The 53,566-nt window shown below is 61.1% G+C and carries 48 protein-coding genes and 2 pseudogenes; 18 read left to right on the top strand and 32 right to left on the bottom strand.

Annotation, left to right across the window (positions count from 1 at the left end; all coding sequences use genetic code 11):
• The 4 genes and pseudogenes from AEQ67_RS03365 to AEQ67_RS03350 form a co-directional block, all read left to right on the top strand.
• Positions 1-320, top strand: a 320-nt coding sequence (locus AEQ67_RS03365) for a transketolase-like TK C-terminal-containing protein (RefSeq protein ID WP_330219456.1), incomplete at its 5' end; no start/stop codon positions are given.
• A 2-nt stretch (positions 321-322) separates the two neighbouring features.
• Positions 323-2,083: a glucose-6-phosphate isomerase gene (gene pgi / locus AEQ67_RS03360; RefSeq protein WP_236710270.1), complete on the top strand. Its 1,761-nt coding sequence runs from the start codon at positions 323-325 to the stop codon at positions 2,081-2,083.
• Positions 2,084-2,383: 300 nt separating this feature from the next.
• Positions 2,384-3,602 (top strand): annotated as a pseudogene (locus tag AEQ67_RS03355) (helix-turn-helix domain-containing protein).
• Positions 3,603-3,637: 35 nt separating this feature from the next.
• Positions 3,638-4,267 (top strand): Vgb family protein, encoded by a 630-nt coding sequence (locus AEQ67_RS03350; protein ID WP_059402470.1) that lies wholly within the window; start codon positions 3,638-3,640, stop codon positions 4,265-4,267.
• Positions 4,268-4,481: 214 nt separating this feature from the next.
• Here AEQ67_RS03350 and AEQ67_RS03345 read toward each other — a convergent pair whose 3' ends face one another.
• Positions 4,482-5,342: a CAP domain-containing protein gene (locus tag AEQ67_RS03345; protein ID WP_059402469.1), complete on the bottom strand. Its 861-nt coding sequence runs from the start codon at positions 5,340-5,342 to the stop codon at positions 4,482-4,484.
• A gap of 214 nt (positions 5,343-5,556) precedes the next feature.
• Here AEQ67_RS03345 and AEQ67_RS03340 point away from each other — a divergent pair, with 214 nt between their 5' ends.
• A complete protein-coding gene (locus AEQ67_RS03340) occupies positions 5,557-5,928 on the top strand; it encodes a hypothetical protein (RefSeq protein ID WP_059402468.1) in 372 nt (123 codons plus the stop codon).
• Between the two features lie 6 nt (positions 5,929-5,934).
• On the opposite strand, the gene AEQ67_RS03335 is transcribed toward AEQ67_RS03340, so the two are convergent.
• Complete coding sequence (locus tag AEQ67_RS03335) at positions 5,935-6,831, bottom strand: DMT family transporter (protein WP_059402467.1); 897 nt, start codon at positions 6,829-6,831, stop codon at positions 5,935-5,937.
• A gap of 87 nt (positions 6,832-6,918) precedes the next feature.
• On the opposite strand from AEQ67_RS03335, the gene AEQ67_RS03330 reads away from it, so the two are divergent.
• Entirely contained in the window at positions 6,919-8,250 is a 1,332-nt protein-coding gene (locus AEQ67_RS03330; RefSeq protein WP_059402466.1) for an aminotransferase-like domain-containing protein, read from the top strand.
• A gap of 188 nt (positions 8,251-8,438) precedes the next feature.
• Here AEQ67_RS03330 and AEQ67_RS03325 read toward each other — a convergent pair whose 3' ends face one another.
• Positions 8,439-9,185 (bottom strand): hypothetical protein, encoded by a 747-nt coding sequence (locus AEQ67_RS03325; protein WP_059402465.1) that lies wholly within the window; start codon positions 9,183-9,185, stop codon positions 8,439-8,441.
• A 106-nt stretch (positions 9,186-9,291) separates the two neighbouring features.
• Positions 9,292-10,193 (bottom strand): annotated as a pseudogene (locus AEQ67_RS03320) (LysR family transcriptional regulator).
• A gap of 106 nt (positions 10,194-10,299) precedes the next feature.
• On the opposite strand from AEQ67_RS03320, the gene AEQ67_RS03315 reads away from it, so the two are divergent.
• Entirely contained in the window at positions 10,300-11,661 is a 1,362-nt protein-coding gene (locus AEQ67_RS03315) for an MFS transporter (protein ID WP_059402464.1), read from the top strand.
• On the top strand, positions 11,658-12,932 hold the full coding sequence (locus AEQ67_RS03310) for a glucarate dehydratase family protein (protein ID WP_059402463.1): 1,275 nt from the start codon (positions 11,658-11,660) through the stop codon (positions 12,930-12,932). Before AEQ67_RS03315 ends, AEQ67_RS03310 begins: the two co-directional genes overlap by 4 nt.
• Before the next feature lie 64 nt (positions 12,933-12,996).
• Here the strand turns inward: AEQ67_RS03310 and AEQ67_RS03305 are convergent, their stop codons facing one another.
• Positions 12,997-13,785, bottom strand: coding sequence for an alpha/beta hydrolase (locus AEQ67_RS03305; RefSeq protein WP_059402462.1), 789 nt, complete (start codon positions 13,783-13,785; stop codon positions 12,997-12,999).
• Positions 13,786-13,869: 84 nt separating this feature from the next.
• On the opposite strand from AEQ67_RS03305, the gene AEQ67_RS03300 reads away from it, so the two are divergent.
• Together AEQ67_RS03300 and AEQ67_RS03295 are read left to right on the top strand one after the other, a co-directional pair.
• On the top strand, positions 13,870-15,156 hold the full coding sequence (locus AEQ67_RS03300; protein ID WP_059402461.1) for an NTP/NDP exchange transporter: 1,287 nt from the start codon (positions 13,870-13,872) through the stop codon (positions 15,154-15,156).
• Entirely contained in the window at positions 15,143-16,087 is a 945-nt protein-coding gene (locus AEQ67_RS03295) for an aldo/keto reductase (protein ID WP_082377770.1), read from the top strand. Before AEQ67_RS03300 ends, AEQ67_RS03295 begins: the two co-directional genes overlap by 14 nt.
• A 12-nt stretch (positions 16,088-16,099) precedes the next feature.
• Here the strand turns inward: AEQ67_RS03295 and AEQ67_RS03290 are convergent, their stop codons facing one another.
• Entirely contained in the window at positions 16,100-16,882 is a 783-nt protein-coding gene (locus AEQ67_RS03290) for an SDR family oxidoreductase (protein ID WP_059402459.1), read from the bottom strand.
• 204 nt (positions 16,883-17,086) lie between these two features.
• Between AEQ67_RS03290 and AEQ67_RS03285 the strand changes: the two genes are divergently transcribed.
• Entirely contained in the window at positions 17,087-17,536 is a 450-nt protein-coding gene (locus AEQ67_RS03285; protein WP_059402458.1) for a winged helix-turn-helix transcriptional regulator, read from the top strand.
• 110 nt (positions 17,537-17,646) lie between these two features.
• Positions 17,647-18,654, top strand: a complete 1,008-nt coding sequence (locus AEQ67_RS03280) for an Ldh family oxidoreductase (protein ID WP_059402457.1) — start codon at positions 17,647-17,649, stop codon at positions 18,652-18,654.
• A 49-nt stretch (positions 18,655-18,703) separates the two neighbouring features.
• On the opposite strand, the gene AEQ67_RS03275 is transcribed toward AEQ67_RS03280, so the two are convergent.
• The 15 genes from AEQ67_RS03275 to AEQ67_RS03205 all read right to left on the bottom strand — a co-directional run bounded on the left by AEQ67_RS03275 (position 18,704) and on the right by AEQ67_RS03205 (position 34,284).
• A complete protein-coding gene (locus AEQ67_RS03275; RefSeq protein WP_059402456.1) occupies positions 18,704-20,284 on the bottom strand; it encodes an aldehyde dehydrogenase (NADP(+)) in 1,581 nt (526 codons plus the stop codon).
• 200 nt (positions 20,285-20,484) lie between these two features.
• Complete coding sequence (gene abaF, locus AEQ67_RS03270; RefSeq protein ID WP_059402455.1) at positions 20,485-21,882, bottom strand: fosfomycin efflux MFS transporter AbaF; 1,398 nt, start codon at positions 21,880-21,882, stop codon at positions 20,485-20,487.
• Between the two features lie 71 nt (positions 21,883-21,953).
• Positions 21,954-22,871, bottom strand: coding sequence for a dihydrodipicolinate synthase family protein (locus AEQ67_RS03265; RefSeq protein WP_059402454.1), 918 nt, complete (start codon positions 22,869-22,871; stop codon positions 21,954-21,956).
• 126 nt (positions 22,872-22,997) lie between these two features.
• Entirely contained in the window at positions 22,998-24,026 is a 1,029-nt protein-coding gene (locus tag AEQ67_RS03260; protein ID WP_059402453.1) for a trans-3-hydroxy-L-proline dehydratase, read from the bottom strand.
• 134 nt (positions 24,027-24,160) lie between these two features.
• Positions 24,161-24,883, bottom strand: a complete 723-nt coding sequence (locus tag AEQ67_RS03255) for an amino acid ABC transporter ATP-binding protein (RefSeq protein ID WP_059402452.1) — start codon at positions 24,881-24,883, stop codon at positions 24,161-24,163.
• The gene (locus AEQ67_RS03250; protein WP_059402451.1) at positions 24,876-25,526 is read right to left on the bottom strand and encodes an amino acid ABC transporter permease; all 651 of its coding nucleotides are present in this window, start codon (positions 25,524-25,526) and stop codon (positions 24,876-24,878) included. The genes AEQ67_RS03255 and AEQ67_RS03250 overlap by 8 nt, the downstream gene beginning before the upstream one ends.
• Before the next feature lie 9 nt (positions 25,527-25,535).
• Positions 25,536-26,201: an amino acid ABC transporter permease gene (locus AEQ67_RS03245; protein WP_059402450.1), complete on the bottom strand. Its 666-nt coding sequence runs from the start codon at positions 26,199-26,201 to the stop codon at positions 25,536-25,538.
• Complete coding sequence (gene lhpI, locus AEQ67_RS03240; RefSeq protein WP_059402449.1) at positions 26,194-27,972, bottom strand: cis-3-hydroxy-L-proline dehydratase; 1,779 nt, start codon at positions 27,970-27,972, stop codon at positions 26,194-26,196. The genes AEQ67_RS03245 and lhpI overlap by 8 nt, the downstream gene beginning before the upstream one ends.
• A 10-nt stretch (positions 27,973-27,982) precedes the next feature.
• Positions 27,983-28,801 (bottom strand): ABC transporter substrate-binding protein, encoded by an 819-nt coding sequence (locus tag AEQ67_RS03235; protein WP_059402448.1) that lies wholly within the window; start codon positions 28,799-28,801, stop codon positions 27,983-27,985.
• 347 nt (positions 28,802-29,148) lie between these two features.
• The gene (locus AEQ67_RS03230) at positions 29,149-29,898 is read right to left on the bottom strand and encodes an AraC family transcriptional regulator (protein WP_059402447.1); all 750 of its coding nucleotides are present in this window, start codon (positions 29,896-29,898) and stop codon (positions 29,149-29,151) included.
• 74 nt (positions 29,899-29,972) lie between these two features.
• Positions 29,973-31,229, bottom strand: a complete 1,257-nt coding sequence (locus AEQ67_RS03225; RefSeq protein ID WP_059402446.1) for an NAD(P)/FAD-dependent oxidoreductase — start codon at positions 31,227-31,229, stop codon at positions 29,973-29,975.
• Positions 31,226-31,462 (bottom strand): (2Fe-2S)-binding protein, encoded by a 237-nt coding sequence (locus AEQ67_RS03220; RefSeq protein WP_059402445.1) that lies wholly within the window; start codon positions 31,460-31,462, stop codon positions 31,226-31,228. The genes AEQ67_RS03225 and AEQ67_RS03220 overlap by 4 nt, the downstream gene beginning before the upstream one ends.
• Complete coding sequence (locus AEQ67_RS03215; protein ID WP_059402444.1) at positions 31,455-32,570, bottom strand: NAD(P)/FAD-dependent oxidoreductase; 1,116 nt, start codon at positions 32,568-32,570, stop codon at positions 31,455-31,457. The genes AEQ67_RS03220 and AEQ67_RS03215 overlap by 8 nt, the downstream gene beginning before the upstream one ends.
• On the bottom strand, positions 32,567-33,499 hold the full coding sequence (locus AEQ67_RS03210; protein ID WP_059402443.1) for a 4-hydroxyproline epimerase: 933 nt from the start codon (positions 33,497-33,499) through the stop codon (positions 32,567-32,569). Before AEQ67_RS03210 ends, AEQ67_RS03215 begins: the two co-directional genes overlap by 4 nt.
• Before the next feature lie 113 nt (positions 33,500-33,612).
• Positions 33,613-34,284, bottom strand: coding sequence for a GntR family transcriptional regulator (locus AEQ67_RS03205; protein ID WP_059402442.1), 672 nt, complete (start codon positions 34,282-34,284; stop codon positions 33,613-33,615).
• 131 nt (positions 34,285-34,415) lie between these two features.
• Between AEQ67_RS03205 and AEQ67_RS03200 the strand changes: the two genes are divergently transcribed.
• Positions 34,416-34,850, top strand: a complete 435-nt coding sequence (locus tag AEQ67_RS03200; protein WP_059402441.1) for a DUF1801 domain-containing protein — start codon at positions 34,416-34,418, stop codon at positions 34,848-34,850.
• 14 nt (positions 34,851-34,864) lie between these two features.
• On the opposite strand, the gene AEQ67_RS03195 is transcribed toward AEQ67_RS03200, so the two are convergent.
• From AEQ67_RS03195 to AEQ67_RS03160, 8 genes are all read right to left on the bottom strand, one after another.
• Positions 34,865-36,136 carry an OprD family porin gene (locus AEQ67_RS03195; protein WP_082377769.1) on the bottom strand — a complete coding sequence of 424 codons (1,272 nt, stop codon included), beginning with the start codon at positions 36,134-36,136 and terminating at the stop codon, positions 34,865-34,867.
• Positions 36,137-36,209: 73 nt separating this feature from the next.
• The gene (mhpT, locus tag AEQ67_RS03190) at positions 36,210-37,412 is read right to left on the bottom strand and encodes a 3-(3-hydroxy-phenyl)propionate transporter MhpT (RefSeq protein ID WP_059402440.1); all 1,203 of its coding nucleotides are present in this window, start codon (positions 37,410-37,412) and stop codon (positions 36,210-36,212) included.
• Positions 37,413-37,494: 82 nt separating this feature from the next.
• A complete protein-coding gene (gene dmpG, locus AEQ67_RS03185) occupies positions 37,495-38,520 on the bottom strand; it encodes a 4-hydroxy-2-oxovalerate aldolase (RefSeq protein WP_059402439.1) in 1,026 nt (341 codons plus the stop codon).
• 10 nt (positions 38,521-38,530) lie between these two features.
• Entirely contained in the window at positions 38,531-39,466 is a 936-nt protein-coding gene (locus tag AEQ67_RS03180) for an acetaldehyde dehydrogenase (acetylating) (RefSeq protein WP_059402438.1), read from the bottom strand.
• A gap of 32 nt (positions 39,467-39,498) precedes the next feature.
• Complete coding sequence (mhpD, locus tag AEQ67_RS03175) at positions 39,499-40,293, bottom strand: 2-keto-4-pentenoate hydratase (protein WP_059402437.1); 795 nt, start codon at positions 40,291-40,293, stop codon at positions 39,499-39,501.
• Positions 40,294-40,307: 14 nt separating this feature from the next.
• Positions 40,308-41,192, bottom strand: coding sequence for an alpha/beta fold hydrolase (locus AEQ67_RS03170; RefSeq protein ID WP_059402436.1), 885 nt, complete (start codon positions 41,190-41,192; stop codon positions 40,308-40,310).
• Positions 41,193-41,209: 17 nt separating this feature from the next.
• Complete coding sequence (mhpB, locus tag AEQ67_RS03165; protein WP_059402435.1) at positions 41,210-42,163, bottom strand: 3-carboxyethylcatechol 2,3-dioxygenase; 954 nt, start codon at positions 42,161-42,163, stop codon at positions 41,210-41,212.
• A gap of 1 nt (position 42,164) precedes the next feature.
• Complete coding sequence (locus tag AEQ67_RS03160; RefSeq protein WP_152974790.1) at positions 42,165-43,823, bottom strand: bifunctional 3-(3-hydroxy-phenyl)propionate/3-hydroxycinnamic acid hydroxylase; 1,659 nt, start codon at positions 43,821-43,823, stop codon at positions 42,165-42,167.
• Positions 43,824-43,957: 134 nt separating this feature from the next.
• Here AEQ67_RS03160 and AEQ67_RS03155 point away from each other — a divergent pair, with 134 nt between their 5' ends.
• From AEQ67_RS03155 to AEQ67_RS03140, 4 genes are all read left to right on the top strand, one after another.
• Entirely contained in the window at positions 43,958-44,734 is a 777-nt protein-coding gene (locus tag AEQ67_RS03155) for a DNA-binding transcriptional regulator (RefSeq protein ID WP_059402433.1), read from the top strand.
• 227 nt (positions 44,735-44,961) lie between these two features.
• Positions 44,962-45,969, top strand: a complete 1,008-nt coding sequence (locus tag AEQ67_RS03150) for a GlxA family transcriptional regulator (protein ID WP_059402432.1) — start codon at positions 44,962-44,964, stop codon at positions 45,967-45,969.
• A 479-nt stretch (positions 45,970-46,448) separates the two neighbouring features.
• On the top strand, positions 46,449-47,660 hold the full coding sequence (locus AEQ67_RS03145) for a M24 family metallopeptidase (protein WP_059402431.1): 1,212 nt from the start codon (positions 46,449-46,451) through the stop codon (positions 47,658-47,660).
• Between the two features lie 261 nt (positions 47,661-47,921).
• Complete coding sequence (locus AEQ67_RS03140) at positions 47,922-49,262, top strand: MFS transporter (RefSeq protein WP_059402430.1); 1,341 nt, start codon at positions 47,922-47,924, stop codon at positions 49,260-49,262.
• A gap of 135 nt (positions 49,263-49,397) precedes the next feature.
• Here AEQ67_RS03140 and AEQ67_RS03135 read toward each other — a convergent pair whose 3' ends face one another.
• From AEQ67_RS03135 to AEQ67_RS03125, 3 genes are all read right to left on the bottom strand, one after another.
• Positions 49,398-50,414 (bottom strand): GlxA family transcriptional regulator, encoded by a 1,017-nt coding sequence (locus AEQ67_RS03135; RefSeq protein WP_059402471.1) that lies wholly within the window; start codon positions 50,412-50,414, stop codon positions 49,398-49,400.
• 264 nt (positions 50,415-50,678) lie between these two features.
• Positions 50,679-52,055, bottom strand: a complete 1,377-nt coding sequence (gene gabP / locus AEQ67_RS03130; protein ID WP_059402429.1) for a GABA permease — start codon at positions 52,053-52,055, stop codon at positions 50,679-50,681.
• Between the two features lie 149 nt (positions 52,056-52,204).
• Positions 52,205-52,987, bottom strand: a complete 783-nt coding sequence (locus AEQ67_RS03125; RefSeq protein WP_059402428.1) for a creatininase — start codon at positions 52,985-52,987, stop codon at positions 52,205-52,207.
• Between the two features lie 281 nt (positions 52,988-53,268).
• Here AEQ67_RS03125 and AEQ67_RS03120 point away from each other — a divergent pair.
• The coding region (locus AEQ67_RS03120; protein ID WP_161807457.1) for a transposase at positions 53,269-53,566 on the top strand (298 nt) is incomplete at its 3' end.

Raw genomic sequence — 53,566 nt, 5'->3', positions numbered from 1 at the left:
TTCAGGCGTACGACAAGCTCACCGAGCAAGGTCGCAAGGTGCGTGTGGTTTCGATGCCGTGCACCAGCGTGTTCGATGCGCAGGACGCCGGCTACAAACAAGCGGTCCTGCCGTTGCAGGTCAGCGCCCGTATCGCCATCGAAGCGGCTCACGCCGACTACTGGTACAAGTACGTGGGCCTGGAAGGCCGCGTCATCGGCATGACCACCTACGGCGAGTCGGCGCCTGCGCCGGCCTTATATGAGCACTTCGGGATTACCCTCGAAAGCCTGCTCGATACGGCGCAGACCCTGCTGATCAAGTCGCCGGTGGGGGAGTAGCCATGCAGGCAGATGTCGATAGTGAAGCACTGCGTTCCAAGGCTAGGCCACGTGCATTGGAGTCGGCGCCGCCGGCGTCTGAGCAGCCAGCTTCCACCAAGCATTATTTGCAACCTCTTGATGCGACCAGCCTGCCTTCCTGGCGGGCGTTGCAAAAGCATCGTCTGGCCATGCAGCGCTTCAACATGCGCGAGGCATTCGAGGCTGATACCGGACGTTTCAAAGCGTTTTCAGCGTCCAGTTGTGGTCTTTTCCTCGATTATTCGAAGAACCTGATCACCGCTGAAACCCGCGATCTGTTGCTGCAACTGGCGCGGGAGTCGGGTCTCGGCGAAGCGATCCAGGCGATGTTCATCGGCGAGCAGGTCAACGCCTCGGAGCGTCGTCCTGCCTTGCATACGGCCTTGCGCCGTCCGGTGGGTGATCGCTTGATCGTCGACGGGCGCAACTTGATGCGCGACGTCCACGACACACTGGGGAAAATGACCGACATCGTCGGCCGCATCCATAACCAGTTATGGCGCGGTTACACCGATAAAGCGATCACTGACGTGGTCAACATCGGCATTGGTGGTTCTTTCCTCGGGCCGGAACTGGTGTCCGAGGCGCTCTTGCCTTACAGCCACCCGTCCGGGGTGCGCTGTCATTACCTGGCAAACATCGATGGCAGCGAATTCCATGAGTTGACGGCTCGCCTGAACGCCGAAACCACGTTGTTCATCGTTTCCAGCAAGACGTTCGCCACCCTGGAAACGTTGAAAAACGCCCAGGCCGCCCGTGCCTGGTACTTGAGCAGCGGTGGCAACGAGCAGCAGTTGCACCGGCATTTCATTGCCGTCACCAGCAACAATCAGGCGGCCATCGATTTCGGTATTCGCGAGAACAACATTTTGCCGATGTGGGACTGGGTCGGTGGTCGCTATTCGCTATGGTCGGCGATCGGTTTACCGATTGCCCTGGCCATCGGCATGACCCACTTCAAGGAGTTGCTCAGCGGCGCCTATGCGATGGATTGCCATTTCCTCAACGAGCCGTTCGAAAGCAACATGCCAGTGCTGCTGGCGATGCTGGGCATCTGGTATCGCAATTTCTGGGATGCCCAGGCCCATGCGTTCCTGCCTTACGATCATTACTTGCGAAACTTCGTAAAGCACTTGCAGCAGATGGACATGGAATCCAGCGGCAAGAGCATCCGTCAGGACGGCTCGGCGGTGTCCTGCGGGACCGGGCCGGTGATCTGGGGTGGCGTCGGCTGCAATGGTCAACATGCGTATCACCAGTTGTTGCACCAAGGGACTGCGCTGATCCCGGCAGACTTTATCGTTCCGGTCGTCAGCCACAAGCCCGTGGCCGATCACCATCATTGGTTGTACGCCAACTGTTTGTCGCAGAGCCAGGCGCTGATGCGCGGCAAAAACCGGAAGGAGGTCGAGGCTGAATTGCGGAGCAAGGGGCTGTCGAAAGCCAATGTGCAACGTCTGGCACCGCACAAAGTGATCCCGGGTAACCGCCCCAGCAACACCCTGGTGATGGAAACCCTCGATCCACGGCGTCTCGGTGCTTTGATCGCGCTGTATGAACACAAAGTGTTCGTGCAGGGGGTGGTTTGGGGGATCAACTCTTTCGATCAGTGGGGTGTGGAGCTGGGGAAGGAGTTGGGAACAAGCGTCTATGGCAGCCTGACGGGTTTCGAACCGCCGCCTGCCGACGACTGTTCGACTCAAGGTCTGGTTGACTATTTCCGCAGGCGCCATCGCGGCTGAATCGGGTCGTCCAACAACATGAGTGAAGCCGGCCCCCAAGATCCTTGACAGTCTTGGGGGCCGAGTTTCGTCGGCTGTGAGGGCCCCTTCGCGAGCAGGCTCGCCCCACATTGGATGTGTATTGGATTGCTATCAGGTGGACGATACAAGTCCAATGTGGGAGTGAGCCTGCTCGCGATGGGGCCAGCCCAAACACAGAAAATTCCGGACCCGTTGTACTCGCCATCGTGATGGTTAGTCGTGAGATAGACTAAACAGCGGGCATCCGACGGTGGGAGTGACAAGTGTGGCGGGATTCAGATGGATTCGCTGGTCACCGCAGCGGCGCGGGCGCTGGCGGCGGGTGATCCGCTCGGTGCGCTGGACCGGGTGGCACTGCGCGACGACGCGGCGGCGCTGGCGCTTCGCGGCATCGCGATGGCGCAGCTCGGTGATCTGGTGCGGGCGAAGGCTCTGGTGCAGAAAGCGGCGCGGGCGTTTGGGCCGAAGGAGGCTTTGGCGCGGGCGCGGTGTGTGGTCGCCGAGGCCGAGATCGCGCTGGCGTCCCGGGATCTGGGCTGGCCGGTGAAGGCACTCGAGGCTGCACGGGTGACGCTGGAGGCTCACGGCGATCGGGTCAACGCCGTCCATGCGCGGTATCTGCAAATCCGCCGTTTGTTGCTGATCGGGCGGCTGGATGAGGCCGAATTGCTGCTCGCCGAACTCGATCCCGGACCGTTGCCGCCAGCATTGCGCGCCGCTCATGAACTGATCGCGGCAGGCATCGCGATGCGGCGCCTGGAAACGAACCGGGCGCGCGGCCCTCACCAGAGCCGAACACGCCGCACGCGAGGCCGGCATTCCTGCGTTGACGGCGGAGGTCGAAAGCGTAGCCCAGGTCCTGAACACTCCCGCAGCACGGTTGATTGCCGGCGGCGAGGAAAAGCCCTTGTTGCTGGATGAGGTTGAAGCATTGCTCGCGTCAACCTCGCTGGTGGTGGACGCGTGCCGCTACGCCGTGCGTGGCGTCGGCATGTCGGTGTCCCTCGCCACGCGTCCGGTGTTGTTCGCCCTCGCACGGGCACTCGCCGAAGCCTGGCCCAACGATGTGGCGAGAGAAGTGCTGGTCGCCCGAGCCTTCCGATTGAAGCACGCCGATGAATCGCTTCGTGCCCGGTTGCGCGTCGAAGTCGGGCGACTGCGCGTGGCGCTCAAACCTTTGGCCGGCGTGACGGCAACCGCGCGCGGATTTGCACTGGTGCCGCTGATTGCCGCCGACGTTGTGCTGTTGGCACGGCCGGTCGAAGAAAAGCACGCGGCGGTGTTCGCTTTTCTCGCCGACGGTGAAGCGTGGGCGAGTTCGGCCCTGGCGTTGGCCCTTGGCGCCAGCCAGCGCACGGTGCAACGCGTGCTCGACGAACTGGCGTCTGCCGGCAAGGTGCAGTCGTTCGGTCGCGGCCGGGCGCGGCGCTGGATGACCCCGCCAGTGCCGGGTTTCGCGACGACCTTGTTACTCCCGGCGCCGCTGCCCAGTGATTAGGATCACTGCACACACACCGTGACGAGGAAGCCAACATGAAACGCTCAGCTGCAGAAATCCTCCGTGAATATGGCCCGTTCGCCGGCGTCGACAAGGTCCATGGCGTCACCTTCGACGGCCAGCGCGTCTGGTTTGCCACCGGCGACAAACTCAACGCGCTCGACCCCGTAAGCGGCAAGACGCTGCGCTCGATCGATGTCGCCGCCCATGCCGGCACCGCTTTCGATGGTCAGCATTTGTTTCAGATCGCCGAGGACCGCATCCAGAAAATCGACCCGCAGACCGGTCGAGTGCTTGCCACCATCCCGGCACCCGGTGGCAGTGACTCCGGGCTGACGTGGGCTGAAGGGACGCTGTGGGTCGGTGAGTATCGCGACCGCAAGATTCATCAGATCGATCCCGAGACCGGGGCGATCCTGCGCACCCTCGAATCCAACCGCTTTGTCACCGGGGTGACCTGGGTCGAGGGCCAGCTGTGGCATGGCACGTGGGAAGAGGAGGAGAGCGAGTTGCGACACATCGATTCGAACACCGGCGAAGTGCTGGAAAGTGTGAAGATGCCGGCCGGCGTTGGCGTCTCGGGACTTGAATCCGATGGCGCCGATCAGTTTTTCTGCGGCGGCGGCACCAGCGCTAAGGTAAGGGCAGTACGCCGTCCCAAATAAAACAAAAGGTTAATGCCGGTTAGCGAGCCATAACGCAACCCATGTAGCAGCAGGCGAAGCCTGCGTTCGGCTGCGCAGCAGTCGTAAATCAGCCAATGCGGTGTATCAGGAACACCACGTGTGCAGGGTTTACGACTGCTACGCAGCCGAACGCAGGCTTCGCCAGCTGCTACATGGGTCGTATACGGATCGCGATTTGGTTTAACTGAGCCACTCAAGGCGCGCCAAACAACATCGTCCAGTAAACCCCTTCATCACTGCGCGAATCCGCGGCAAAGGCCGCCCCCACCTGAGTAAACATCGGGTTCATCAGATTCGCGCAATGCCCGGGGCTGGCCAGCCAGCCCGACATTGCCTTGCCGGGCGAGCCTTGGCCGGCCGCGATGTTCTCGCCGATCTGCCGACCACGGAAACCAGCGGCTCGCGCTCGATCCGCCGGCCTATCGCCGTCGGGATCCTGATGTGCGAAGTAGTTGCCGTAAGCCATGGCCTTGCTGTGCCCTTGCGCCGCAGCACTCAGGGCGGCGTTCCAGGCCAATGGCCGTGCAGCGGCGAAACGCTGGCGTCCGCACAGGCGCGGCTTGGCACGGGCCGCATTGACTTGCGCCAGCAATGCCTTGCTGACGGCACGAGTATCGCCTACCTGACTATCGAGCACCGGCTGTGCCAGCACCACTTGCCACTCACTCCTGGCGCGACTGACACCGATATCGGCGAACTGGGTATCGAGCAAAGCCGCGCAGTAATCGCTCTGGAGCATGTCGAAAGCCTCATCGGCATCTTGCGCTCCGACCACCCGGATAGTGCGTACCGTCACCGCTTGATAGCCGGACGCTTTCAAGCGGTCGCGCAAGCCGCCGCCATAGCCGATTGGCAAAGCCAGGCTGGATTTCAGCGCCAGCGGCGTTAACGCACGACCGGCCCGCCCCGAGCAACGATAGGGATGGGCACGGTAATCATTGATGGCTTCCACCAGTTGCCGTTCCGCGCCGGCATGGGCGGGGTTGGCGAACAGCGAAATCAGGGGGAGCAGGCACAGCGAAGCAACGCGAAACGAGCGGACGAAGTGGCGCATGGGGTGGACGGCTCTGATGAAATGACGCGCTAAAGGTGAAAGTGCAGCCGAGCGAAGAGCGGTTTTTATCGGGTGTTGATGAGCTTCGCGGCGGGTCTAAGACTGGCGTTTCGAGACTTGGTTCACGAGGTGGGAGGCAAATTCCGGGTGGGCGCCGAAGTGACGGGGAGGTGTCGTATCATGGGCTTTTTTTTCCACAGACAAGGATCCAGCCATGGGCTTGAGCAAACGCGAGCAGGCGCACATCGAGCGTCGCCTGGTTGCCACCCTGACCGAGGCGTGTGAGACGGCCAAAGCGCAAATCGTCGGGTTCGCCTGGTTGACCCACGAGGTCGATTACGTCGAGTTCCCCGCCAGTCTGAGGGTCGTTTGGGTGTTCGACACCGAGGCGCAAAAAGACCAGGCACTGGCAGGCGGGCAGGGCGAGCGCATGGTCGAGTTGACCGCGATTGCGTTAAGCGAAGCGGATGTCTTGGTCAGCCCGGTTTCGGCGCATGTGCAATTCGATTCTGAAGAGCAATGTCAGCGCGCCAACGCCGGGAACTGGCAGCAACGCCTGGCGCGCAAGCGCTCGACACGGGGATAGCGGTGTTTATTTCGAAAACTTCCTTGCGCCCGCCACGCAAAGGATCACCGCAACGGTGACGCCCAGCATGCCGATACTGACCTGCTCGTGCAGCAACGTGGCCGCCAGGGCCAATCCAAAGAACGGCTGTAGCAGTTGAAGCTGACCGACAGCCGCAATCCCTCCTTGGGCCAGGCCGCGATACCAGAAGACGAAACCGACCAACATGCTGAAAATCGATACGTAAGCCAGGCTGATCCACGCGGGTGTGCTGATTCCCGAAAACGCAGGCGGCGCCATGAACCCGGTCAGCGGGATCATCACCGGCAGCGACAGCACCAGTGCCCAGGAGATCACCTGCCAACCGCCGAGCGTCCTTGAAAGCTTCGCCCCTTCGGCATAGCCAAGGCCGCAGGCGAGGATCGCCAGCAACATCAGAATGTCCCCGACAGGATTGGCCGTCAGGCCTTGGGAAACCGCAAATCCCACCACCAGCGCGCTGCCCAGGATCGAGAAGAACCAGAAAACCGGCCGTGGCCGCTCGCCACCGCGCAAGACACCGAACGCAGCGGTGGCGAGCGGCAACAGGCCGACAAAAACGATGGAGTGTGCTGACGACACATACTGCAGCGCCAGCGCCGTCAGTAGCGGAAACCCCACGACAACGCCCAATGCGACGATGGCCAGGGACAGGAGCTGGTGCCGGGCAGGGCGCTTTTCTCTAAACAGCACCAGCATGCACAGTGCCAGCAACCCGGCGATAGTCGCACGGGCAACCGTCAGGAAAACCGGGTCGAACTCCAGTACCGCCAACCGTGTTGCCGGCAGCGAACCACTGAATATCAGCACGCCGATGAACCCGTTGAGCCATCCGCTGGCGGCGCTTGCGGTCGTCGGGTTTTGCAGGTGAGAGGTCCGTTCCATTTGGTCACACTCAAGGACAGTTGCGTGACCGCCATCGTATGATCGAAGATCAGCACAATCAAAAAATTGTCATGGATACATCTCGGCATGCCTCGTTCACGGTACAAGTCATTGGTAGATGCTTTTGCAGCGGACATCCGGTCTGGGCAGTTGTTGCCGGGCACGCGCCTGCCCACGCACCGACAGCTCGCCGCCGCAGAAGGGCTGGCGTTGGTGACGGCAAGCCGGGTCTATGCAGAGCTTGAGGCCATGGGCCTTGTCAGTGGGGAGACGGGGCGAGGCACGTTCGTCAGGGAGACTTCGTTACCGCCCGGCCAGGGCATCGACCAGAAAGTCGTTGCAACCGGCATGACCGATCTCAATTTCAACTATCCATCGCTGCCCGGCCAGGCAGAACTGTTGCGAACGGCACTGCGCCAGCTCGCATTGGCCGGCGACCTGGAATCCTTGCTGCGTTACCAGCCGCACGCGGGCCGCCCGCATGAGCGTGCCTCAGTGGCGCGGCATTTGCGCGCCCGAGGGCTGACGGTCGATGCCGGGCAAGTATTAATGGTCAGTGGCGCTCAACACGGGCTGGCCGTGACCTTGATGGCACTGCTGCAACCCGGTGATGTGATCGCCGCCGATGCGCTGACCTATTCCGGATTCAAAGTGCTGGCCGAGTCCCTGCACCTTGAGATCGTGCCCATTCCCGTCACCGCACATGGCCCGGATCTGGAGGCGCTGGACAGCCTGTGCCGGAATCGCCGCGTGCGGGCCGTGTACACGATGCCGACTCTGCACAATCCGTTGGGATGGGTGATGAGTGCCGATCAGCGCGAGCACCTGGTGACGATTGCGCGTCAGCATGGGCTGCTGATCATCGAGGACGCTGCCTACGCCTTCCTGGTCGAGAACCCGCCACCCCCATTAGCGCAACTCGCCCCCGAGCGGACGGTTTACGTTTCAGGGCTGTCCAAAAGTGTGGCCACCGGTTTACGCGTAGGCTTCGTCGCCGCCCCCATCGGAAAAGTGTCTGCGTTGGAGCGAATCATCAGGGCCACCACCTGGAATACCCCGGGCGTGATGACGGCGGTCGCGTGCGCGTGGCTCGACGACGGCACTGTCATGCAACTCGAAGATGAAAAGCGCCGGGATGCTCAGGCCCGGCAAACATTGGCCACCGAGGTGCTGGCGGGACTGGAGTGCGTTAGTCACCCATCGTCGTATTTTCTTTGGCTGCCGTTGTCCGAAGACGCCAGGGCCGATCAGGTCGCCGCGGCATTACTGCGTGAAAAAGTGGCGGTTTCAACCGGGGAGCCGTTCGCGATTTCCACGCATGTACCGCATGCCATTCGATTGGCGCTGGGCTCGGCGGAGATGGGCCCGCTGCGGGAGGCGCTTGAGAAGGTCAGGTGGGTGGTTGGGGCTTGTTCGTAGGTCAGGAAGGGCCGATTTTGACCCATGGAGGCCTGTCAAAAATGCCAAAGGAACCCGAGGTGATTTATTCAGCTCGTCAAGCTGACCGGCGCTTCATTTTCTACGGCATTGACCGGGGGGCATCCGGTCATGGAACATCTTTTCGATTACATCGGTGCTGAGGTCTACACCTTGAGATCCAAGTTGCGTTAGAAGACGAGGCCTACTTTTACGCCATACTCATCCCGGGTTTGTTTGTCGAAATCGGTCGCTGCAAATTGGCCATCCAGGTCATATTTAAAGCGGTTGTAGTATAGCGATGCTATAAGCGGAATCGATCCTTGCTGATTAAACATCAAACTCAACTCGACAAAAGGATTGGTCGTGTCTTTTAAATCCAAAGTGTCGTTGCTGACGCCATGAAGTTTTAGCTGCGATTCCCCATTTATTGACTTTCGAATGCCCGCTTCAAGACGCAGGGTTGAAGTGCTGAACTGATGATTGTAGCCCGCAGCCGCTTTAGCGAAAGGCGTGCGGCTGGTGAGATCGATGTCGTACTTGTTCGAGTTCGGTTCAAATCGATTCCATTTGTATCCCCCGCCTAGCAATACATCGATAAAATTGCGCGCATCCAACGCAATCCTCCAGCCAAGATCCAGGTCTGCTTGACCATCCTTTACTTTCTGATTCTGTTTTTCAGAATACTGCCCACTGACTTCCGCCGAATAAACAAGGCCGGTCTGAGCCGTCATTTTGTTGCCAAAGTTGAGAAATAATCCTCCTTCCGGCATGTGATCGGTGCTCGTGCTTCTGCGCCCTGTGAATTCTAGAACGCTGTAGCTTCCCAGCAAGCCAAATGCAAAAACCGGATCTGTAGAAGGTGCAGCGCTGGAAAGGGTGGGTACGGTTGCGGCGAGAAGGGTGATGACAACAGCAGTAAGATTGGTTCTATTCATAAGAACTCCATCAGTACGCTACTGGTCCGGAGTAGACCGATCACTTACAACGATAGCCGGTGTTTTTTTTTGTGTTGGAAAATAACCCGATTCCCTTGCGCAAAACTCACGCCCCCCATCCCTCCGTGACAGCCGTCCGAATCGCCTCCAGCAACATCGCAAACGCCGGGTTGTCATTGTTCTCGCGCCAGATCAAATGCAGTTCACTTTGCACACCTTCCCCCAGATCGATGTCGCGAAACACCACGTTCTTGAACACCACGCTGCTGGCGCAACGCGGCACCAGGGCCAGGCCCATTCCGGCGTTGACCAGCGCCAGGATAGTCAATGACGAACCGAGCCATTGCACGTATTCCGGGGCAACGCGGGCAGAGCGGAGCATGCCGGTCAGCAGTTCGTTGAACGGCGGGGAGGCGGCGGGGGGGTGCATCGGAACGGGTGGGCGGCGAGGTCTTTGACCGACACGGTGTCGGCACTGGCCAGCCGATGATTGCTCGGCACGGCTAGGACGAAGGGTTCGCGCACCAGGCATTCGGTGGCGTAACCCGGTTCCAGCAGCGGCGCGCGGACGATACCCAGATCGATACGCCGGGCGCGCAGGGCTTCGTGCTGCTGGTAGGTGTTCATTTCCGACAAGTCGATTTTGACATGCGGCTGTTTGAGCCGCGCCTCGGCGATGACCTTGGGCAGGAATTCGTACACCGCGCTGCCGACGAAACTGATGTTGACCGAGCCAATGTCTCCCTCGGCAAAACGTCGAGCCGTGACGGCGGCTTGTTGGGCGCGCTCCAGCAGGTTCTGCGCTTCGATGAAGAACGCCCGGCCGGCAGCGGTGAGGGCGACGCTGCGGGTGGTGCGGGTGAACAGTTCGACGCCCAGATGGTGCTCCAGCAGTTGGATCTGCCGACTGAGGGGCGGTTGCGTCATGTTCAGCCGTTCGGCGGCACGCCGGAAGTTGAGTTCGGTGGCCACCGTGGTGAAGCAGCGCAGTTGAGTCAGTTCGAACATTGATCTAATCCAGGTATCAATCGAATGCCAAGTTAGATTAGACGGGATCAATTGCCGCGTCCATGATCGGCTCGTCCCTAAAAAAACAATGATCGGGAGATGCCTCTTGAATACCCTCCAGAATCCGCCGGAGCCGACTGTGCTCGCCCGCGCGGCGGCCAAGGTCAAGCGCCATGTGCTGCCGCTGTTTGTGGTGATGTTCATCGTCAACTACATCGACCGGGTCAACATCGGCTTCGTCCGTAGCCACATGGAGACCGACCTGGGCATCGGCGCTGCAGCCTATGGCCTGGGTGCCGGTTTGTTCTTCATCGGTTACGCGATTTTCGAAGTGCCCTCCAACATGCTGCTGCAACGCTACGGCGCCCGCGCCTGGCTGACGCGCATCATGTTCACCTGGGGCGCGGCCGCCATGGCCATGGCCTTCGTGCGTGGCGAAACCAGCTTCTATGTATTGCGCTTCATTCTCGGCGCGGCCGAAGCGGGCTTTTTCCCCGGCATCATTTACTACTTCACCCAATGGTTGCCATCGACCGAACGGGGCAAAGCCATGGCGATCTTCCTCAGCGGTTCGGCCATCGCCTCGGTCATTTCCGGCCCGGTGTCCGGCGCGCTGCTCAACGTCAGCGGTTTCAGTCTGCATGGCTGGCAGTGGATGTTCCTGATCGAAGGCTTTGCCTCCATCGTCCTGTGCGGGTTTGTCTGGTTCTGGCTGCAATCCCATCCGCGTGAAGCGAAATGGCTGAGCGCCGAAGAGAAGGACGCACTGACCAGCGCCATTGCGCTGGAACAGCAGGCTCGCGAAGCCGCGCAGACGGTCAAGCCGTCGATGTTCAAGTTGTTGGCTGACAAACAGATCGCACTGTTCTGCTTCATCTACTTTTCCATCGCCCTGACCATTTATGGCGCCACGTTCTGGCTGCCGAGCATGATCAAGAAAATGGGCAACCTCGGCGACTTCCAGGTTGGTTTGTTCAACTCGATTCCATGGCTGATTTCCATCGTCGCGATGTATGGCTTCGCCGCCATGGCCAGCAAATGGAAACACCAGCAGGCGTGGGTAGCATTGACCCTGGTGATCGCTGCGTTCGGCATGTTCATGTCCACCACCGGCGGGCCAATCTTCGCGTTCGTCGCCATCTGTTTTGCGGCCATTGGTTTCAAGGCCGCCTCGGCGCTGTTCTGGCCGATCCCACAAGGCTATCTGGATGCACGCATCGCTGCGGCGGTGATCGCCCTGATCAACTCCATCGGCAACCTCGGCGGTTTCGTCGCCCCGACCGCGTTCGGTTTTCTCGAGCAGAAAACCGGCTCGATTGAAGGCGGGCTGTACGGCTTGGCCGCCACATCACTGGTCGCGGCCGTGGTGATCTTTTTCGCGCGCACGGCACCCCGTAGCGACGCAGCGGTAACAAAAACCCTCAATCAACAAGCCTTGAGTTCAGGTTCAAAAGGAGCAGCTTCTTGAAAATCAAACGAGTCACCGTCACCCCCATCGCTTTCCGTGATCCGCCGCTGCTCAATGCCAGCGGCATCCACGAACCCTTCGCGCTGCGTTCGATCATCGAGATCGAGAGCGACAATGGCTACATCGGCCTGGGCGAAAGCTACGGCGACGCCCCGGCGCTGGCGATCCAACTGCAACTGCAAGATCAACTGATCGGCCTCGACCCGTTCAACCTCAATCAGCTGCGCGCCATCGTGCAGGCCACCGTGGCGGCGAACAAACCGGCGAGCATTGCCGGTGCCGAACTCGCACCGGGCTCCCATGCCAGCAAAGCGGTGAGCAATGCCTATTCGGCGTTCGAAGTGGCGTTCCTCGATTTGCAGGCGCATTCGTTGAATGTGCCGCTGGTGGACTTGCTGGGCGGGGCGATTCGCGATGAGATTCCGTTCAGCGCCTATCTGTTTTTCAAGTACGCGCAGCATGTCGACTCACCCTACAAAGCGGACAGCTGGGGCGAGGCGCTGAACGAAGAACAGATCGTCGCGCAGGCGCGACGGATGATCGAGACCTATGGTTTCAAGAGCATCAAGCTCAAGGCCGGCGCGCTGGAGCCGGAGCATGAGGTGGCGTGCATCAAGGCGCTGAAGAAGGCGTTCCCGGGTTACCCGATGCGGATTGATCCGAACGCTAACTGGTCGCTGGAAACTTCCATTCGCATGGCCGAACTGCTGGGCGACGACCTGCAATATTACGAAGACCCGACGCCGGGGCTGGAGGGCATGTCCGAGCTGCACAAACGCACCGGCCTGCCGCTGGCGACCAACATGGTCGTCACCGATTTCGATGAATTCCGCCGCAGCGTGGCGTTGAACAGCGTGCAGATCGTCCTTGCTGACCACCACTATTGGGGCGGCCTGCGTGACACTCAGGCGCTGGCGAAAATGTGCCAGACCTTTGGCTTGGGCGTGTCGATGCATTCCAACTCGCACTTGGGCATCAGCCTGATGGCCATGGCGCATGTCGCCGCCTCGGTGCCCAACCTTGATTACGCCTGCGACACACATTACCCGTGGCAAGAGCCGGACGAAGAAGTGATCAAGGGCGGCAAGCTGCCCATCGTCAATGGCTGCGTGAAAATCACCCGCGCGCCTGGCCTCGGACTGGAGCTGGACCACGATCAGTTGGGCAAACTGCACGATCAATACCTGACCTGTGGCATTCGCCAACGCGATGACGTGAAGCAGATGCAGCGTTACAAGCCCGAGTGGAAAACCGTCAAACCGCGTTTTTGATCGCTGGAGATTGTTCTGATGGAGCGCCAATGTGCTCCATCAGACCAAACCTTTCCCCGCCCCATCACAAACCATCACCGAGCAGCTTCAGGTAATCGGGGCTCTCGCCGATGGAGTTGTGCCCGACACCCGGTATGACCTTCAGCGCCGCCACGCCGTTGGCGAAATGCGCGTACAGCCGCTCCGTACTTGCACGCGGTATCACTTCGTCGTTCTGCGCCGCGATCAACAGCGTCGGCACTGTGATGTGAGCGGCGTATTTCCACGATTCAAACTTGTCCTTTAGCAGCCACTTCACCGGGAACATCGGGTATTGCCGTGTCGCCAGTTCTTCAAGGCTGTTATAGGGCGTGATCAGGACCAGTCGCGCTGCCGGGCGGAGGCTGGCGAGACGCACGGCAACCCCCGAGCCCAGGCTGCGACCGACCACCGCAATGTGCGGGTGTGTGGCGTAGACCAGGTCAAACAAGGTCATGGCATCGCGGGCAATCGCCTCCTCGGAGGGTGACCCGGAACTGCCACCGTAGCCTCGGTAGTGAAGCAAGTAGAGGGCATGATCCGGGAACTCCTGCGAAAACTCGGGCAAGCTCCGGGAAACGTCCTCGGCATTGCCACCGAAATAAATCAACGCATTCGGCCCCTCATGCGCTCGGACGGTCACCAGCACCTGCGCATCGTCCACCGACAGCGTCAGCAGCGCTTCGGAGGTGCCGAGGGCACGCGGTTGCGGAAAGTAGATGAGCGCGCGTTGAAACACCAACAGCGCAGCGCACAGCGCCAGATACACCACCGCAACGATAACGACGATAGACACCAGGGTTCGTGACATTCGGCTAACTTTAGTGGGCGACATTGACTGCTCTGGCTTGAAGACTGCAATCGTTTGATCGCTGTCAGAGTGTAGTAGACCCACGCGAGACGCTGCGGGAGGGCGCCCATGCCCATCGTGCTCAAATGGCTCGACGTTCGGCCCTGCGAAAGAGCGGCGGTGATGCTGGGGTTCGCCTTCCATTTCTGCGTGCTGGCCAGTTATTACCTGGTGCGACCGCTGCGCGACGCCCTGGGTCTGGAGGGCGGCGCCGACAAATTGCAGTGGCTGTTCACGGCCACGTTCGTGGTGATGCTGCTGATGGTGCCGGTGTTTGGTGCGTTGGTGTCGCGGCTGCCGGCCACGCGTTTCGTGCCGTTGATCTATCGCTCGATCGCCTTGTCGATGCTGGTGTTTGGTGTGCTGATCGCCAAACACGTTGCGCCGGTGGCGGTCGGGCGGGTGTTTTTCGTCTGGATCAGTATCTACAACCTGTTCATCGTTACGATCTTCTGGAGCGTGCTGGTGGACCGGTTTTCCAGCGCGCAAGGGCGGCGGCTGTTCGGCTTCATCGCGGCGGGTGGCACGTTGGGCACGTTCATCGGGCCGTTGCTGGCCGCGACCATGGCCACCCGTTTTGGCCCGGTTGCGTTGACCGTCGCGGCAGCGGTGCTGCTGGAAATCGCAGTGCGCTGCTACCGGGCGTTGCTGTCCCGTACCGAATCGCAGTCCGGCAACCGGTTGTCGGACGAGCGGCGCATGGGTGGCAGCATGCTGGCTGGGGTCACGCTGATCCTGCGCTCGCGCTATCTGCTGGGGCTGGTGGTGTTCATGCTGTTGCACACCAGTGCCGCGACCTTGTTGTATTTCGAGCAGGGGCGGATTGTGGCGGGTAGCTATGCTGATGTTGTCAGCCGGACGCAGTTTTTCGCCGTTGTCGATCTGATCGTGTCGGCACTGACCTTGATCTTTCAGCTGGTGCTGACGGCGCCGTTGATCCGGCTCGGGGGTGTTGGCGGGGCGCTGGTGGCCTTGCCGTTGGCGACGGTCGTGGCATTTGCCGCCATGGCTTTGGCGCCCGTGCCGGCCACCGTCGCACTGGCACAGGGGCTGCGTCGCGCGGTCGAGTTCGCCATCGTGCGGCCGGCGCGGGAAGTGTTGTGGACAGTGGTGAGCCGCGAGGAAAAGTACAAGGCCAAGAATGTGATCGAAACCCTGGTCTATCGCGGCGGCGATGCTGCCAGTGGCTGGCTGTCCGCAGGGTTGACGGCGCTTGGCGCAGGTTTTGGACTGGTGGCGCTGGTGATCGTGCCGTTTGCCGGGGTGTGGGGCTGGTTATGCCTGTGGCTGGCCCGGCGCCAGGCGCAAAAGGCCAGCAGCCAAGAGGTGGAAGGGCAACACCATGAGCCACACTGATGGATACACGCGTCGAAAAATACTCACGCTGGCTGCCGGTGCTTCGGCGGTTTTCACCTTCGAGTCGGCTTTTGCAGCCTTCACGCCATCGACGGAAACAGGAGGCAAGAACATGCTGACCCGAGTCATTCCTTCCAGCGCCGAGCCGTTGCCCATCGTCGGGCTGGGCACCTATCGCGGCTTTGATGTCGGGCCTGCCGATCCTGCGTACAAGAACCTGCCGGCAGTGCTCAGTGCGTTGTTCGAGAAGGGCGGGACGTTGATCGACAGCTCGCCCATGTACGGCCGCGCCGAGCAGACCACCGGTGAACTGTTGTCGATCCATCAGCCGCGCTCGCCCGCGTTTCTGGCCACCAAGGTCTGGACCCGTGGCCGCGACGAAGGCATTGCGCAAATGGAGCAGTCTTTCAAGTTGCTGCAAACCGACCGTATCGATCTGATGCAGATTCACAACCTGCTGGACTGGAAAACCCATCTGCCGACCTTGCGCAAATGGAAGGAAGAAGGGCGCATTCGCTACATCGGCATCACCCATTACACGGCGTCGGCTTATGACGAAGTGGAGGCAGTGCTCAAGGCTGAACCGCTGGATTTCTTGCAGATCAACTATGCGCTGGACGACCGTGGCGTCGAGAAACGAATCCTGCCGCTGTGTCGCGAGCGCGGCGTGGCGGTGATCTGCAATCGCCCCTTCGGCGGCGGTGGCTTGATAGACCGACTGAAAGGCAAGCCACTGCCAGGCTGGGCCGCACAAGTGGGAGTGAAAAGCTGGCCACAACTGGCGCTGAAGTTTTTACTGACGCATTCGGCGGTGACCTGCGTCATCCCCGGCACCGGCAACCCGCGCTACATGGCGGAAAACGCAGGTGCCGGTTTTGGTCCGATGCTGACGGGGGCGCAGCGCGAGCAGTTGATTGACCTGGTGGGGTAAGGCGGGTTGCTGTTATGCCCAGTTTTTGGTGTGAGCCGGGGCGCCTAATGGCGAGCCTGTTGCACCGCCATCGACGACGATCTCTGCACCCACGACATTGCTGGAGTCGCTGGAGGCGAGAAACATCGCGACGGTAGCGACTTCTTCCGCTTCACCAATGCGACCCAGTGGAATCGTGGTTTTCAGTTTTTCCTCCAGCGCATCCATTGCAGTCGAGTTGGCGGCGAGCGGGTTCCACACCGGCGTGCGCGCAGCCCCGGGCGTGATCTGATTGACGCGGATTCCACGCGGGGCAAATTCTGCGGCCATGACCCGTGTCATCGAGCGGACTGCACCTTTGGTAGCTGCGTAGGCGCTGTAACCGGGCCATCCCATGTCGGCGTGTACCGAGCCGTTCAAAATGATCGAGGCGCCAGGGTTGAGGTGCGGCTCAGTCGCTTGCACGGTAAAAAACGTGCCGGTGAGGTTGGTCTGGATGATGTTCTGGAACGTCTCAAGGCTGGTGCCGCCAACCGGCGTCAGCGCGGCGATGCCGGCGTTGGCGAACACGATGTCCAGTTTGCCGAAGGCCGCTACGGCTTCTGCCACGGCGCGCTCGATCTCTTTGACGTCGGCAAGGTCTGCCTGGATCGCGAGCAGGTTAGGGCCCAACGCTTCCCGGGCCTCATCCAGGGTTTTTTGGCTGCGACCGGTGATGGCGACTTTTGCGCCTTCAGCGATGAACAGTTTTGCGGTGGCCAAGCCCAGGCCGCTGTTGCCGCCGGTGATGAATGCAGTTTTTCCAGCCAGTTTCATTGGGGAAACTCCTAAGGTTTTATCATGCAACCACTGAAGCCGATGCTATTGGGCGCAAGGCAGAGCAATCGTATGAAATCGGGTTTGTGGTTTTATAATAAAACCACTAGTTGCGATTTTTACCAGCTAAGGTTGTATGATGCAACCACTTGCTGCCGACGCTTGGGCGTCAATGCGGAAAATCCTTAGACAGAGGCGACTTACGTGAAACGTAAAAGTTTGCAGGGCAATCCCTGCCCGGTTGCTCGATCCCTCGACCTCATCGGCGATTGGTGGTCGTTGCTGATCATTCGTGATGCGCTCGCCGGCACGCGGCGCTTCAGCGATTTCCAGAAAAGCCTGGATGTCGCGAAAAACATCCTCAGTGCACGGCTTAAAAACATGGTGGCAGAAGGTGTGATGCGCCTGGAGCCCGCCGCTGACGGCAGTATTTACAAAGAGTATGTGCTGACCGAAAAGGGCAAGGCCTTGCAGCCGGTGCTCATTGCGCTGTCGCAGTGGGGCAACGAGTTTATGTACGAGCCTGGCGAACTCGGCTCGGTGATGGTCGACACAAAAGACCGTCAGCCGCTCCAAAAACTGCAGTTGGTGGCGGTCGATGGACGATCGCTCAAGCCCGAAGAGATCACCACCAAGTTTGGTGTCGCGCACTGAGTGCGCGTTGACCTGCGGGTATGCCGAATTCGTCATTGACCCGGCCTAAAGCGATCAAGCCGCAGCCCTTGGAATAGGCCAGTCTGGACGGTCTGTCCAAGGAGCTGATTATGATCCGACTGTCCCTGGCCGAAGCTCGCGAACTGGCCGAATCGATCCTGCTGCACAACGGTTTCAACGCGGCCCACGCTCAGGCGGTGGCCGCCACGGTGATTGCCGGCGAGCGCGACGGCTGCGCCTCCCATGGGTTGTACCGGATTCTGGGCTGTGTGAATTCCCTCAGGGCCGGCAAAGTGGCGCCCGATGCCGAGCCGCGGGTGATCGACCAGGCGCCTTCGATTGTGCGGGTCGATGCGGCGGGTGGTTTCTCGCAGTTGGCGTTCCAGGCCGGGCTGCCATTGCTTGAGCAGAAAACCCGGGCAAACGGCATTGCCGCATTGGCGATCAATCACTGTGTGCATTTTTCCGCGTTGTGGGTCGAGATCGAGCAGCTCACCGCGACCGGTCTGGTGGCGCTGGCCTGTAACCCAAGCCACGCCTGGGTCGCGCCGGCGGGTGGGCGTCTGCCGGTGTTCGGGACCAATCCCATCGCGTTCGGCTGGCCGCGCCCGGGGAAGGGTCCGTTTGTGTTCGACTTTGCCACCAGCGCGATTGCCCGTGGTGAGATCGAGTTGCACCGACGCGCCGGCAAAGCGATCCCCGAGGGGTGGGGCGTCGACGCCGAAGGCCAGCCGAGTACCGATCCGAATGTGGTGCTCGATAGCGGTGCGATGCTGACGTTCGGTGGGCACAAAGGCTCGGCACTGGCGGCGATGGTGGAGTTGATCGCCGGGCCGTTGATCGGTGACCTGACCAGTGCCGAGTCGCTGGCTTACGACGCTGGCAGCAAGTCGTCGCCGTACCATGGCGAACTGATCATCGCCCTCGATCCGCGACGTTTTCTCGGCGAGGCCACCGAGCAACATCTGGCCCGCGCCGAAGTGTTGTTCGAGAGCATTCAAGGGCAGGGCGCACGCTTGCCGTCGCAACAACGTTATGTGGCGCGAGTGCGCAGTCTGGTTGAAGGCGTGAAGATTCCCGAGGCCCTGTACAACGATCTGAAGGCGCTATTGGCCTGATAAAAACCTGTAGGAGCTGGCTTGCCAGCTCCTACAGGGGGGCGGTTTTTTACAGCGGGTCGCGATGGCTGTGGCCATCGACCTGGCGGGCAATGCCCAGCGGGTTAGCGTTTTTCAGCGCGTCGGGCAGCAGCGCATCCGGGCAATTCTGGTAGCACACCGGGCGCAGGAATCGGTCGATGGCGAGGCTGCCGACCGAGGTGCCACGGGCATCGGAAGTTGCCGGATAGGGCCCGCCATGCACCATCGCATCGCAGACTTCAACGCCGGTCGGATAACCGTTGAACAGCACCCGCCCGACTTTCTGTTCGAGCAGCGGCAGCAGCTCGCCATGGCTTTGCAGGTCGCCGGCCTCGGCAATCAATGTGGCCGTGAGTTGTCCGTGCAAACTCTGTAATGCCCGTTGCAGTTCGGCTGTGTCAGCCACTTCCACCAGCACCGTGGTCGGGCCGAACACTTCTTCTTGCAGCAGCGAGTCGCCGTCGAGCAACAGGCTGACGTCAGCCTTGAACAGTTGCGGTTGCGCCTGTTGGCCCTGTTGTTCGCGGCCCGCCAGATGGCTGATTTGCGGATGCGCGCGCAATGCCTGCACACCCTTGGCATAGCTGCCGAGCGTGCCGCTGTTGAGCATGGTTTGCCCCGGTTGTTCAGCCATCAGCGCGCCAAGCGTTTCGATGAATGCACTGAACTGCGGCGAGCGAATGCCGATCACCAACCCCGGATTAGTGCAGAACTGGCCGCAGCCGAGCACCACCGAAGCGGCGAGTTCGCCGGCGATTTTCTCACCGCGCACTTGCAGTGCTTCGGGCAACACCACGAACGGATTGATGCTGCTCATTTCGGCGAACACCGGAATCGGTTGGGGTCGTGCGGCGGCCATGTCGCAGAGGGCGCGGCCACCCTTCAGCGAACCGGTGAAGCCAACCGCCTGGATCGCCGGATGCTTGACCAGCGCTTCGCCGACCCCGGCACCGTAGATCATGTTGAACACACCCTTGGGCATGCCGGTTTGCTCGGCGGCGCGCAGGATCGCATCGGCCACCAGCTCGGCGGTCGCCATATGCCCGCTGTGGGCCTTGAACACCACCGGGCATCCGGCGGCGAGGGCAGCGGCGGTATCGCCACCGGCCGTGGAGAACGCCAGCGGGAAGTTGCTCGCGCCAAACACGGCAACCGGGCCGACGCCGATCCGGTACTGCCGCAGATCGACCCGTGGCAGCGGCTGCCGTTCGGGCAAGCCACGGTCGATCCGCGCACCATAGAAATCGCCACGGCGCAGGACCTGGGCGAACAGGCGCATCTGGCCGCTGGTGCGCGCGCGTTCGCCCTGAATGCGCCCGGTGGGCAGCGCGGTTTCCTGGGTTACCAGCGCGACGAACTCATCGTCCAGTGCATCGAGTTGCGCGGCGATGGCCTCGAGAAATTCCGCACGTCTGCTTACCGGCAGTGCGCGAAATGCTGGATAGGCCGACGCGGCAGCCTGGGCGGCAGCATCCACTTCATCAACGGTTGCCTGAATGAACGAGAAGGGCAGCGCTTCACCGGTGTGGGCGTCGTGGCTGTGCACGGTGATGCTGCCGGCAGCGCTGCGCGCACCACCGATGTAGTTGTGGCCGATGATCTGCGGCATAAAAAAATCCTGTTGAAAAAAGATTGGCACCGCACCCATTGTCGGGACCGGATCCCTTGTCGGGACGGGATCCCTTGTAGGAGCGAGGCTTGCCCGCGAAGAACTCAAGAACGATGCGCTTATTCAGACAACCCGCGTCATCGTTGACGACCTTCGCGGGCAAGCCTCGCTCCTACAGGGTAGGGTAGGGTGGCGGTGGGTCAGGCCAGGGAATCGCCCCGGCGTGGGGTGGCCGGTGCGGTGTCGTCCAGCGCGGCAATGCGTGCGGCAGACTCAGCATCCACCTGGTGCAATGACTTACCACGGGTTTCTCGCGTCAGGCCGACGGCGACGATGGATATCAGCGCGGCGCCCACCAGATACCAGGCGATCGGTGTCGAGCTGTGGTACTTGTTGAGCAAGGTGATGGCGATCAACGGCGCGAGGGAACCGGCGAAGATCGGTGCCACCTGATAGCACAGGGAAAGCGCGGTGTAGCGCACGTGGGTCGGGAACATTTCGGCCATCAACGCCGAGTAGGGCGCATAGGTCATCGACTCGATCGCCAGGCCCAACGTGATGGCGCCGATGATCATCCAGTTGTTGCCGGTGTCCATCATCGGAAAACCGATGAAGCCCCAGAACGCCGTGAGAATCGCCCCGGTCAGGTACACCGGTTTGCGCCCGACCAGGTCGGACAGATAGCCCATCAGCGGAATCAAAAAGAAGTGCAGCAAGTGCGCACCGAACATCAGCAGCAGAATCTCTGAAGTGTCCTTGTGCACCACCAGTTTCAAGTAAGTAATCGAGAAGGTCACGACGGTGTAGTAGAGGATGTTCTCGGCAAACCGCGCGCCGATGCCGACCAGCACCGCACGCCAGTGGTGACGCAGCACTTCGACCACTCCGAGTTGCTGTTGCTTGTTCTGCGCCTGACGCGCCTGGGCTTCCTTGAAGATCGGCGCGTCATCGACGCTGGTGCGAATCCAGTAGCCGATCAGCACCACCACCGCCGAAAACCAGAACGCGACACGCCAGCCCCAGGCGAGGAATTGCGCCTCCGACAGGTTCGACGACAACAGCAGCAAGGCGACAGTCGCCACGAGGTTCCCGGCCGGCACCCCAGCTTGCGGCCAACTGGCCCAGAAGCCCCGACGATTGTCCGGGCAGTGTTCCGACACCAACAGAATCGCGCCGCCCCATTCGCCGCCAAAGGCGAAACCCTGGATCAACCGCAACAGCACCAACAACACGGGCGCCGCATAGCCGATCTGGTCGAAACCGGGCAAACAGCCCATCAGGAACGTGGTGATGCCGACCACCACCAGACTCAGTTGCAGCAGGCGTTTGCGGCCGAATTTGTCACCGTAGTAACCGAACACCAAACCGCCCAACGGGCGGGCGAGAAAACCGACGGCGTACAGGGCGAAAGCGGCGATGATGCCGTCGATGGGGCTGTCGGTCTGACGAAAGAACAGTTGGCCGAAGACCAGGGCCGAGGCGGTGCCATAGAGGAAGAATTCATACCATTCGGCGACGGTGCCGGCCATGGCGGCAGCCACGACGCGTTTGAGTCCCGAGGGTGTGGTTGCGCTGGAGCTGCTGTGAGGATTGGACATGCTGGCGTTTTCCGTAGAGGCGCAAAGACAGGCAGCCGGGCCGGACCCGCAAGGGCCCGCCCGGCCATCACTCAGAGACCGACGTCCGGCAGTTCCGGACGATTGGCCAGGGCCTTGGCCATGATCTGCTCGACGAACACTCGATCGGCTTCCGGCAGCGCCAGGCGTGGCGGACGGGTCAAGGCGCTGCCGCGACCGGCAATGGCTTCGCACAGCTTGATGCACTGCACCAGGTCGGCACGCGCATCGAGGTGCAGGATCGGCATCAGCCATTCGTAGATCGGCATGGCTTCGGCGAAGCGGCCGGCCTTGGCCAGGCGGAAGATGGTTTCGCCTTCTTTCGGGAACACGTTGGACATGCCCGAGACCCAACCCTCGGCGCCCACCGCGATGCTTTCCAGCACCACGTCATCGAGACCGGCGAACAGTACGAAACGATCACCGACTTCATTGCGCACGTCGATGAAGCGGCGGGTGTCGCCGGAGGAATCCTTGAAGCACACCACGTTGTCGCAGTCGGCGAGGGAAATCAGGATGTCCGGAGTGACGTCGTTTTTGTAGATCGGCGGGTTGTTGTAAACCATCAGCGGTACGTCAGCGTTTTTCGCCACGTAGCGGTAGTGCTCGGCAGTCTCGAACGGCTTGGAACCGTAGACCAGCGCCGGCATCAGCATGACGCCGTCGACGCCGACCCGGCGCACCGCGTTGGCCACTTTGGCCGCTTGAATGCTGGTGAATTCGGCCACGCCGCAAATCACTGGCACACGGCCACGGGAGGCGTCGACCGCGACTTCGGTCACGGCGATTTTTTCTTCGGCGCTCAATGAAGTGTTTTCGCCTACCGAACCGCACACCACCAGGCCCGATACGCCGTCACGGATCACGTTGGAAATCACCTGGTGGGTTTTTTCCAGGTTGATCGAGAAGTCATCGTTGAATTGAGTGGTCACCGCGGGGAAGACGCCACTCCAGTTAATGCGCTTGCTCATTGTTACCTCCGGTTCATTAATTGTATTTCGTATACGATATTGCAAGTGCCAACACTCGGCCAGTGCTTTTTTCAGGTTTTAAGGGGTTTTTTTAGCCGTTTGTCAGTGCGATCAATGATTCGGGTGTCAGGCGCCCGGCCAGGTGTCTGACAGGCGATAGCCTTGTGGCCAGGGATCGCTCGGATCGAGCAGCAATTGGTGGGTGCCGGTGATCCAGGCCCGGCCGGAAATGCACGGGTAGATGGCGGCGCGCCCGGCCACTTCGGTCAGCGAATCGATGCGGCAATGGAACTCGGAACCGATGATCGAACGACCGATAAAACGATCCCCCACCTGCATCAACCCTTTGGCCTGCATCACCGCCATGCGCGCCGAGCAACCGGTGCCGGTGGGCGAGCGGTCGATCTTGCCGGGTTGAATCACCACCGCGTTGGCACCGGTGGCGATGCCGTTCTCATAGACGATGGGCGCGGCGATCTGGCAGAAGGAAATGTGCGACCACTCAGGGTTCAGCGGATGGACGAAGCCCAATTGTTCGTTCGCTGCACGGGTGATTTTCAGCCCGATCTCCACCAGTTCGGCCGCCTCATCGGGACGAATGGAGAAGCCCAAGCGCTCGGCGTCGGCGATCACAAAACTGTCGCCGCCGTACGCGGTGTCGACCTGCAAGGAGCCCAGGCCTTCGACTTCAATCCAGGCGTCGAGGCGGTCAGCAAACGACGGTACGTTTTTGATTTCCACTCGTTCGACCTTGCCATCACGGCAATCGGCCACGGCCTCGATCAATCCGCCGGGCGCTTCGAGCACCAAGCGGGTTTGCGGTTCGGTCATCGGCAGGATGCCGCTGTCGAGCAGCACCGTCGCGACGCACAACGAGTTGGAACCGGACATGGGCGGCGTGTCGGCCGGTTCCATGATGATCCAGGCCATCTGCGCCCTTGGGTCCTTGGCCGGCACCAGCAGATTGACGTGACGGAACACGCCGCCGCGCGGTTCGTTGAGGACGAAGTTGCGCAGGGTTTCATCCCTGGCAATCCAGCGTGACTGTTCCCACACGGTGGCGCCGGGTGGCGGGGCGACACCGCCGACGATCACGTCGCCGACTTCGCCTTCGGCGTGGCAACTGACTATGTGGATGACTTTTGATGAGCGCATGGTTTGCTCCTTGTTTTGTCTGTGTGGGCCTCATCGCGGGCAAGCCCGCTCCCACAGGGTGTGATGGTGTACACAAAATCGGTGGTCGACACCGATCACTGTGGGAGCGGGCTTGCCCGCGATGAGGCCAGTTGTTATTTCACTGATTTCAAAAACGCCGCAGTCTCCGCATGCACCGGATTGCCAATCACCTGATCCGGCGACCCAATCTCATGCACCCGCCCATTGCGAAAGAACGCCACGCGATCAGACACATCCCGGGCAAAGCGAATCTCGTGCGTCACCAACACCATGGTCATCCCGTCCTCCGCGAGCATGCGCATGGTGTCCAGCACCTCGCCGACCAACTGCGGATCAAGCGCCGAAGTGGCTTCGTCGAACAGCATGTAATCCGGCGACATCGCCAGGGCGCGGGCAATCGCCATGCGCTGTTGCTGGCCGCCGGACAACTTGCCGGGAAAGGCCTTGAGCTTGTCGCCCAACCCCACGTGAGTCAGCTGCCGCACCGCCAGTTCCTCGGCTTCGGCCTTACTCTTGCCGAGCACTTTGCGCGGCGCCAGCATCACGTTTTCCAGCACGGTCAGGTGCGGGAAGGCATTCCATTGCTGGAACACGATGCCGATCCGCTGCCGCAGGCGGTTGAGGTCGGTGGCGCTGTGATGAACCTCGACGCCGTCGACGCGGATATTGCCTTTCTGGATCGGCTCCAGGCCGTTGATGCACATCAGCAGCGTCGATTTACCCGAGCCGGAGCCGCCGATAATCGACACCACCTCGCCCTTGCTCACCGTCAGGTTCACGCCCTTGACCACTTCGAGGTCGCCGAAGGATTTGTGTACGTTGTCGATCTCAATCATTTTCTTGCCACCTTCTTTCCAGACGAGCGCCGAGGCGAGCGACCACCAGGCTCATGACGTAGTAGATGAGGCCCGCGATGCACAGCACCAGCAGCGGTTCCTGGATGCGGGTCACGATGGTTTGCGAGGCGCGCAGCAGTTCGACGATGCCGATCCACATCACCAGCGCGGTGTCTTTCATTACGCTGAGCACCAGGTTCAGCCAGCCGGGGAAGGCCACCCGCGTGGCCATTGGCAGGACGATCCAGCGCAAGTCCTGCAAGAAACTCAGGCCCAGCGAGCGACTGGCCCGGCGCACACTGAACGGCACCGACAGCACGCCGCTGCGGACGATCTCGGTGAAGTACGCGGCGGCATAAACCCCGAGCACGATGCAGCCGACGCTGAAGGCGCTGATATTCAGGCCGACGATGCTCTTGAGCGAGTTGAACAGCACGAACTGGATCAGCAACGGCACGCTGCGAAACACGTCCAGCACCCAGGCCAGTGGCAGGCTGGCCCTTGGCAACAACGCCCGCAGCAGACCGAACAGCAGCCCGGCGAAGGAGCCGAGGATGATCGACCAGAACGTCAGTTGCAGGGTGATCCAGGCGCCATTGAGCAAAAACAGCAGGTCATTCCAGGAAAAACTGGTGGAAAACATGGTCACCCCTCAGTAGCGAAACAGCCGCCAGGCCATCAGCCGGGCTGCCGCGACGATCGCCTTGGCAATCAGGTAATACAGCACCGCAGCGATGGCGAAGTATTCGAAGGTGCGGAACGTTTTGACGTTGTAGTCCTGGGTCACACCGGTGAGGTCATTGTTCAGCCCGACGATCACCCCCAGCGACGTCATCAACACGGCCCAGACCATTTGATTGCTCAACGGGTAGAACACGATCCGCAGCAACTGCGGAACGATGATCATCCGGTAAGCCTGGAAGGCACTCATGCCCAACGAACGCGCGGCGCGCACTTGCGTACCGGGAACAGCCTTGAGACCGCCGCGAAAGTTTTCCGCGAGATAACCCGCGTTGTTGAAAGTGATCCCCGCCAGCAATGCGAACCAGGAGCTGACGTGCAGCCCCATGGAGCCGAGGCCGAAGTACAGGACGTAGATCTGGAACAGCGACGGCGTGTTGCGGGCAATCGACACCCAGCCGTTGCCGATGCCACGCAGCAGCGGGTTTTTGGTCTCGCGCATGACCGTCAGGGCCAGGGCGATCAGCACGCCGAAGATCATCGACAACGCAGCGGTCTCGAAGGTGACAACCGCACCGGCGAGCATGTCCGGCAGGGCGCGCAGCGTCGCACGCCATTGGAAGGTGTAATCAAACATGCGCGGGGCTCTCCAGTGAGGCGGCGGGTTGCAGCCAGGCCGGCAGGCGACCGCTGGCCGTGGCGTTGCAAGCGGCGTCGACGCATTCGGCGAGGTTGGCGAAGTGCACCTTGCGACCGACCAGCCCCGGTGCGTAATGGGCGTACTTGCCCGAGTTGGTCATCAAGGTTTTCGCGGCCAGCGGAATCACCGGTTCGCCGAGCATGCACCAGCAGGTGTCGGTCACCAGCGTGGCACCGAAAGCTTCGATCACGGCGATATGCCCGGCCTCGCGAGCCTGCTCCAGCACGGCACGACCGCAAGTGATGGCGAGGACCACGTCAGGGTGTTTGTGCCGACCCCGACACAGCCGCGCCAGGTGGGCGAACTCGCTGAGCGAGAAATGCGGGTTGCCCAGCGAGACCACATCCACCCGGTTGTCGCGGGCGCTGTTGAGCTCACGCCAACTGAGCAACAGGTCCTTCAGGCGGATTTTTTCCACGGGTAGCGCGACGTCCGGCGCCAGCACCTGAGTTGGATCAATTGCCTCCGGCGTGACCCCGGCGATATGAAACAACGGCGCGGCAGACGTGGTGGCGAAGGCCGCGCCGAAGGCTTTCAGGTCGTCCAGGCTCGGCTTGCGCTGTTCCAGCCCCAGCACCAAAGGAATCCGGCTGCCCGAGAGGGCGCCGATGTGGTAACCGAGCAGCGGGTAAAAGGCATCGTCCAGTTCGCCCAAAGTGGGCAACTCGATTTGCAGACCCGCTTTGCGTTGCGCGTCCAGGTGGCAACCGATCAGTGGCGCGCGGCCTGTCAGGGCGATGCAGATGTCCAAGTAGTCCGGGTACTTCAGGGTGCGCGCACCGAGCACGCTGTTGGCGTAGACCACCGCGTTGGATTCGGCCCAGACGATTTGCTCGCCGGCCTTCGGCGCGCTGTCGAGCAGGTAGGGCGCGCAGGTGAAACTGAGCTGCGCGCCCATCGCCATGTACGCATCGCCCAGGGCACTGGCCGGTTCACCGAGCGCCGGGTCGATGCCCAACTCACGCCAACGGCGCTGGTCGACGGAGATTGAATTAAGGGTGGTCGGCACCCGTACTTTTGCTCCCCACTGCACCAATTGTTCGGCGAAGCGCAGGCTCGCCGGTCCGGTGTAGATGCAACCGTCGATGTGCGCCTGGGTGACATCCACCAGACTGCGCGCGCCTTGCAGTTGCGCCATGCGCAGGACGATCTGCATGGCGACCTGGGCGGCCTTGCCATGGTAGCCGTCGAGCAGCGTTCGATCCTGCTCGGTGAGTTCGATCGAGACGTCTGTTGCGGCTGTCTGCAAAGGACTATCGAGTGCCTGCCAGGCGTCGCCCGGCAGGTGTTCGAAGAGTGTCAGCGAAGGGCCTTCGACCCGAGCGAAGGCCTGGCCGCGCAAGGCGGCAAAGGCCTCCCGGCCGATGCACAGCACCGGCAGGGAACGCTCGAAAATGGTCTGTGCCACCAGCACGCCCAGGGTCAGAATCTCATCGGGCTCGGCCAGCACCAGTGCGGCCGGCGCGTGACCGTTGCTGATCAGTTCCATCAGCACGCTGCTGCCGGTGCACGAGCCGCGACCGCTGGGAATGGCCAGCACCCGGCCGGCCAGGTGTTCGCCGCTGAGCGGGTGGTGGCGGTCGATGACTTCTCCGCTGTACGGATCGACCCCACCCCAGAAACTCAAGCCGACGTCGGCGAACAGCAGGGCGCCCTGGGCGGCGCCGGCGACCAGGCTGCGACCGGTCAGAGAGGTTGGCCTAGGCATGCCGGACACCTCAGTAGTAGACCTTGGGCACGGTCAGGTCGGTGGGTGAAATCTCGGTGCCGACCCATTTGGTGAACAGCTCATTGTAGCGCCCGCTGCGCACCTGTTGATTGACGAACAGGTTGAGGTAATTGAGCAAGCCATACTCGTTACGCTTGGCGCCCAGGGACACGTAGTCGATGGTATACGGCGCGTTACCGGCGATTTTCAGGTTCTTGTATTTACCCGACTTGATGGTGGCGGCGGCCACGGTATTGGTGACGACGGTGGCGTCGATGTGACCTTGTGCGACTGCCAGCAGCGTGTCGTTCTGCGACTGATAGGCGCGGAAGGTGCCGGTGCCCCAGTTCTTCACGTCTTTTTCCAGCGCGATGGCTTCATAGGTGCCGCTGGTGTTGCCCAGCGCTTTGCCTTTGATGTCGGCGAAGCTGTTGATGCCGGTGTTGTCGCGGGTCAGCACGACCATCTGGAAGGCAAAGTACGGCACGGTGAGGCCGACAGTCTTGGCCCGTTCGAGGGTGTCGGAGGTCGACGCGACGATCACGTCGGCACGCCCGGAGACCAACGCCGGAATGCGGTCGGGGAACGGCGTTTCAACCACTTCGGCTTCAACCCCGAGGATTTTTGCCAGGTCGCGGCAGTAGTCCACGTCGAAACCGGCCGGGTTGTTACCTTCATCGCGGAAACCCATCGGCGGAAAATCCAGGGTCACGGCACAGCGCAGCTTGCCCGAACCGATGATGTCGTCGAGCTTGTCGGCCTGGGCGGTGGCGATGAAGGAGGTACTGAGAACAGCGCTGAGGGCTACGGCAAATGCGGGGTTTTTCATAGAGGCCTCGTGGTCGGTGAAGTGCTGTTAGATATCGTATCGTGGATTTCGTATACGATATTAATCATAGCAATCAGCGTGCCCATTTCCAGTCCTGAGTGAGAATTTGATGTTTTGCGTTGAGGTAGAGGTCTTGCAGTGGCGCAACCTGGCGCCAGCGTGGCACCAGCATCAACTTGTGGGTGTTACATAAGGGAGCAATGGTTGCACCATCGCCCCTTTAAGGAACACCGCTCCCTGTAGGAGCTGGCGAAGCCTGCGATCTTTTGATCTTGTTCTTTAGCGGCTCCGAAAAGCATCAAGATCAAAAGATCGCAGGCTTCGCCAGCTCCTACAGGGGGCGTTTTCTAGCGCCGATTGTCGCGATACTGGCTGGGCGCCAGGCTGGTCAAGGCGCGGAATTGCCGGCTGAACGCACTGTGGTCGGTGTAACCACAACGCAGGGCGATCTCGGTGATGGGCAGGTCGGTGTCCAGCAGCAGGCGGGAGGATTCTTCCAGGCGTGCCTTGTGAATCATTTGTCGTGGTGTCAGCTGGAACACGCGTTTGCAGTGGCGTTCCAGTTGCGCCACGGAGTACCCGGCGATGTCCGTCAGCTCGGCGAGACTGATCGGGCGGGCGAAGTGCGTGCGGATATGCGCATCCACCGCCGCCAGTTTCTGGAAGGCCGGATGGTTGGACTGTGGCAGTTGCAGATCACGGGAGATGCCGGCCAGACCAACGATATGACCTTGCTCGTCATGCAGGGCGAGTTTGTGGGTCAGGCACCAGATCGGCTGGTTGCCGTAATAGAGGTGCAGTTCGAGTTGGTCTGACAGCTCGCGACCGCTGGCCAGCACCCGACGATCCTGCTCGGTGTACAACGGGCCGTAGCGTTCCGGAAAGACCCTGTCGGCGGTGAGCCCGAGCAGCTCGGTACTGTGCTTGAAGCCACAGCGCCGGGCCAGGGTCTGGTTGACGAAGGCGTAGCGGGCCTCGCTGTCCTTGATGAAAAACACCACGTCCGACAGGGTGTCGAGCAGTGGCGCGATCGGCTGCAGACTGCTCAACAGCGTCGGCAGGTCGCACGGTTTGAAGGTAGTGAGCGAGGCATACATGGCGCTGGGCGTCTGGAGGCAATCTGCCGAATCATAAAGACTCGGCAACAGACCCGAAAGCCCTGGACCTGCATTCAGGCCGGCGGGGTGTCGTCCAGGCACAACAAGGTTTCGATTCGTGCCGGGCTGAACGGCGGACGCGGTGCCGAGGGTTGCCAGCCGAACAGATGCTGCAACGCGCCGCCACACACTCGACCCTGACAGGCGCCCATGCCGCAACGACTGGCCAGCTTGGCCTCGCGCCAATCCGCGTGCCCGGCGAGTGCGGAGTAGGGCACGTCTTCGCAGCGACACACCAGGGTGTCGGCCTGTGCCAGCGACTTGAGTTGCGGGTCGAGGGTGAAGGCGTGATTCAGGGCCTTGGCAAACCCTTTCCAGCGCGCCCGCCTAGGTAACAATGCTCGGGCGGCATGCGTGTTACCGACAGCCGCGTAGCCGGCGATGGCGCCTTCGACCAGCGCCAGTTCACTGCCACCGAAACCGGTGCATTCACCTGCGGCGTAGTGATCGGCGCGGCTCGTGGTCTGCCAGGCATCGACGGCAAGCGCTTGATCCGCGAGTTCGCAACCGAGGGCCTGGCCGAGCTGGGTGTTGGGAATCAGGCCGAAGCCACAGGCCAGGCGATCGCATTCCAGCTCGACGATTTTCCCCTGTTGATTCAGGCGCACACCTTCCAGGCGCGTGCTGCCCAACGCGGCCAGTACGTGGGTCCCGGTGCGGTAATGACGGTCGAACAAGCTGAACGACTGCATCAGCTTGTGCGGCCAGCGTGGCAGTTGCGCGGCGAACCCGGCGACGGCGGCTGCGGGGGCCTGCTCGGCGATACGCAGCACCTGGGCGCCGTTGTGTTTGGCGGTGGCGGCACTGGCCAGCAACAGCGGCCCGCTGCCGGCGATCACCAAGCGCTCGCCATGCACCGGCAGGCCGCCCTTGATCAATGCTTGAAGGCCACCCGCGCCTGTCACACCGGGCAGCGTCCAGCCGGGGAAGGGCAGCAGCAACTCGCGGGCGCCGGTACACAGAATCAGTTTGTCGTAACCGATCAGCCAGCCGCGATCGGCGTCTTCGACCAGCAGTTCTTTCGGGCCGGCGCAGGCGATTACCCGAGTGCCGGCGTGGTGGCGGATGTTGCTGCACGCCTGCAATTGCTCGCGCATCTGACGCGCCTGATCCGGCAGGCTGGCCTGGGGGCCGTCGCGCCAGATTTGCCCACCTGGCAGCGGGTTATCGTCGAGCACGACGATGCGGGCACCGCTGGGGGCTGCGGCGAGTGCGGCGGCCATTCCGGCGGGACCGGCACCGATGATCAGCAGGTCGGCATATTCGCTCATGCTCGGGTCTCCACCTGCATGCCGTCACGGCACAGGGTCTGGCAGGCCAGGCGTCGTCGGCCATCGATGGTCACTCGGCATTCCTGACAAATGCCCATGCCGCACAACGGTGCGCGACGCTGGCCACTGACCGAGGTGCGACTGCAACCATCGCCGCCCAGTGCCAAAGCGGCCGCGACACTGGTGCCTTCGGCGACCCTCAATGAACGGCCGTCCAGCAGCAATTCAGGCATACACAGGCTCCTTGAGAAATCGTTGCGGCAGGTAAGGTTGCGCGGCCAGTGGCGGCGTTTCGTCGAACAATTGCGCAACCAGCAAATCAGCGGTGCCAGGGGCGGTGGTGACACCCAGGCCCTCGTGACCGACCGCCAGCCATAAGCCTTTGCGTTGCGGGTGCTGGCCCACCAGCGGCAGACCATCGGGGCTCGCCGCGCGAAAACCGGTCCAGGCGCGGATGCCGTTGAGCTGTGCCAAACCGGGCATGTAGTCGACCGCACGCCTGAGCATTTTCGCCAGCATCCAGCCTTCGACCTGCGGATCTGTAGTGCCGAATTGCCGAGACGCACCGATGAACAATTGCCCGGTCGGCCGCGGCTGGATGTTGCAGGCTGTCGGCGGGCCCGTGGCGTTATGGGCACTGGTGACGTAGCCGAGCTCCACCAGGGTGTGGGTGACTTTGCCGGGGTAGCGATCGGTGATCAGCAAGTGGCCTTTCTTCGGCTCGATCGGCAATTCCGGGCAGAGTTCGGTGGCCTGGATGCCGTTGGCCAGCACCACCGCGTCAGCGCTGAGCCAGTGGCCGTCATCGAGTCGCACGCGGTTGCCATCGACTGCGCTGACGCTTGCCCGACGCTGGTTGATGGTCGGTGCGTCAAGCATCCAGCGGGCGGTCGCCGGGGCGTAGAGGATGCCGTCGCCATTGATCAACAGGCCGCCTTCGAGGTCCGCGCGCAATTCAGGTTCGCGCTGGTGCAAGGCACTGGCGCCCATCAATTCGCAAGCCACGCCGTGCTCCTTCAAGTTGTGGTACTTGCTTTGCGCGACCGCCATTTCTTCGGCATTAGCCGCCAGCCACAGTGTGCCGTTGCGGCGATAGGCACAGCCGTCGGGCAGGTCCGGACCGTGTTCGCGCCAGCGTTGCAGGGAATATTGACTAAGCGCCAGTTCGGCGGGGTTGTCGTCCAGGACCAGCAAGTGGCCCATGCCCGCCGCCGTCGCTCCGGGCAGGCCGGCGTCCAGCACCAGCACGCGTAAGCCGCGCCGGGCCAGCGCCTGGGCGCACGCGGCGCCGATGATGCCGGCACCGATCACGATCACATCGGCCACCCGGCCCTCGTTCACGGGCGAATGCCCCAGGCGAACGGGTCGTCCTGTTCGATGATCAGGCTGGCTTCGGCGCTGATGTAGGCGCGCCCGCGAATGGTCGGCACGATGCGCTCGCCGTGGATTTCGTAGGAGCCTTCGAACTCGCTGCCGATGACGCTGGCCTGACGCCAGAGCTGTCCCGGTTGCAATTTGTCGTCGGCCGCCAGGCACGCGAGTTTGGCACTGGTGCCAGTGCCGCAGGGCGAGCGGTCGTAGGCCTTGCCGGGGCAGAGGACGAAGTTGCGGCTGTCGGCATGCTCGTCATCGGCGATCAACTCGACATGGTCGATCAAGCCGCCGTCTTCACCGCGAATGCCCTGGGCTTCGAGTGCCTGTTGCACCGCGAACGTATAGGCGGTCAGCGTGTCGAGGTTATCGCCGGCAATGCTCAAACCATGCTCGGCGATCAGGAAAAACCAGTTGCCGCCCCAAGCCACATCGCCAGTCACTGGGCCGATCCCCGGCACCTGCAACGACAGCGCTTTTCGATAACGATAGGCCGGCACGTTGCGTACGCTGACGGAACCGTCTTCGTGCAGGGTCGCCTGCACCGTGCCCACGGGCGTCTCGATGCTGTGGATGCCAGGGCCGATCTTGCCCAAATGCGCCAGCGACGCCACCAGGCCGATGGTGCCGTGGCCGCACATCCCGAGGTAACCGCTGTTGTTGAAGAAAATCACCCCGGCGCAGGCGCTCGGATCGACCGGCTCACAGAGCAGGGCGCCGACCAGCACGTCGCTGCCCCGTGGTTCCAGCACGCAGGCGGCACGCCATTGATCATGCTGTTCGGCCAGCCGCTGTCGACGTTCAGCCATGCTGCCAGTGCCCAGGTCAGGAAAACCGGCGGTCACCAGGCGGGTCGGTTCGCCGCCGGTGTGGGAGTCGATCACGGTGATGCGTTTCATGGGAGGGCCACTTCCGTTCAGATGAGTGAGCCAAAGAGTGGCTTGTACAGTGGTGTGCCGGCTTGAGGGTTTTACCCTGCGCCGATGACGAAATCGGCACAGTGGATGAGCTGTCAGTGGTGGTGAGGCAGGTGCTCGAACAGGGTCTTGCAGACGCCGGCAATGTGCTCGTCGAGCAACTTCACCGCCAGGTCGACGTCACCGGCGCGACAGGCTGCAAGGATTTCCCGGTGTTCGTGATCGGCGCGATCCTTGCCGGCCGAGAGACTCATCTGCATGCGCAGGTAGCGTTCCAGCTTGTCGTTGACCGAGCGGATCAAACCGACCAGAAACGGTCGTTGCGCCGGTTCGTAGAGGCAAGCGTGCAGTTCCCAGTTGAGCTCGGCCCAGCGTCCGACGTCATCTTCGCCGATGAACTCCTGACAGATGCGTTCGGCGCGGGCGAAGGTTTCTTCGGTCATGTTGGGAATCGCCAGGCGCAGCACCTTGTCTTCGAGCAACATGCGCACTTCGAACATCTGCGCCAGTTCGGCATCGGAAACACGTGTGACCATTGCCCCGCGATTGCGCTGGAACATCACCAGGCCTTCGGCCTCCAGGCGCTTGAGCGCTTCGCGCACCGGAATCTTGCTGACGTTGAACTGACGGGCGATGTCGTCCTGGCGAATCGGTTCGTCCTCGGCGAAATGCCCGGCGACGATGGCATCACGTAGATGACGGGTGATGATTTCCGACGTCGAAGGCGCATTGCCAAGGTCTGGGGCATTGAATTTGGGTAGGGTCACGGCGGCGGTTCGTTCGGAATGAGTTGGAGATATGGTATACGAATTTTCTTTGGTGTTCCTTCGGCTATGGTTAGACGGGTGCTTAATCAAGGCGAAGGCAAATACCCAGGTAACGGGCGAGCGGAACCATCATGAAGAAGGAAAAGACTAGGGCAACGGAAGAAGAGGTCGCAAGCTCGGCCTCTCAGTTGATAGACGCGAGAATCAAAGAACTGGGCGATTGGCGCGGCGAAACCCTCGCCCGGGTCCGAGCGCTGATCAAGCAGGCCGACCCCGATGTGATCGAAGAATGGAAGTGGCGGGGCGTCCCGGTGTGGTCGCACGGCGGAATTATTTGCACTGGCGAAACCTACAATAGTTTCGTGAAAATGACCTTCGCCAAGGGCGCCTCGCTTGAGGACCCTTCAAACCTCTTCAACGCCAGCCTCGAAGGCAACACCCGACGCGCTATCGATATCCGTGAGGGCGAGAGCATCGATGAAAACGCGTTGAAGACGCTAATTCGCGCCGCCGTGGATCTCAACACGTCAGTGCGAGCGGCGGCCCGCACCAAATCGGTTGAATGAGCTGCCCGGGGCACTCACCATAACATCCAAGTGTAATCAACATTCACCCGCAGCTCATTGTCATCCCTATGGCTGGCCTGGGCGCTGAAGTCGTTGCGGTACCAGGCGTTGCGCAACCGCAGTGCCAAACCTTTCAGTTCGCCGCTCTGCAGTACATAGGACAGCTCGATATCCTTTTCGCTCTCTGTCAGGTTGGAGCCTCCCAGCTTGGCCAGTTCGATATTGTCGCCACTCACATAGCGCAACATGCCATTGAGCCCCGGAACGCCAAGGCCTACAAAATTGTAGTCATACCGCACCTGCCAACTGCGTTCCTTGGGGTTGAGAAACTCGGAGCTCAGCGTGCCTTCGGTGATCACTAACGGTTCGGTGCCGAACAGGTAGGGCATGGCTGTCTTGCCGGTCAGTTGCATGTAACCAGCACCGAATTTGTGAGCGCCCACGGCATACGTCAGCATCAGCGCCGCATTGCGGTTGTCCACCGGGCCGGCCCTGGCCGCGCCATCCTCTGCGGTAACGAACAGACGGAAATCGCTTTTCAGGCTGCCAGGGCCCATCGGGCGATTATCGACAAAGCCATAGAAGTCCTTGCGGTACAGATCAGCGAGTTCTGCGTGGTAGTACTTCAGCGTCAGTTGCGGCGACCAGGCATAGTCGCCGCCGACAAAAGAAAAACGGTCCGACTCGGCGGCGCCATTGAAGCGTCCGTTGGGTGAGCCCACCGACATTTTCTGGTAATCGGTGGAGTCACGCAGGTTGATGCGATCCAGCCAGCCAACGTGCAGGGTCAAGTTGTCGATTTCCCGGGATTTGAGGTACGCGCCGCGGAATGTCTGTGGCAGCAGGCGGGTAGGGCTGGCGAAAGCGATCGGCAGAAACGTACTGATGGTGCCCAATTGCAGCTCGCTTTTCGATGCCCTGACCTTGGCCGTCAGGCCCAGCTCCGAGTATTCATCGGCCGGCTCACGGGTGGTGGCGTTGTACGGCAGCAGGCCGGTGCCGGTGCGAGCGCGTGAGGAATCCAGACGGACACCCAGCAATCCCTGGGCGTCCAGGCCGAACCCTACGGGTCCTTCCGTATAACCTGAGCGAACGTTGAGAATGAAACCCTGCGCCCACTCGCGGGCGGCGGCCTGGGGTGTTGCGTTCACGTAGTTACGATCGAAGTAAAAGTTGCGCATCGTCAGATCGGCGTGGCTGTCATCGACAAAACCGCCGGCGCAAGCCTGGCCAAAGAATAAAACGCAGGCGCAGGCGCTGAGCGCCCGAAGAGAGATCTTGAGCATGCCAGTGTTCACTTTTATTGTTGTTGGGGGGTGAACCCGCACCGATTTGGCGCGGGGTTTGACCAGTGGGTTGTCAGTCGGACTGAGAACCGTTGCGCCGCACGGACAGGTAAAACATGGCCACCGCAGCGATGACGATTCCCGGCGCCGAAGCCAGCATCACCCCGGCCGTGCCGGTGCCCAAGGCGAGCATCTTGCCGGCCACCAGCGGGCCGCTCATTGCACCCAGTCTGCCGATGGCGACCGCACTGCCTACGCCGGTCGCGCGTACCGATGGGGGATAGAAATGCGGCGCCAGGGCGTAGAGCACACACTGCCCACCGGTGGCGAAAAAGCCGGCGATGAAGCCTGCCACCAACATGCTCTCCAGACGGCTGGCCAACCCCAAGGCAGTCAGCGAGCCGAGGATGCCCAGGTAGATCAGTGCTGACAGGGCCCAGGCCGGCAGGCGGTCCATCACCCAGCCCAGCATCAAGGTGCCGACTGCTGCACCAATTTGTAGGGCGAGCATGACCCAACTGGCCTGGTGACCGGTGAAACCTTGGCCGATCAGCAAGCTGGGCAGCCAGTTGATCAGGATGTAGACCACCATGAGGGTAAAGAAATAGCTGACCCAGATCAGCGCGGTTGGCAGGGCCGCGCCTTCGCGGAACAGACCTCGGACCACGCCGATGGGCGCCACGTTTTGGCTGCGAAATTGCAGCGACTCCGGCAGGTAGAGCCCCAGCAGCGGCACGATTAACAGAGGCACCAGGCCGCCGACGTAGAACACTGCCTGCCAGTCGCCCGAAGGGCCGGCAATACCCATCGCCGCCGCCAGTGCCGCGCCCAATGGCACACCGCAATACATCAGGCTCACCGCACTGCCCCGCAGGCGCGGGCCGGCCACTTCGCTAGTCAGGGCAATCAGGTTAGGCAGCGCGGCTCCCAGACCTACGCCGGTCAGGCAACGGGCGGCGAGCAGGCTGTTGAAGTCAAAGGCCAGGGCAGTGGCAAGAGAAAACAGTCCGAACAGGGCCACTGACGCGATCAGCACGCGCTTGCGACCGATGCGGTCGGCCAGCCAGCCGCCCACAAACGCACCGGGCAGCAGGCCGAAAATTCCGGCACTGAACACCCAGCTCATGTGCAATTTATCCAGTTCGAACGCGGCCGCCATGCCTTGGGCAGCGATCCCGGAGGCCTGTAGGTCAAGGCCCTCCATCAGGGCCACGAGGAAACACAGACCGATGGTCCGCGTCATGTGTAGCGGTGTTGTCAGGTTCAGTACAGTCATGGGTAGTACCCGTTTTATTGTTGTATGGGCGAAACAGGGCCGACCGACCGCTGCGTGGGCGGTCAGCCGGTGTGGTGCTCGGTCAGCGTTTGAGCAGATCCAGCGCGACGTCGACGATCATGTCTTCCTGACCGCCGACCATGCGGCGTCTGCCCAGTTCGACGAGGATGTCGAGGGTCTTGAGGCCGTATTTGGCTGCAGCGATTTCGGCATGGCGCAGGAAGCTTGAATAGACGCCGGCATAACCCAGCGCGAGCGTCTCGCGGTCGACTCGAACCGGACGGTCCTGCAGCGGACGAACGATGTCGTCAGCCGCGTCCATCAGCGTGTAAAGGTCGGTGCCGTGGTTCCAACCCAGGCGCTCGGCGGCCGCGATAAACACTTCCAGCGGCGCGTTACCGGCACCGGCACCGGCGCCCATGCCCGCGAGGCTGGCATCGATGCGGTCGCAACCTTCCTCGACGGCGGTGATCGAGTTGGCAACCCCCAGGCTCAGGTTGTGGTGCGCGTGCATGCCGGTCTCGGTTTCCGGTTTGAGTACGGCTTTAAATGCACGGAAACGCTCGCGCACATCCTGCATGTTCATGGCCCCGCCGGAGTCGGCCATGTACACGCACGTCGCACCGTAGCTTTCCATCAACTTGGCCTGCGCGGCCAGCTGCTCGGCCGGAATCATATGGCTCATCATCAGGAAACCGACGGTGTCCATGCCCAGCTCGCGGGCATACTCGATGTGCTGTTTTGACACATCCGCTTCGGTGCAATGGGTGGCGATGCGCACCACCCGGGCACCGGCGTTGTAGGCCGCTTTGAGGTCATGCACCGTGCCGATGCCGGGCAGCAGCAAGGTGGTAATTTTGGCGTGGCTGATCACATCGGCCGCGGCCTCGATCCACTCCAGGTCGGTGTGCGCAGCAAAGCCATAGTTGAAGCTCGAACCTTGCAGGCCGTCGCCATGGGCGACTTCGATCGAGTCAACCTTGGCTTTGTCCAGGGCGCGGGCGATGTCCTGCACGTTTTGCAGCGAATACTGATGGCGAATCGCATGGCTGCCATCACGCAGGGTCACGTCGGAGATGTAGAGTTTTTTGCCGGGATTAAAAGTCATGTCGGTCTCCTCAGGCGTTCAGCATCGACTGCGCCATGCGCTCGGCGGTGGCCAAGGCTGCGGAGGTCATGATGTCGAGATTGCCGGCGTAGGCTGGCAGGTAATGGGCGGCCCCTTCGACTTCGAGGAACACCGAAGTCTTGAGGCCGGAGAATTTGCCGAGGCCCGGAATATTCAGCGGCGCGTCTTCAGGTATCACGTCGAACTGGACTTTTTGCTTCAGGCGATAGCCCGGTACGTAGGCTTGCACGGCGGCCGCCATCTCCACGATGGACGCCTCGACCAGTGCCTGATCGGCGGCTTCGGACAACACAAACACCGTGTCGCGCATCATCAACGGCGGCTCGGCCGGGTTCATCACGATGATCGCCTTGCCCTTGGCTGCACCGCCGATTACTTCGATGGCCTTGGAGGTGGTTTCGGTGAACTCGTCGATGTTGGCACGGGTGCCCGGGCCGGCGGACTTGCTGGCGATCGAGGCGACGATTTCGGCGGAATGCACTTTCGCCACGCGCGACCCCGCCGCGACCACGGGGAGGGGCGCCTGGCCACCGCAAGTCACCATGTTGACGTTGAGCTGAGCGAGGGTTTGTTCCAGGTTGACCACCGGCACGCAGTACGGGCCGATGGCTGCCGGGGTCAGGTCGATCAGGCGAATCCCGGGTTTGATCGAGCGCAGGAAGGCGTCGTTCTTCACATGGGCGCCGGCCGAGGTGGCATCGAAGACGAATTCGATGTCCTTGAAGACGTCCATGCGGATCAGGCCTTCAACGCCTTCATGGGTCACCGCCACACCCATGCGCTGGGCGCGGGCGAGACCATCGGAGGCCGGGTCGATGCCAACCATGACCGCCATTTCCAGGTGTTTGGCGTTACGCAGGATCTTGATCATCAGGTCGGTGCCGATGTTGCCGGAACCGACGATGGCGACTTTGAGTTTGTTCATTGTTGTTGCCTCATTTGCACGCAAGTCGCCGATCACTCGGCGCTGAACTGAACACCGACACGACCGATGCCTTCGATCTCGGTCTCGAATCGATCGCCCGCCGCCACCGCCACCATCGGCCCAAGTGCCCCGGTGAGGATGATGTCGCCGGCCCGCAGCGGATCGCCCAAGCGCGCCATGGTTTGCGCCAGCCACACGGCCGCATTGAGTGGATGCCCCAGGCATTCGGCGCCGCAGCCGCTAGACACTTCTTCGCCATTGCGGGTCATGCGCATGCTGGCCTGGCGCAGGTCGAGCCCATCGATACGTCGAGCCGGGCCACCCAATACGAAACAACCACTGGAGGCGTTATCCGCCACGGTATCGACGAAGCGGATGGCCCAGCCCTGGACCCGACTGCCGACAATTTCCAGTGCCGGCACGACCCAGCCGGTGGCCGCCATCACGTCGGCAAACGTGGTGTCGGCGCGGGGCAGATCGCGCTCGAGGATCAGGGCAATTTCGGCCTCGATCTTCGGTTGCAGTACGCGAGTGACGGGCACGCTTTCGTTGTCGCCGTAGCACATGTCGGCGAAAAGCGTGCCGAAGTCCGGCTGGTCCACGCCTAACTGTGCCTGCACCTTGGGGTTGGTCAGGCCGATCTTGCGGCCGACCACGCGGCGGCCGTTGGCCACCCCGTAAGCGACATTCAGGCGCTGGATGGTGTAGGCGGCCTCGGCGTTGTCTTCGCCAATTTGTTCGCGTAGAGGTGCGATGGCCTCGCCGTCGGCCTCGGCGGGGCGCAGGTCCGCCGCCAGCCGTTCCAGAGTGTGTTGAGTCAGGGTCATGTCAGCCTCTGTGATCAGTGGGTCAGGAAGTCCAGGACCATGCGGTTGAAGGTCTCGGCGTGTTCCCACTGGGCCCAGTGGCCGCAGCGATTGAACACGTGCAGTTGTGCATGGGGCAGGCCGGCCAGCAGGCGCAGGCCGGTGTCCATGGGCACGAAGCGATCTTCGCGGCCCCAGACGAGCAGCGTCTGGGCGGTGATTTCGTGCAGGCGGTGGCTGAAATCAGGGAATTGCTTGGGATTGAGGGTGCTGCTCTTGACGAAGTTTTCCAGGTGCTCACGGTGCGCCAGGATGTTGTCCAGGCGGGTCTGGAATAACGCTTCGGTCAGACTGCTGGCGTCGAACACGAAGACGTTCATCATCTTCTTCAGGTTTTCAATGGTCGGTTCGCGGTACAGCGCGCCGATCAGCTTGATGCCTTCGGTGGGTTGCGGCACGAACGCACTTGGGCCGCCGGTGCCGCCGCCCATCAAGACCAGTTTGCCGACCCGCTCAGGGTTTTCCAGGGCAAAGGCCACGGCACTGTGGCCGCCCATGGAGTTACCGATGATGTGAACACAGTTCAGATCCAGCACATCGAGCAGCCCCTTGAGCGCTCGTGCGTTGAGGTTCGAACGCGAACCGTCACAAACGATCGGGTCGCTTTTGCTCCAGCCTGGGCAGTCCAGCAAAATCACTCGGTAACCAGCGGCCACCAAGGGTTCGATGTTGCGGTGGAAGTTGGCCCAGCCGCTGGCGCCGGGGCCGGAACCGTGGAGCATGACTACGGTTTCGGCGCCCGGGTCTTCAGTGCTTGGGCCGACATCGTTGTAATGCAGTTGCAGGTCCAGATCGCCTTCCTTGATGTGTGCAAAGCGGCTGGTGGACGCTTCGGTGAATGCGGGTTCAGTGGCAGTCATGTCAGTGTTCCTTGGATTCAAAGGTGGTTGTTCAGCGGCTGGGCGCCAAGGGCGGCGAAGCCTGCGATCCATTCGGGAATCGGGCGGTAGTAGCGGCCTTCGGTCTGATAAGGGCCGAAGGCGCAAAGCGCGGCGAAGGCGGCGACCCAGGTTTTCACTTCGTGAGTGGATTTGCCGGCCAGTGCCGACAGCTCGTCGTTCCCCAGCGAATCGAGGTCGCTCAGCCGGCCTTGCTCGAGGATGTCGAGAAACTGCTGATCCCAAACAGGATTAAGCGGATGCAGACTGTGTTGGTCTTCAACGAAATCCCGGGCGGCCTGGATGACTCGTTGCTGGCGCGCCTGTCGCTCATCGGCTGGCAGCTGGCGACCGCTACCCATCAGGCGATCAGCCATGCGCGCATCGACCTTGGCCAGTTCCGGAACCGGGGGCTGGTGTGACAAACCACCTGAGGCCAGAAACAGCACGCGCTTGTTCAGCGACTGTGCCCACTGGCCAATCGCTTCACCGAGCAGACGGGCACGCTTGAAACCGGGCAGGGGCACGGCGACCGAATTGATGAACACCGGAATCACCGGACAGGCCTGTAAACCGCCAAGCAACAGCTCCAGCGGTTGGGCGAACGCATGGTCGACCTGCATGCGATAGGAGATGGCCGCGTCGACACCGGCATCCAGGACAGCCTGTGCGCAGGATTCAGCCAGCGCTTTAGGCACGTCCAAAGGCCCGGCAGCCGTGTCGAAATCGCCGATGGCATGGGCGGCCATGCCGATGCAGAAGGCTGGCATCACGTCGTAGAAAAAGCCGTTGTAGTGGTCGGGCCCGAACAGCACGATCAGCTCCGGCTCGAAACGAGCGATGCGCTCACGGGCATCGGCGATCATATCGTCGACCTCGGCCAGCACTTCAGGTGTCGGGTCGACGTAGCCCACCAGTGGAGTGTGAGACAAGCAGTGCAGATAGGCGCTCATGTCAGGCCACCTTGCTGGCTAGGATCGCCACTTCGGGTTGCGGCAGCGCCTTGAGCGCCAGGGCCAATTCATCACAGGCCTGGCCGACCGTTTGCGGAATGGCCAGGCCGGCGAGGAAGCGATCCGGACGCACCAGGGCGATAGAGGCCGAGCCGCGGGCGAACCATTCCTTGAGGCGGCCGGTGCTGTCACCGATGCGGATCACGCCTTGGCTGACGTCGCTGGTCGCTTTGAGCTGGACGTCCGGCAGGACCTGGATAAAGCGCGTGCCCAGTGCTTGCCATTGCTCGAGCTGTGCCGCCGTCAGGCCCCAGGTCGGGTCGCAGCCCCAAGCGATAATCGCGAAGTTCTCGCCGATCACCTCATCCAGCAACACGGTGTCGCCGGCTTCGGTCAGCACCCGCGGCTGGATGAACATCTTGCCCACCGGTGAGCCTTTTTCGCTGGGTACGATCAACGCGCCCTCGGTGTATTGCGGCATCGGCTTGAAGCGCATTTCCACGAAGTAGCGTTTAACCGGCGGCACATAGTTGAGCAGCCACGACACACCATCACGCAAAGTGCCTTGCCAGCGTTTGGGCGGCGCCAATACGTGACCGGCCAGTACCGAAAGGTCGATCATCGCCTTGGCGTGATCGCGACGTTCTTGTTCATAGCTGTCGAGCAGGCTGTCGGCGGCCAGGCCTTTGACTACCAGCGACAGTTTCCATGCCAGGTTGGAAGCGTCGCGCATGCCGCTGTTGTACCCCTGGCCCTGCCATACCGGCATGATGTGCGCGGCATCGCCGGCCAGCAGCACCCGTCCCTCACGGAACTTACCGGCCAGGCGAGCGTTGTGGGTATAGACGCGGCTGCGGATCAATTCGATGCGATCGGGATTGGGCAGCACCTTGGCCAGCAGTTTGCGCATGTTCTCGGGTTTGCTCAGCTCGGCTTCGGTCTCGCCGGGCATGACCATGAATTCGAAACGGCGCACGCCGTGGGGCAGGGCGGCGGACACATACGGGCGCACCGGGTCGCAGCACAGGTAAACATGGGGCGTGCTCAGCGGGTCGTTGGCGATGTCGACGACGATCCACTGATTCGGCGCGGTCTTGCCTTCGAAACTGATGTTGAGGTTGCGCCGCACCAGGCTGTTGCCACCGTCGCAGCCGATCAGATAACGGGCCTGCAGGCGTTCGCTGCGGCCTTTCTGATCCTTGAGGTTGAGGACCACAACGCTGTTGTTTTGCTCGAAGCCTTCGAGCTCACGGCCGAACAGCACTTTGACGTTGTCGAAACGCTGCAAACCTTCGAATAGCACACGGTCGGCCAAGGGCTGGATGAAGGCGTTGCGCCGAGACCAGCCGAACTCATCGGTCTTGGGCTGTATATCGGCAAAGCAGCGGCCTTTGGGTGTCAGGAAACGCATGGCGTGCCAGGGCGTGGTGTGCGGCAGCACGTTGTCGGCCAGACCGACGGCCTGGAAAGTACGCAGGCTTTCGTCGTCCAGACCGATGGCGCGGGGGTAGTCGATCAGGCTGTCGAGCTTTTCCACTACGGTGACATTCACACCACATTGGCCCAGGTAATTGGCGATCATCAAGCCAACAGGGCCGGCGCCGACGATGGCAACGTCGGTGGTCAGGTCCAATGTGGAAGGAGTGGGGGCAGAACTCATAGTCATCTCCGTACAGCGCTTTTGGATTTCTTGTTGGGCGCAGTATGGAAATCACAAGGCTGGTCGACAACGACAACCCTTGTTAGTGTGCACTAAGTGCACATGATTGATTTACAACAATAAAGAGGTCGTCAATGAGCGAGACTGAATACAAAGCCGTGCGCGGTCTGATGCGTGGTCTGGCACTGATCAATGGCTTGAACCGCTTCGATGGCGGCGCCAGCACTGCGCAATTGGCTGAGCAGAGCGGGTTGCACCGCACCACCGTGCGCAGACTGTTGGAGACCCTGCAGGCTGAAGGCTATGTGCGGCGTAGCGAGTCGGATGACAGCTATCGATTGACGTTGAAAGTGCGCGAACTCAGTGAAGGGTTTCGCGATGAACAATGGATTTCCTCCATCGCCGCACCGTTGCTTGGCGAGTTGCTGCAGGAGGTCGTCTGGCCCACCGACCTGTGCACGCTGGACGGCGATGCCATGGTTATTCGTGAGACCACCCATCGTTTCAGTCGCCTGTCGTTTCACCGCTCCATGGTCGGCCGCCGCTTACCTTTGCTCATGACCGCGACCGGGCGCGCGTACTTTGCGCACTGCCGACCTGCAGAGCGAGAAGAGTTGATTGAGTTGATGGTCAGCCGTGAAGACGAACAATCTGCGTTTGCCGCGGATCGCCGATTTGTCGACCGGTTGGTGGAGCACACACTCAGTAAGGGTTATGGCGAAAATAATGCGCATTGGGGAGAGGAACGCAAGATTGCCGCCATTGCCATTCCGGTTATGCATGAGGAGCAGGTGATGGGCTGCCTGAATCTGGTCTACATCGCCAAGGCCATGCCCATTGAGGAAGCCGCTCGCCGCTACTTGCCGGCGATGCGGGGCGTGGTGGAAAAGATCCAGGCTCAATTGGGATAGATGTTTCGTGCTGTAGGAATTCGCGGTTACTGCCTCACTCAACTAAACAAATGGGGACATTGACGAGTAGTCCTCAGGAAAATAACCCGTTCATCGCGCAAGGTCAGCACGCAGCATCACGTCCCGCCCGAAATCGGTAGAGGCGAACACTTTGGAGTCGATATCTGACACGTGTGGATGATCCCAGGCGCCGAAAATCGCAGCATTGACCAATGGGAGGGCGGGAGATGCTGCAACTGACCGAAGCTGGCCGGCCACAACCGCCGGCGTTGCGTATTGGTTTCTGGCTGATGGACACCTTCGATTTGTATACCCTGGCCAATGCGCTGGAGCCATTGCGCCTGGCCAATCAGTTGGCGGGGCGCACTGTTTGCCAGTGGCAAATGCTCAGTCTGGACGGTCGGCAACTGAACGCCAGCAACGGCATCGCCACCGCCACTGCGCGACTGGATCTGGCGCAACCGCTCGATGTGTTGATCCTCTGTGATGGTGACAACCTGCATCATCCAGACCTGGACCGGCAGCTGCGTCATTGGGCTGCGCAGCCGATCGGTCTGGGGGCGTTGGGCAAGGCCGGTTGGCTGCTGGCGCAGATCGGCGCTTTGAATGGGTTCCGCTGCAGCTTGCCGGAACCGGCCCCGTCACTGACGTTTGCTGCCTTCAGCGAATTGACGCCGGTGGCCGCACCGTTCTGCGTCGACCGCCAACGGCTGACCTGCGTCGGCCCGCAGGCTGTTCAAGGGTTGATGCACGAACTGCTTGCCCGGACCCATGGTCGTGGGCTGATCCTGCGGATGGAAAAACATGCCGCGCGTCAGGCCCGGCCACTGCTACCGACGCAAAATGCCCCGGCAAAACTTCAAGCGACGCTGGCCTTGATGAATGAGCACTTGAGCCAAACACTGGGTATCGACGAATTGGCCGAGACCCTGGGCATTTCCCGTCGCCATCTGGAGCGTTTGTTCAAATGCAGCCTGGGATGTTCGCCGTCCAGGCACTATCTGGACTTGCGGTTGCAACGGGCGCGTCAGTTATTGCGCGCCGCTGAACAGCCTCTGCCTGCGGTCGCTCGCGAGTGCGGATTTGTCTCGTTGCAGCATTTCTTTCGCTGTTATCGCCAATACTTCGGTGCGCACCCGCGTGATCATGTGGGCGCAGTCCCGATAGCGGAGAGTCAGCGGGCATTGATGTTGAAAGCACCGGCCTCATCGCGAGCAAGCCCGCTGCCGCACTGACCGCGCGACCCTTTGCCAATGCCCCCGCCAAGCAGGGGCATTTTGGTTTCTGCAACACAAACCCCTGTAGCAGCTGTCGAGCTTGCGAGGCTGCGTCCGGCCCTGTAGGAGCTGTCGAGCTTTGCGAGGCTGCGATCGGCTGCGAAGCAGTCGTGAAATCAGACAATGTGGTGTATCTGACTGACCGCGTCCTCAGGGTTTACGACTGCTGCGCAGCCGATCGCAGCCTCGCAAGCTCGACAGCTCCTACAGGGCCGATCGCAGCCTCGCAAAGCTCGACAGCTCCTACAGGGCCGGACGCAGCCTCGCTACGGGGCGCGTTATGGCGGCCTTTGATGGGGGCTTTTGTAAACAGCGGATATGACCAACTACAGGTCGGATTCGCGCAAAAAACCGTGCTTTGCATCTGTTCGAATGATCTTCAGCGGCCCGCCAGATTGGCGCCTTCTGTAGCTCAAACAATGACAAGGATAAATGACATGCAAATGCCGAAAACCATCCAGATCAAGAACGGCGAGAAAGTGAGCCCGACGTTCTCGGCTCAGGAATATGCCAACCGCCAGGCCAAGCTGCGGGCGTATCTGGCGCAGAACAATATCGACGCGGCAGTCTTCACTTCCTATCACAACATCAATTACTACAGCGATTTCCTGTATTGCTCATTCGGTCGCCAGTACGCGCTGGTCGTGACCCAGGACAGCGCCGTGACCATCAGCGCCAACATTGATGGTGGCCAACCTTGGCGCCGGACTGTCGGCACTGAAAACATCGTCTATACCGACTGGCAACGCGACAACTACTTCGTCGCCATCCAGCAAGCCTTGCCGAAAGCCGGGCGTATCGGCATCGAGTTCGACCATCTGAATTTGCTCAACCGCGACAAACTGGCCAGCCGCTATCCGCAGGCTGAACTGGTGGACATCGCCGCACCGTGCATGCGCATGCGCATGATCAAGTCCGCCGAAGAGCACGCGATCATTCGTCACGGCGCCCGCGTGGCAGACATTGGCGGTGCCGCCATCGTCGAAGCCTTGCGTGACCAGGTGCCGGAATACGAAGTGGCCCTGCACGCCACGCAGGCCATGGTGCGCGAGATTGCCCGCACGTTCCCGGACTCCGAACTGATGGACACCTGGACCTGGTTCCAGTCCGGCATCAACACCGACGGCGCGCATAACCCGGTGACGTCGCGCAAGGTCAACAAGGGCGACATCCTCAGCCTCAATTGCTTCCCGATGATCGCCGGTTACTACACCGCGCTGGAACGCACCTTGTTCCTCGACCACTGTTCCGACGAGCACCTGCGCTTGTGGGAAGTCAACGTCAAGGTGCACGAGGCCGGTCTGAAACTGATCAAGCCGGGCATGCGCTGCTGCGATATCGCCCTGCAATTGAACGAGATCTTCCTGGAACACGATCTGCTGCAATACCGCACCTTCGGCTACGGCCACTCCTTCGGTACGCTGAGCCACTACTACGGCCGCGAAGCCGGGCTGGAACTGCGCGAAGACATCGACACCGTTCTGGAACCGGGAATGGTGGTGTCCATCGAGCCGATGATCATGCTGCCCGAAGGCCTTCCGGGTGCCGGTGGTTATCGTGAACACGACATCTTGATCGTCAACGAACAGGGCGGGGAAAACATCACCCAATTCCCGTATGGCCCGGAACACAACATCATCAAAAAGTAAGATCGCACGCCGCACAGTGAACCTGTGCGGCGTTTTACCATGATGCATGCGCACGCCAGAGCGCGCAGCATCAACCCTGTAGGAGCTGCCGAAGGCTGCGATCTTTTGATTTTATTTTTAAGATCAAGATCAAAAGATCGCAGCCTTCGGCAGCTCCTACAGAGCCTTAACCCTGCCAAGTAAAACAATAGAGGGTTTTGTCATGTTCAACGTCCCGACGTTTCATCAAGATCACCGCACCTCTCACACCGGAGGTGCCCAATGAGCACCCAAAGCGCAAGCCTGACGCCGACCCTGGCACAGCAACTTGAACAGACATCCGAGCGCAAGGCCCTGCGGCGCGCAGCCAGTGCCAGCTTCATGGGCAACTTCGTCGAGTGGTTCGACTATGCGGCCTACGGCTATCTGGCAACTGTCATCGCGCTGACGTTTTTTCCGCAGACCGACAAGGCCACCGCGCTGCTGGCGACATTCGCGGTGTTCGCGCTGTCGTTCATCGTTCGCCCGCTGGGTGGACTGGTCTGGGGGCATTTCGGTGACAAATACGGGCGGCGCAGTGCGTTGTCCTGGTCGATTCTGATTATGTCGGTCTCGACCTTCTGCATCGGCATCCTGCCGACCTACAACCATATTGGCCTGTGGGCGCCGGCCTTGTTGTTGCTGATTCGCCTGTTCCAGGGCTTCTCGGCTTCCGGTGAGTACGCCGGCGCATCGGCCTTTCTCGCCGAGTATGCCCCCGAGGGTAAACGCGGGTTGTACACCAGCATTGTCCCGGCGAGTACGGCGGCCGGCTTGCTGTTCGGCGCGGTGTTTGTCGCCGGTCTGCATGCGTGGATGAGTGTTGACGATTTGCACAGTTGGGGCTGGCGCTTGCCCTTTCTGCTGGCAGCGCCGTTCGGTCTGGTGGGGCGCTATATCCGCATGAGTTTGCAAGACACGCCGAAGTTCCTGGAGATGGAAAAACGCCTCGAAGCGAAGGAGTGCGCGACCCACGCTCCGGTTCGTGAATTGCTCACCGTACACCGGCGCAGCGTGATGATCGGCATTGGTGTGACCTGTCTGAACGCGGTGGCGTTTTACCTGTTGCTCAGCTACATGCCGACTTACCTGTCGACCGAGATGGGCATGAGCGAGAGTGATTCGTTCCTGGCGTCAACGGTGTCGCTGGCGACCTACATCGGGCTGATTTTTCTGATGGGCAAGCTGTCTGACCGGTTTGGACGCAAAACCATGTTGCTGACCGCTTCGGTGCTGTTCCTGGCGCTGACCTTTCCGCTGTTCGGGATGTTGGAGAATCAGCCGCTGATGGTGATTCTGATGATCCAGATTGCCTTCGGCGCGATCCTGGCCATGAACGACGGCACCTTGCCGTGCTTCCTCGCCGAGATATTCCCCACCCGCGTGCGCTTCAGTGGTTTTGCCTTCAGCTTCAATATCGCCAATGCGGTATTTGGCGGCACCGCGCCGTTTATCGCCACCTGGCTGATCCAACTGACCGGCAACAAAATGGCCCCGGCCTGGTATCTGCTGGCGGCAGCGGCGGTGGCATTGATTGCCATGCTGGCGAGTCGGGAAACGGCGCATAAAGCGTTGCAGGACTGAGGACGCCATCGCGGGCAAGCCCGCTCCCACAGGAGATCTTCAGTGGACACACAACCTGTGTTCACCCAGATCAAATGTGGGAGCGGGCTTGCCCGCGAAGGGGCCAGCCCGGCCAACATCAATACTGACAAGCAATCAATGCACCGCAGCCACTTGCTTACGCTCGCCTATAGGCGATACACCGAAGAACCGGCTGTAGCATTTGGAGAAGTGCGCCGGGGAAACGAAGCCGCAGGCGAGGGCGATGTCGCGGACTTGCGATTCACTGCGCAGCAGCAATTGCCGCGCCCGTGACAGGCGCAATTCCAGGTAATACTGACTCGGTGTGCGTTGCAGGTGCTTGTGAAACAGGCGCTCCAGTTGCCGCACCGACACCTCGTTCAAACGCGCAAGTTCCTCAAGGCCCACCGGCTCCTCGAGATTGGCTTCCATGATCGCCACCATCTGGCTGAGCTTGGGCTGCGAGGTGCCCAGCTTCTGCCGCAAGGGCACTCGTTGTTGCTTCCTCGCGCCCCGTACCCGATCACACAACAACAACTCGGCCGCATGCGCCGCGATGTCCCGGCCACCGGGTTCGCGCGCGATCAACTGCAGGGTCATGTCCATGGAAGCCACACCACCGGAGCAGGTGTAGCGATCACGGTCGAGCTCAAACAACTGGTTGGAAATGATGATCCCCGGGAAACGCTCCTTCAGCGCTTCGATGTCTTCCCAGTGAATCGTGCAGCGATAGCCCTTGAGCAAATCGGCACGCGCCAACAAATGGCTGCCGGTGCAAATGCCGCCGAGTGGCACCTGATCATGCGCCAGTTTGCGCAGCCAATTGAGCAGCGGCCGGCTGCTGTGATTGGAGACGATCGGGTTCGATCCGACAACGAACAGCATGTCGAGCTTGGGCGCATCGGTGATGGTGTGGTCGGGCAGGATGCGCATGCCGTTGCTGGCCGTGACCGGGTCCAGGCTGGCGGCGATGATCACCGTGCGGAACATCGGTTTGCGCGCGGCCATATTGGCCATCCGCAGGGTTTCCACGGCGGAGGCGAAGCCGATGGTGGTGAAGTTGGGAATGACCAGAAAGCCCACGGTCTTCACTGGCCCTTGTTCATTCGCCGAACGTCCTGCAGCGGGTTTCGCCACCTGGAGTTTCGCCATCATTACCGCTCCTCAACTGTAACAGTGACGCGCTCTGCGGCTAGCCGCCGGAAGTGGCAACGTCATCTCGTTTTTATGGTTATCAAGCCCGCTTTCGGGTTTCTGGATCTTACACCGAGTGCCCGATCAATAGGCATTTCGCGGCGGAAGCAGGGAAGGCGGGGCAAAAAAAACCGGCCCGCTCGTGGTGGAGAGCGGACCGGAAAGAGGTGACCGGTTAATCGTTGACGCGATATCTCAAAGAAGCGTCGAGGCGTTAAGTGTTCACGCCAATCCAGCTTTCTGCACGGCGCTCTTTTTGGCGTTGAAAATTGCCCCCATGCAGACGATGGACAGAGTGAGCGCACCCGTCGCAATCACTTCCATGCGGTGCTCGGGCAATATCAGCATAACCACCAGAATGCTCAGGATGCAGAAGATCACCAGGTAGCTCAGCCAGGGGTAAAACCACATCTTGAACGCGATCGGCTGTCCTGATGCATTCATCTTCTTGCGAAGGACCAGTTGTGAAACCGCAATGGCCAGATAGACCAGCAGCGCAACGGCGCCGGAGCTGGCCAGGAGGAACGAGAACACTTCGTTGGGCGCGAAATAATTCAGTGCGGTGGTCAGGAAACCCACCGCTGTACTGGCCAGCACCGCAATGTAGGGCACCCCTGAAGACGACGTTTTCTGCAGCACTTGCGGGCCATCCCCGCGTTTGCTTAGCGAGTAGACCATGCGTGACGCCGTATAGATCGCTGAGTTAAGGCAACTGGCGACAGCAATCAACACGACGACATCGACAATCATTTTCGCGTGGGGAATGTTCATCAACTCAAGCGCTCTCTGATACGAGCCGACTTGCATCAGCATCGGGTCGTTCCAGGGCACGATGGAGATGATCAGGAACACCGAGACGATATAGAAAATCCCCATGCGCCAGACGACCGAGTTGGTCGCCCGGGTGATCTGTTTCGAGGGGTTCTGTGATTCCGCCGCGGCGATGGTGACGATTTCAGTGCCCATGAAGCTGAACACGGTGGTGAGCATCGCGCCGATCACGGCGGTCATGCCATTGGGCATGAAACCACCGAACTCTTTGCTCAATTGCACCACGCCACTCACCGTCGTCTCCGGTAATCCCCCCGCCAGGGCCAGCGCGCCAAGGGCGATAAAGCCCACTACCGCAATGACTTTGAGCATGGCGAACCAGAACTCGAACTCGCCGTAACGAGCGACACTGAACAGGTTGGTCAACGTCAGCAATCCAGTGACGGCGATCGCAAACTCCCACGTTGCAATGGACGGAAACCAGGCGTGCAAAATCGCGGCGGCGGCGCTGGCTTCAATCGGAATGACCAGCACCCAGAACCACCAATACAACCAGCCGATGGTGAAGCCGGCGCTGCGTCCCATCGCCCGCTCGGCGTAGGTCGAGAATGACCCGGTATCCGGCGAGGCGACGGCCATTTCACCGAGCATGCGCATGACCAGCACCACCAGGGTGCCGGAAAAAATATACGCCAGGATCGCGGCCGGGCCCGCCGACGCGATGGCGTGCCCTGAACCGATAAACAGGCCGGCGCCGATGGCCCCGGCAATGGAGAGCATGGTGACGTGACGCTGCTTGAGGCCTGGGGCCAGAGTTGAACTGGACATGAGACTTACCCTTTTTATTATGCTTGGAGGGTTAACAACGGCTCTCTGTAGGAGCGAGCTCGCTCGCGAAGGTGGATAACGATGACACGGGCGTTCTGAATCAACGCAGCGCTCTCTAGTCCTTCGCGAGCAAGCTCGCTCCTACAGGTTTAATTTTCTAAATCGAACGCCTCGCGCACGGCAGCGCTGATGCCCGAGACACACACTTCAAGAATCAACTCGCCTTTCTCGCGACTCGAACCTTTGGGCGACGACAATGTTCCACACGCCGGGGTGCGCTCCGGGATGATGGGGAACACGTCATACGGTGGGAAGGTGGCGGGAGGATGGTCAACCGCACGGCTCAGATCGACCTTGTCGGGGTGCAGCGCCAGCATCAACGAGGTTTCGAAAATGCCGCCATGTTCGATGTCCCAACCGAGGAAGCCATCGGGGTAGAGTTTTTCGATGACACCCGGGTCGTTGACGAAATCCCAATAGGACAGCACCACCACTTTGAAGTCATCGATGCCGGCGTAGCGAAGTTCTCGCAGGGCCAGGTCGATGCCCTCGACAATGAACATCGAGTTCTCATAGTGCCCATTCATCATCACCAGTTTGCGGGCGCCGTGGCGTGCCAGTTCGCGGATGATGTCCTGCACGGTATGGGTCAGCGTGGCGCCATCGAGGCTGGTCGTACCCGGGAAGTGGTTGCCACCGCCTGATTTCTGCTGGGACTTGTAGCCATAGGCCAATGCCGGCAACACCAGGCCGCTGACATTTTGCGCGACCGCCTTGCAGATCGCGGTAGGCAACAGAACGTCCACCTCCATGCACATGTGATGGCCGTGCTGTTCCAGTGCGCCAACGGGCAGAAAGATCGGGCAGCCCGTCGCGACCTTCTCTGCATACTCGGGCCAGGTGAGTTCCCCAATAACGACGCTGTTGTTCATCGATGTACCTTGTGCAAGTGATTGATCTGCCTGCCTTTCGATTGCAGGAATCGAAGGTGGCGCATAGAACGATTCGATCAGATCGAGAGGGGGCCGACTTGTCCAAATCCGACCCGTAATTGACAAAACACCCTCTGGTTTGGCTTTTATGGCACGAGGAGGGGCGGTGGCTTAATACCGATCAGTCAGCAACGACGCACACCCTAATGAAATGGCTACCCCCGCCGCCCCCTGTGATCGCCCACTAAGCTTTCACCGGGGGCTCATCGGAGACTGTTGCCATGAACAAAGTAGCTATTGCCGCCATCGACTTGGGAAAACACTCTTTTCACCTGCATGCGCAAGATGATCGCGGTCATGAGCTTTGCCGCAAAAAATTCAATCGGGTGTCGCTCATTCGGTATCTGGCCAACCTGGAATCTTGCACCGTCGTGATGGAAGCTTGTGGTGGTGCCCACTTCATGGCGCAGGAGGCCGCCAAGCTGGGGCATACGCCCAAGCTCATCGCACCTCATCTCGTACGTCCATACGTCAAAAGCAACAAAAACGACTTCGCCGATGCCGAGGCGATCTGCGAGG

Source organism: Pseudomonas sp. RIT-PI-q, from assembly GCF_001297125.1.
Classification (GTDB): Bacteria; Pseudomonadota; Gammaproteobacteria; order Pseudomonadales; family Pseudomonadaceae; genus Aquipseudomonas.
Note: the sequence above shows the minus strand (reverse complement) of the source record. Positions and strands in the feature narration are given on the sequence as shown.

Coding starts and splice junctions, on each gene's coding strand:
- pgi (WP_236710270.1), top strand. CDS start 323: ATGCAGGCAGATGTCGATAGTGAAGCACTGCGTTCCAAGGCTAGGCCA.
- AEQ67_RS03350 (WP_059402470.1), top strand. CDS start 3,638: ATGAAACGCTCAGCTGCAGAAATCCTCCGTGAATATGGCCCGTTCGCC.
- AEQ67_RS03345 (WP_059402469.1), bottom strand. CDS start 5,342: ATGCGCCACTTCGTCCGCTCGTTTCGCGTTGCTTCGCTGTGCCTGCTC.
- AEQ67_RS03340 (WP_059402468.1), top strand. CDS start 5,557: ATGGGCTTGAGCAAACGCGAGCAGGCGCACATCGAGCGTCGCCTGGTT.
- AEQ67_RS03335 (WP_059402467.1), bottom strand. CDS start 6,831: ATGGAACGGACCTCTCACCTGCAAAACCCGACGACCGCAAGCGCCGCC.
- AEQ67_RS03330 (WP_059402466.1), top strand. CDS start 6,919: ATGCCTCGTTCACGGTACAAGTCATTGGTAGATGCTTTTGCAGCGGAC.
- AEQ67_RS03325 (WP_059402465.1), bottom strand. CDS start 9,185: ATGAATAGAACCAATCTTACTGCTGTTGTCATCACCCTTCTCGCCGCA.
- AEQ67_RS03305 (WP_059402462.1), bottom strand. CDS start 13,785: ATGTCGCCCACTAAAGTTAGCCGAATGTCACGAACCCTGGTGTCTATC.
- AEQ67_RS03300 (WP_059402461.1), top strand. CDS start 13,870: ATGCCCATCGTGCTCAAATGGCTCGACGTTCGGCCCTGCGAAAGAGCG.
- AEQ67_RS03295 (WP_082377770.1), top strand. CDS start 15,143: ATGAGCCACACTGATGGATACACGCGTCGAAAAATACTCACGCTGGCT.
- AEQ67_RS03290 (WP_059402459.1), bottom strand. CDS start 16,882: ATGAAACTGGCTGGAAAAACTGCATTCATCACCGGCGGCAACAGCGGC.
- AEQ67_RS03280 (WP_059402457.1), top strand. CDS start 17,647: ATGATCCGACTGTCCCTGGCCGAAGCTCGCGAACTGGCCGAATCGATC.
- AEQ67_RS03275 (WP_059402456.1), bottom strand. CDS start 20,284: ATGCCGCAGATCATCGGCCACAACTACATCGGTGGTGCGCGCAGCGCT.
- abaF (WP_059402455.1), bottom strand. CDS start 21,882: ATGTCCAATCCTCACAGCAGCTCCAGCGCAACCACACCCTCGGGACTC.
- AEQ67_RS03265 (WP_059402454.1), bottom strand. CDS start 22,871: ATGAGCAAGCGCATTAACTGGAGTGGCGTCTTCCCCGCGGTGACCACT.
- AEQ67_RS03260 (WP_059402453.1), bottom strand. CDS start 24,026: ATGCGCTCATCAAAAGTCATCCACATAGTCAGTTGCCACGCCGAAGGC.
- AEQ67_RS03255 (WP_059402452.1), bottom strand. CDS start 24,883: ATGATTGAGATCGACAACGTACACAAATCCTTCGGCGACCTCGAAGTG.
- AEQ67_RS03250 (WP_059402451.1), bottom strand. CDS start 25,526: ATGTTTTCCACCAGTTTTTCCTGGAATGACCTGCTGTTTTTGCTCAAT.
- AEQ67_RS03245 (WP_059402450.1), bottom strand. CDS start 26,201: ATGTTTGATTACACCTTCCAATGGCGTGCGACGCTGCGCGCCCTGCCG.
- lhpI (WP_059402449.1), bottom strand. CDS start 27,972: ATGCCTAGGCCAACCTCTCTGACCGGTCGCAGCCTGGTCGCCGGCGCC.
- AEQ67_RS03235 (WP_059402448.1), bottom strand. CDS start 28,801: ATGAAAAACCCCGCATTTGCCGTAGCCCTCAGCGCTGTTCTCAGTACC.
- AEQ67_RS03230 (WP_059402447.1), bottom strand. CDS start 29,898: ATGTATGCCTCGCTCACTACCTTCAAACCGTGCGACCTGCCGACGCTG.
- AEQ67_RS03225 (WP_059402446.1), bottom strand. CDS start 31,229: ATGAGCGAATATGCCGACCTGCTGATCATCGGTGCCGGTCCCGCCGGA.
- AEQ67_RS03220 (WP_059402445.1), bottom strand. CDS start 31,462: ATGCCTGAATTGCTGCTGGACGGCCGTTCATTGAGGGTCGCCGAAGGC.
- AEQ67_RS03210 (WP_059402443.1), bottom strand. CDS start 33,499: ATGAAACGCATCACCGTGATCGACTCCCACACCGGCGGCGAACCGACC.
- AEQ67_RS03200 (WP_059402441.1), top strand. CDS start 34,416: ATGAAGAAGGAAAAGACTAGGGCAACGGAAGAAGAGGTCGCAAGCTCG.
- AEQ67_RS03195 (WP_082377769.1), bottom strand. CDS start 36,136: ATGCTCAAGATCTCTCTTCGGGCGCTCAGCGCCTGCGCCTGCGTTTTA.
- mhpT (WP_059402440.1), bottom strand. CDS start 37,412: ATGACTGTACTGAACCTGACAACACCGCTACACATGACGCGGACCATC.
- dmpG (WP_059402439.1), bottom strand. CDS start 38,520: ATGACTTTTAATCCCGGCAAAAAACTCTACATCTCCGACGTGACCCTG.
- AEQ67_RS03180 (WP_059402438.1), bottom strand. CDS start 39,466: ATGAACAAACTCAAAGTCGCCATCGTCGGTTCCGGCAACATCGGCACC.
- mhpD (WP_059402437.1), bottom strand. CDS start 40,293: ATGACCCTGACTCAACACACTCTGGAACGGCTGGCGGCGGACCTGCGC.
- AEQ67_RS03170 (WP_059402436.1), bottom strand. CDS start 41,192: ATGACTGCCACTGAACCCGCATTCACCGAAGCGTCCACCAGCCGCTTT.
- mhpB (WP_059402435.1), bottom strand. CDS start 42,163: ATGAGCGCCTATCTGCACTGCTTGTCTCACACTCCACTGGTGGGCTAC.
- AEQ67_RS03160 (WP_152974790.1), bottom strand. CDS start 43,823: ATGAGTTCTGCCCCCACTCCTTCCACATTGGACCTGACCACCGACGTT.
- AEQ67_RS03155 (WP_059402433.1), top strand. CDS start 43,958: ATGAGCGAGACTGAATACAAAGCCGTGCGCGGTCTGATGCGTGGTCTG.
- AEQ67_RS03150 (WP_059402432.1), top strand. CDS start 44,962: ATGCTGCAACTGACCGAAGCTGGCCGGCCACAACCGCCGGCGTTGCGT.
- AEQ67_RS03145 (WP_059402431.1), top strand. CDS start 46,449: ATGCAAATGCCGAAAACCATCCAGATCAAGAACGGCGAGAAAGTGAGC.
- AEQ67_RS03140 (WP_059402430.1), top strand. CDS start 47,922: ATGAGCACCCAAAGCGCAAGCCTGACGCCGACCCTGGCACAGCAACTT.
- AEQ67_RS03135 (WP_059402471.1), bottom strand. CDS start 50,414: ATGGCGAAACTCCAGGTGGCGAAACCCGCTGCAGGACGTTCGGCGAAT.
- gabP (WP_059402429.1), bottom strand. CDS start 52,055: ATGTCCAGTTCAACTCTGGCCCCAGGCCTCAAGCAGCGTCACGTCACC.
- AEQ67_RS03125 (WP_059402428.1), bottom strand. CDS start 52,987: ATGAACAACAGCGTCGTTATTGGGGAACTCACCTGGCCCGAGTATGCA.